53 protein-coding genes, 1 riboswitch and 1 other annotated feature are annotated in these 57,671 nt (G+C 33.8%); of the genes, 38 read left to right on the top strand and 15 right to left on the bottom strand.

Annotation, left to right across the window (positions count from 1 at the left end):
- Nucleotides 1–45 precede the first annotated feature (45 nt).
- From pheS to BED47_RS16755, 5 genes are all read left to right on the top strand, one after another.
- Nucleotides 46–1,080 carry a phenylalanine--tRNA ligase subunit alpha gene (gene pheS, locus BED47_RS16775; protein ID WP_069034591.1) on the top strand — a complete coding sequence of 345 codons (1,035 nt, stop codon included), beginning with the start codon at nt 46–48 and terminating at the stop codon, nt 1,078–1,080.
- 18 nt (nt 1,081–1,098) lie between these two features.
- Complete coding sequence (pheT, locus tag BED47_RS16770; RefSeq protein ID WP_069034590.1) at nt 1,099–3,513, top strand: phenylalanine--tRNA ligase subunit beta; 2,415 nt, start codon at nt 1,099–1,101, stop codon at nt 3,511–3,513.
- Nucleotides 3,514–3,768: 255 nt separating this feature from the next.
- Nucleotides 3,769–5,403 carry an exosporium glycoprotein BclB-related protein gene (locus BED47_RS16765; RefSeq protein ID WP_069034589.1) on the top strand — a complete coding sequence of 545 codons (1,635 nt, stop codon included), beginning with the start codon at nt 3,769–3,771 and terminating at the stop codon, nt 5,401–5,403.
- A gap of 200 nt (nt 5,404–5,603) precedes the next feature.
- Nucleotides 5,604–7,166 (top strand): hypothetical protein, encoded by a 1,563-nt coding sequence (locus BED47_RS23325; RefSeq protein WP_217493009.1) that lies wholly within the window; start codon nt 5,604–5,606, stop codon nt 7,164–7,166.
- A gap of 222 nt (nt 7,167–7,388) precedes the next feature.
- The gene (locus BED47_RS16755; protein ID WP_069034588.1) at nt 7,389–8,765 is read left to right on the top strand and encodes a glycosyltransferase; all 1,377 of its coding nucleotides are present in this window, start codon (nt 7,389–7,391) and stop codon (nt 8,763–8,765) included.
- Between the two features lie 21 nt (nt 8,766–8,786).
- Here BED47_RS16755 and BED47_RS16750 read toward each other — a convergent pair whose 3' ends face one another.
- Together BED47_RS16750 and BED47_RS16745 are read right to left on the bottom strand one after the other, a co-directional pair.
- Complete coding sequence (locus tag BED47_RS16750; RefSeq protein ID WP_139116366.1) at nt 8,787–9,845, bottom strand: glycosyltransferase; 1,059 nt, start codon at nt 9,843–9,845, stop codon at nt 8,787–8,789.
- A gap of 151 nt (nt 9,846–9,996) precedes the next feature.
- Nucleotides 9,997–11,082: a tetratricopeptide repeat-containing glycosyltransferase family 2 protein gene (locus BED47_RS16745; RefSeq protein WP_025569067.1), complete on the bottom strand. Its 1,086-nt coding sequence runs from the start codon at nt 11,080–11,082 to the stop codon at nt 9,997–9,999.
- A gap of 121 nt (nt 11,083–11,203) precedes the next feature.
- Nucleotides 11,204–11,425: a binding site (T-box leader), on the top strand.
- A gap of 42 nt (nt 11,426–11,467) precedes the next feature.
- Here BED47_RS16745 and argS point away from each other — a divergent pair.
- Complete coding sequence (gene argS / locus BED47_RS16740) at nt 11,468–13,156, top strand: arginine--tRNA ligase (protein ID WP_069034586.1); 1,689 nt, start codon at nt 11,468–11,470, stop codon at nt 13,154–13,156.
- 257 nt (nt 13,157–13,413) lie between these two features.
- On the top strand, nt 13,414–14,007 hold the full coding sequence (locus BED47_RS16735) for a nitroreductase family protein (RefSeq protein WP_025569070.1): 594 nt from the start codon (nt 13,414–13,416) through the stop codon (nt 14,005–14,007).
- A gap of 63 nt (nt 14,008–14,070) precedes the next feature.
- Here BED47_RS16735 and BED47_RS16730 read toward each other — a convergent pair whose 3' ends face one another.
- Nucleotides 14,071–15,627 carry an ABC-F family ATP-binding cassette domain-containing protein gene (locus BED47_RS16730; protein WP_069034585.1) on the bottom strand — a complete coding sequence of 519 codons (1,557 nt, stop codon included), beginning with the start codon at nt 15,625–15,627 and terminating at the stop codon, nt 14,071–14,073.
- A gap of 313 nt (nt 15,628–15,940) precedes the next feature.
- Here BED47_RS16730 and BED47_RS16725 point away from each other — a divergent pair, with 313 nt between their 5' ends.
- Nucleotides 15,941–16,555, top strand: coding sequence for a PH domain-containing protein (locus BED47_RS16725; protein WP_069034584.1), 615 nt, complete (start codon nt 15,941–15,943; stop codon nt 16,553–16,555).
- Nucleotides 16,556–16,922: 367 nt separating this feature from the next.
- On the opposite strand, the gene BED47_RS16720 is transcribed toward BED47_RS16725, so the two are convergent.
- Both BED47_RS16720 and BED47_RS16715 read right to left on the bottom strand, forming a co-directional pair.
- Nucleotides 16,923–17,372 (bottom strand): PH domain-containing protein, encoded by a 450-nt coding sequence (locus tag BED47_RS16720; RefSeq protein ID WP_069034583.1) that lies wholly within the window; start codon nt 17,370–17,372, stop codon nt 16,923–16,925.
- Between the two features lie 14 nt (nt 17,373–17,386).
- On the bottom strand, nt 17,387–17,827 hold the full coding sequence (locus BED47_RS16715) for a DinB family protein (protein WP_069034582.1): 441 nt from the start codon (nt 17,825–17,827) through the stop codon (nt 17,387–17,389).
- Nucleotides 17,828–17,946: 119 nt separating this feature from the next.
- Between BED47_RS16715 and BED47_RS16710 the strand changes: the two genes are divergently transcribed.
- Nucleotides 17,947–18,219: a hypothetical protein gene (locus BED47_RS16710; protein ID WP_069034581.1), complete on the top strand. Its 273-nt coding sequence runs from the start codon at nt 17,947–17,949 to the stop codon at nt 18,217–18,219.
- 34 nt (nt 18,220–18,253) lie between these two features.
- Here the strand turns inward: BED47_RS16710 and rnhC are convergent, their stop codons facing one another.
- Nucleotides 18,254–19,186 carry a ribonuclease HIII gene (rnhC, locus tag BED47_RS16705; RefSeq protein ID WP_069034580.1) on the bottom strand — a complete coding sequence of 311 codons (933 nt, stop codon included), beginning with the start codon at nt 19,184–19,186 and terminating at the stop codon, nt 18,254–18,256.
- A gap of 97 nt (nt 19,187–19,283) precedes the next feature.
- On the opposite strand from rnhC, the gene zapA reads away from it, so the two are divergent.
- The 6 genes from zapA (at nt 19,284) to BED47_RS16675 (ending at nt 25,803) form a co-directional block, all read left to right on the top strand.
- Nucleotides 19,284–19,574 (top strand): cell division protein ZapA, encoded by a 291-nt coding sequence (gene zapA / locus BED47_RS16700; protein ID WP_069034579.1) that lies wholly within the window; start codon nt 19,284–19,286, stop codon nt 19,572–19,574.
- Nucleotides 19,567–20,094: a CvpA family protein gene (locus tag BED47_RS16695; protein WP_069034578.1), complete on the top strand. Its 528-nt coding sequence runs from the start codon at nt 19,567–19,569 to the stop codon at nt 20,092–20,094. The genes zapA and BED47_RS16695 overlap by 8 nt, the downstream gene beginning before the upstream one ends.
- A gap of 49 nt (nt 20,095–20,143) precedes the next feature.
- Nucleotides 20,144–21,868: a DNA polymerase/3'-5' exonuclease PolX gene (polX, locus tag BED47_RS16690; protein ID WP_069034577.1), complete on the top strand. Its 1,725-nt coding sequence runs from the start codon at nt 20,144–20,146 to the stop codon at nt 21,866–21,868.
- Between the two features lie 16 nt (nt 21,869–21,884).
- Nucleotides 21,885–24,239, top strand: a complete 2,355-nt coding sequence (locus BED47_RS16685) for an endonuclease MutS2 (RefSeq protein ID WP_069034576.1) — start codon at nt 21,885–21,887, stop codon at nt 24,237–24,239.
- 229 nt (nt 24,240–24,468) lie between these two features.
- A complete protein-coding gene (locus BED47_RS16680; protein ID WP_069034575.1) occupies nt 24,469–25,338 on the top strand; it encodes an alpha/beta hydrolase in 870 nt (289 codons plus the stop codon).
- A gap of 9 nt (nt 25,339–25,347) precedes the next feature.
- A complete protein-coding gene (locus BED47_RS16675) occupies nt 25,348–25,803 on the top strand; it encodes a GNAT family N-acetyltransferase (RefSeq protein WP_069034574.1) in 456 nt (151 codons plus the stop codon).
- A 62-nt stretch (nt 25,804–25,865) separates the two neighbouring features.
- On the opposite strand, the gene BED47_RS16670 is transcribed toward BED47_RS16675, so the two are convergent.
- Nucleotides 25,866–26,306, bottom strand: a complete 441-nt coding sequence (locus BED47_RS16670; RefSeq protein ID WP_069034573.1) for a hypothetical protein — start codon at nt 26,304–26,306, stop codon at nt 25,866–25,868.
- 94 nt (nt 26,307–26,400) lie between these two features.
- Between BED47_RS16670 and BED47_RS16665 the strand changes: the two genes are divergently transcribed.
- From BED47_RS16665 to BED47_RS16640, 6 genes are all read left to right on the top strand, one after another.
- A complete protein-coding gene (locus BED47_RS16665) occupies nt 26,401–26,907 on the top strand; it encodes a hypothetical protein (protein ID WP_069034572.1) in 507 nt (168 codons plus the stop codon).
- 103 nt (nt 26,908–27,010) lie between these two features.
- Nucleotides 27,011–27,364, top strand: a complete 354-nt coding sequence (locus BED47_RS16660) for a hypothetical protein (protein WP_069034571.1) — start codon at nt 27,011–27,013, stop codon at nt 27,362–27,364.
- Nucleotides 27,365–27,366: 2 nt separating this feature from the next.
- Nucleotides 27,367–28,611 (top strand): glutathionylspermidine synthase family protein, encoded by a 1,245-nt coding sequence (locus tag BED47_RS16655; protein ID WP_069034570.1) that lies wholly within the window; start codon nt 27,367–27,369, stop codon nt 28,609–28,611.
- 23 nt (nt 28,612–28,634) lie between these two features.
- Entirely contained in the window at nt 28,635–29,036 is a 402-nt protein-coding gene (locus BED47_RS16650; RefSeq protein WP_069034569.1) for a DUF350 domain-containing protein, read from the top strand.
- A 738-nt stretch (nt 29,037–29,774) separates the two neighbouring features.
- Nucleotides 29,775–30,659: an ABC transporter ATP-binding protein gene (locus tag BED47_RS16645; protein WP_069034568.1), complete on the top strand. Its 885-nt coding sequence runs from the start codon at nt 29,775–29,777 to the stop codon at nt 30,657–30,659.
- The gene (locus BED47_RS16640; RefSeq protein ID WP_069034567.1) at nt 30,660–31,889 is read left to right on the top strand and encodes an ABC transporter permease; all 1,230 of its coding nucleotides are present in this window, start codon (nt 30,660–30,662) and stop codon (nt 31,887–31,889) included.
- A 56-nt stretch (nt 31,890–31,945) separates the two neighbouring features.
- Here BED47_RS16640 and BED47_RS16635 read toward each other — a convergent pair whose 3' ends face one another.
- The 3 genes from BED47_RS16635 to dat all read right to left on the bottom strand — a co-directional run bounded on the left by BED47_RS16635 (nt 31,946) and on the right by dat (nt 34,300).
- The gene (locus BED47_RS16635) at nt 31,946–32,779 is read right to left on the bottom strand and encodes an SGNH/GDSL hydrolase family protein (RefSeq protein WP_069034566.1); all 834 of its coding nucleotides are present in this window, start codon (nt 32,777–32,779) and stop codon (nt 31,946–31,948) included.
- 273 nt (nt 32,780–33,052) lie between these two features.
- On the bottom strand, nt 33,053–33,352 hold the full coding sequence (locus tag BED47_RS16630) for a hypothetical protein (protein WP_069034565.1): 300 nt from the start codon (nt 33,350–33,352) through the stop codon (nt 33,053–33,055).
- Nucleotides 33,353–33,415: 63 nt separating this feature from the next.
- The gene (gene dat, locus BED47_RS16625; protein ID WP_069034564.1) at nt 33,416–34,300 is read right to left on the bottom strand and encodes a D-amino-acid transaminase; all 885 of its coding nucleotides are present in this window, start codon (nt 34,298–34,300) and stop codon (nt 33,416–33,418) included.
- A 154-nt stretch (nt 34,301–34,454) separates the two neighbouring features.
- Between dat and BED47_RS16620 the strand changes: the two genes are divergently transcribed.
- The 6 genes from BED47_RS16620 to BED47_RS16595 all read left to right on the top strand — a co-directional run bounded on the left by BED47_RS16620 (nt 34,455) and on the right by BED47_RS16595 (nt 40,633).
- Entirely contained in the window at nt 34,455–35,264 is an 810-nt protein-coding gene (locus BED47_RS16620) for a sugar nucleotide-binding protein (RefSeq protein ID WP_069034563.1), read from the top strand.
- A gap of 126 nt (nt 35,265–35,390) precedes the next feature.
- Nucleotides 35,391–37,097, top strand: a complete 1,707-nt coding sequence (locus BED47_RS16615) for an AMP-binding protein (RefSeq protein ID WP_069034562.1) — start codon at nt 35,391–35,393, stop codon at nt 37,095–37,097.
- A gap of 265 nt (nt 37,098–37,362) precedes the next feature.
- Nucleotides 37,363–37,950, top strand: coding sequence for a TetR/AcrR family transcriptional regulator (locus tag BED47_RS16610; RefSeq protein WP_069034561.1), 588 nt, complete (start codon nt 37,363–37,365; stop codon nt 37,948–37,950).
- Between the two features lie 37 nt (nt 37,951–37,987).
- Nucleotides 37,988–38,758: an enoyl-CoA hydratase gene (locus tag BED47_RS16605; RefSeq protein WP_069034560.1), complete on the top strand. Its 771-nt coding sequence runs from the start codon at nt 37,988–37,990 to the stop codon at nt 38,756–38,758.
- A gap of 56 nt (nt 38,759–38,814) precedes the next feature.
- Nucleotides 38,815–39,588: an electron transfer flavoprotein subunit beta/FixA family protein gene (locus tag BED47_RS16600; protein ID WP_069034559.1), complete on the top strand. Its 774-nt coding sequence runs from the start codon at nt 38,815–38,817 to the stop codon at nt 39,586–39,588.
- A 67-nt stretch (nt 39,589–39,655) separates the two neighbouring features.
- A complete protein-coding gene (locus BED47_RS16595) occupies nt 39,656–40,633 on the top strand; it encodes an electron transfer flavoprotein subunit alpha/FixB family protein (RefSeq protein ID WP_069034558.1) in 978 nt (325 codons plus the stop codon).
- A gap of 164 nt (nt 40,634–40,797) precedes the next feature.
- Here BED47_RS16595 and BED47_RS16590 read toward each other — a convergent pair whose 3' ends face one another.
- From BED47_RS16590 to BED47_RS16580, 3 genes are all read right to left on the bottom strand, one after another.
- Complete coding sequence (locus BED47_RS16590) at nt 40,798–41,037, bottom strand: hypothetical protein (protein ID WP_084006963.1); 240 nt, start codon at nt 41,035–41,037, stop codon at nt 40,798–40,800.
- A gap of 241 nt (nt 41,038–41,278) precedes the next feature.
- Nucleotides 41,279–41,437 (bottom strand): FbpB family small basic protein, encoded by a 159-nt coding sequence (locus BED47_RS16585; protein WP_069034557.1) that lies wholly within the window; start codon nt 41,435–41,437, stop codon nt 41,279–41,281.
- 207 nt (nt 41,438–41,644) lie between these two features.
- Nucleotides 41,645–42,115, bottom strand: coding sequence for a GNAT family N-acetyltransferase (locus tag BED47_RS16580; RefSeq protein ID WP_069034556.1), 471 nt, complete (start codon nt 42,113–42,115; stop codon nt 41,645–41,647).
- Between the two features lie 171 nt (nt 42,116–42,286).
- Here BED47_RS16580 and trxA point away from each other — a divergent pair, with 171 nt between their 5' ends.
- From trxA to BED47_RS16565, 3 genes are all read left to right on the top strand, one after another.
- Nucleotides 42,287–42,604 (top strand): thioredoxin, encoded by a 318-nt coding sequence (gene trxA, locus BED47_RS16575; protein ID WP_056472391.1) that lies wholly within the window; start codon nt 42,287–42,289, stop codon nt 42,602–42,604.
- 278 nt (nt 42,605–42,882) lie between these two features.
- On the top strand, nt 42,883–43,320 hold the full coding sequence (locus BED47_RS16570; RefSeq protein WP_069034555.1) for a MarR family winged helix-turn-helix transcriptional regulator: 438 nt from the start codon (nt 42,883–42,885) through the stop codon (nt 43,318–43,320).
- Between the two features lie 79 nt (nt 43,321–43,399).
- Nucleotides 43,400–45,028, top strand: a complete 1,629-nt coding sequence (locus BED47_RS16565; protein WP_286162539.1) for an MDR family MFS transporter — start codon at nt 43,400–43,402, stop codon at nt 45,026–45,028.
- A gap of 205 nt (nt 45,029–45,233) precedes the next feature.
- Here BED47_RS16565 and BED47_RS16560 read toward each other — a convergent pair whose 3' ends face one another.
- Entirely contained in the window at nt 45,234–45,665 is a 432-nt protein-coding gene (locus BED47_RS16560; RefSeq protein WP_069034554.1) for a PepSY domain-containing protein, read from the bottom strand.
- A 147-nt stretch (nt 45,666–45,812) separates the two neighbouring features.
- Here BED47_RS16560 and uvrC point away from each other — a divergent pair, with 147 nt between their 5' ends.
- Both uvrC and BED47_RS16550 read left to right on the top strand, forming a co-directional pair.
- Nucleotides 45,813–47,588: an excinuclease ABC subunit UvrC gene (gene uvrC, locus BED47_RS16555; protein ID WP_069034553.1), complete on the top strand. Its 1,776-nt coding sequence runs from the start codon at nt 45,813–45,815 to the stop codon at nt 47,586–47,588.
- Nucleotides 47,589–47,662: 74 nt separating this feature from the next.
- Nucleotides 47,663–47,838: riboswitch (Lysine riboswitch) on the top strand.
- Between the two features lie 105 nt (nt 47,839–47,943).
- Entirely contained in the window at nt 47,944–49,185 is a 1,242-nt protein-coding gene (locus BED47_RS16550) for an aspartate kinase (protein WP_069034552.1), read from the top strand.
- 585 nt (nt 49,186–49,770) lie between these two features.
- On the opposite strand, the gene BED47_RS16540 is transcribed toward BED47_RS16550, so the two are convergent.
- Entirely contained in the window at nt 49,771–50,217 is a 447-nt protein-coding gene (locus BED47_RS16540; RefSeq protein ID WP_069034550.1) for a YslB family protein, read from the bottom strand.
- Nucleotides 50,218–50,517: 300 nt separating this feature from the next.
- Here BED47_RS16540 and BED47_RS16535 point away from each other — a divergent pair, with 300 nt between their 5' ends.
- The 6 genes from BED47_RS16535 to thrS all read left to right on the top strand — a co-directional run bounded on the left by BED47_RS16535 (nt 50,518) and on the right by thrS (nt 57,506).
- Nucleotides 50,518–51,153, top strand: coding sequence for a succinate dehydrogenase cytochrome b558 subunit (locus BED47_RS16535; RefSeq protein ID WP_069034549.1), 636 nt, complete (start codon nt 50,518–50,520; stop codon nt 51,151–51,153).
- A gap of 9 nt (nt 51,154–51,162) precedes the next feature.
- On the top strand, nt 51,163–52,932 hold the full coding sequence (gene sdhA / locus BED47_RS16530) for a succinate dehydrogenase flavoprotein subunit (protein WP_091022795.1): 1,770 nt from the start codon (nt 51,163–51,165) through the stop codon (nt 52,930–52,932).
- Nucleotides 52,933–52,939: 7 nt separating this feature from the next.
- Nucleotides 52,940–53,701, top strand: coding sequence for a succinate dehydrogenase iron-sulfur subunit (gene sdhB, locus BED47_RS16525; protein WP_069034774.1), 762 nt, complete (start codon nt 52,940–52,942; stop codon nt 53,699–53,701).
- A 151-nt stretch (nt 53,702–53,852) separates the two neighbouring features.
- Nucleotides 53,853–54,560, top strand: a complete 708-nt coding sequence (locus BED47_RS16520; protein ID WP_069034547.1) for a hypothetical protein — start codon at nt 53,853–53,855, stop codon at nt 54,558–54,560.
- A gap of 147 nt (nt 54,561–54,707) precedes the next feature.
- Nucleotides 54,708–55,181: an acyl-CoA thioesterase gene (locus BED47_RS16515; RefSeq protein ID WP_069034546.1), complete on the top strand. Its 474-nt coding sequence runs from the start codon at nt 54,708–54,710 to the stop codon at nt 55,179–55,181.
- A 408-nt stretch (nt 55,182–55,589) separates the two neighbouring features.
- On the top strand, nt 55,590–57,506 hold the full coding sequence (thrS, locus tag BED47_RS16510) for a threonine--tRNA ligase (protein ID WP_069034545.1): 1,917 nt from the start codon (nt 55,590–55,592) through the stop codon (nt 57,504–57,506).
- Nucleotides 57,507–57,671: the final 165 nt, after the last annotated feature.

Raw genomic sequence — 57,671 nt, 5'->3', positions numbered from 1 at the left:
GTTTTTTTATGTTTAAATTTATGAATTTGAATAGGAGGATTATTCATGCAAGAGCGTTTAGTTTCTTTACAATCAGAAGCGATTAAGCAAATAGAAGAAGCAACAGATTTAAAAGCAATAAATGAAATAAGAATTGCCTATCTAGGAAAAAAAGGTCCGATTACTGAGGCAATGAAAGCAATGAAGGATTTATCTCCTGAAGAGCGCCCAAAAATGGGGGCTGTTGCTAATGAAGTACGTGCGGCAATCCAAGAAAAACTTGAAGCAAAGCAAGTTGTATTAGAACAAAATGCAATTAATGAAAAATTAGAAAGCGAATCAATTGACGTAACACTTCCAGGAAGACCAGTTCATGCAGGTGGAGCTCATCCATTAAGAGCGGTTATTCAAGAAATTGAAGATTTATTTATTGGAATGGGATATGAGATCGCAGAAGGTCCAGAAGTAGAAAAGGACTATTATAATTTCGAAGCATTAAATTTACCAAAAGGTCATCCAGCTCGTGATATGCAGGATTCATTCTATATTTCTGAAGAAACATTAATGAGAACGCATACTTCACCTGTTCAAGCTAGAACAATGGAAGCAAACGTGGAAAAAGGACCAATTAAAATAATTTGTCCTGGAAAAGTTTATCGCCGTGATGACGATGATGCTACTCATTCTCACCAATTTATGCAAATAGAAGGACTTGTAATTGGTGAAAACATTTCAATGAGTGACTTAAAAGGTACTTTACAGCTTTTTGCGAAAAAAATGTTTGGTGAAGATCGTGAAATTCGCTTACGTCCAAGCTTCTTCCCGTTCACTGAGCCTTCAGTAGAAATGGATATTTCTTGTATGAAATGTGGAGGGAAAGGCTGTAACATGTGTAAGCACACTGGATGGATTGAAATTTTAGGTGCGGGAATGGTTCATCCGAACGTACTTGAGATGGCAGGATATAATCCAAAAGAAGTTCAAGGATTTGCTTTCGGTATGGGTCCAGAACGTATTGCATTATTAAAATATGGTATTGATGATATTCGTCATTTCTATACGAACGATATAAGATTCTTAAAGCAATTCCAACAAATGTAAGGTAGGAGGGGACAAAAGATGTTTGTATCAACAAAATGGTTACAAGAATACGTTGATTTAAGTGGTGTTACACCAGAAGAACTTGCAAAATTAATAACAAAAGCAGGTATTGAAGTTGAAGGTGTTAATCATCTTTCAGAAGGAATTAAAAATGTTGTTGTTGGTTATGTAATGGAACGTGAACAACATCCAGAGGCAGATAAATTATCAAAATGTACTGTTGATGTTGGAGAAGAACAACCAGTACAAATTATTTGTGGCGCACCAAATGTTGCTAAAGGTCAAAAAGTAATCGTAGCAAAAGTAGGCGCTGTTTTACCGGGGAATTTCAAAATTAAAAAAGCAAAATTACGTGGAGAAGTTTCTGAAGGAATGATTTGCTCTCTTCAAGAATTAGGAATTGAAGGCAAAGTAGTGGCAAAAGAATTCTCAAATGGCATTTTTGTTTTACCAAGTGATGCAGAAGTAGGAGCAGACGCATTAGACGTATTATATCGTGATGATGCAGTATTAGAACTTGGTTTAACACCAAACCGTGCTGATTGCTTAAATATGATTGGTGTTGCCTATGAGGTAGCTGCAATTTTAGATCGTGATGTGAAACTTCCAGCGATTAGCGCACAATCAGCATCAACTGCTGAATATGTTTCAGTTTCAATTGAATCAAAAGAAGATGCACCATATTATAGTGCTAAATTAGTTAAAGGTGTAAAAATTGGTCCTTCTCCATTATGGATGCAAGCTCGTTTAATGAGTGCTGGTATTCGTCCGATTAATAATGTGGTTGATATTACGAACTATATTTTAATTGAATATGGTCAACCTTTACACGCGTTTGATTTTAATAAATTAAATAGTAATCAAATTATCGTTCGTCATGCGAAAGAAAACGAAAAGATCGTTACACTTGATGGTGAAGAGCGTACATTACAGCCACATAATTTAGTAATCGCAACTGAGAAAGAAGCTGTAGCAGTTGCAGGTGTAATGGGTGGTCAAAGTACTGAAGTTGATGTGGATACTGTAGACGTTTTAATTGAATCAGCTGTTTTCAGAGGTCAAAGTGTTCGCCAAACTTCAAAAGACCTAGGCTTACGTAGTGATTCAAGTGCTCGTTTTGAAAAAGGTATTGATGCTTCTCGTACATTGCCTGCTTCTGAACGTGCTGCTCAGTTAATGGCTGAACTAGCTGGTGGAACTATTGAAGAAGGTACTGTAATTGCCGACAATTTAGTTGAAGCTGCTAAAAAAGTATCAGTTTCTGTAAGTAAGATTAATGGTGTACTTGGTACATCAATTGATGCTGAGACAGTAAAAGATATTTTCCGTCGCTTAAGATTAGATGCTACTGGGAATGGTGAAGTATTTACAGTTACTGTACCAAGTCGTCGTGGAGATATTTCAATAGAAGAAGATTTAGTTGAAGAAGTAGGAAGACTATATGGCTATGATCATATTCCTGCTACTTTACCAACAGGTGTTGCTAGTCGTGGACAATTAACACCTTATCAAGCAAAACGTAGAAAAATTCGTCAGTATTTACAGCATGCAGGTCTTTACGAGGCTGTAACTTACTCTCTAACTAGCAATAATAAAGTAAAACGCTTTGCACTAGAAACAGTAGATGCAGAACCTGTACGTTTAGCATTACCTATGAGTGAAGAACGCAGTGAGCTACGTTTCAGTTTAGTACCACATTTATTAGATGCTATTTCCTATAATGTTGCACGTAAAGAAGAAAATGTTCAACTATTCGAAACAGGCTCTGTATTCTTAACAAAGGAAAAGAACGATCTTCCTCATGAAGAAGAATATTTAGCAGGAGCATTAACTGGTTTATGGTTGCAACATGCTTGGCAAGGCGAGAAAAAAGCTGTGGATTTCTATGTTGTAAAAGGTATTTTAGACGGTTTATTTAATGAATTAGGTTTATCAAATAAAATAACTTATCTTGCTTCTAAAAAAGAAGAATTACATCCAGGACGTACAGCAAGTATCTTATTAAACGGAGAAGAAATTGGTTTTATCGGTCAAGTTCATCCTGTTACTCAAAAAGAGTGGGATCTTAAAGAAACATATGTATTCCAATTATCTCTTGAAAAACTATTAAATACTGAATTTGATGATATTTTATATAATGCAATTCCTCGTTTCCCATCAATGAACCGAGATATGGCATTAGTAGTTGAATCAAAAGTATTTGCTGGTGATATTTTATCTACAATTCGTTCAACTGGTGGAAGACTTCTAAAGGATGCTACAATCTTTGATTTATACGAAGGTGATAAGATGGAAGCTGGTAAAAAATCAGTTGCCTTCTCATTAACATATTTCGATCCAGAACGCACTTTAACGGATGAAGAAGTAACTAAAGCTCATTCAAAAGTTTTAAAAGCTGTAGAAGAAACACATAATGCTCAATTACGTGGGTAAATAATTAATATAATTAATGTAAAAAAAACCAAATTCTTTTTTTAGAATTTGGTTTTTTTGTGCTGTAGGTATACCTGGATTTCCTATTTTTAACCAATATGAATAAAAAAGTATTTAAGGTTAGAATTATTATATTAAAATAATAATGAATTTGTACATGTTTTTTGACTCATTTTTTTGATAATAATGAACCAATTTGTCCTTTTTTTATACTATAAATTGTACAATTAAAATTTTTTTGAGAGGTGTATTTTTTTGCCACTACCACCAATTCCACCACTACCACAACAACCATCAGAAGAACCAAATCAATCAGATACTACACAAAGCACAGAACAATCAGAGTTATTACAACAAATTTCTTCATTCCTTCCAAGACCAGTAATGGGTCCAACAGGTCCAACAGGAGCTACAGGTCCACGCGGTCCTGAAGGTCAACAAGGTCCTCGTGGAGAAAGAGGTAAACGAGGAAAAGAAGGGGAAGATGGAGACAGAGGTCCAAGAGGTCCAATGGGTCCAATGGGTCCAATGGGGCCAATGGGACCAGCAGGAACTCCGGGTACTGCAGGAGCAACAGGAGCAACAGGTCCAGCGGGAGTTACAGGTCCTTCAGGAGGCCCAGCAGGCCCAGCAGGAGCAACAGGCCCAGCAGGAGCAACAGGTCCAGCAGGAGCAACAGGCCCAGCAGGAACACCAGGAGCAGCGGGAGCAACAGGTCCACAAGGAATCCCAGGTCCAGCAGGAGCAACAGGCTCAGCAGGTCCAGCTGGAGTTCCAGGAGCAACAGGTCCAGCAGGTCCACAAGGGTCACCAGGTCCACAAGGAGCAACAGGCCCAGCGGGAACACCAGGAACACCAGGAACACCAGGAACACCAGGAGCACCAGGAGCGACAGGCCCAGCAGGAGCAACAGGCCCAGCAGGAGCAACAGGTGCACCAGGAACACCAGGCGCACCAGGAGCAACAGGCCCAGCAGGAGCAACGGGTCCAGCAGGAACACCGGGCGCAGCAGGAGCAACAGGCCCAGCAGGAACACCGGGCGCAGCAGGAGCAACAGGCCCAGCAGGAGCAACAGGTCCAGCAGGAACACCGGGCGCAGCAGGAGCAACAGGTCCAGCAGGAACACCAGGAGCACCAGGAGCGACAGGCCCAGCAGGAGCAACAGGCCCAGCAGGAACACCAGGCGCACCAGGAGCGACAGGCCCAGCAGGAGCAACGGGTCCAGCAGGAACACCGGGCGCAGCAGGAGCAACAGGTCCAGCGGGAGCAACAGGTCCAGCAGGTCCAGCAGGAACACCAGGAGCAGCAGGAGCAACAGGCCCAGCGGGAGCAACAGGCCCAGCAGGGGCAACTGGAATAGCAGGTACAGGTGCAATCATTCCGTTTGCATCAGGCGCACCAGTAGTAATGTCAACGGTTTTAGGCGGATTAGCAGGAACAGCAGGTCTTGTAGGATTTGGAAGTTCAATTCCGAATGTTGCATTACTTCCTGGACCAGCGATTGATTTAACTGGAACTGGTTTACCAACTGAAATTCTTGATTTTGCATTCTCAATGCCTAGAGCTGGTACAATTACGGCTATTTCCGCATCTTATAGTAATGTAGTAGCTTTAAATATTTTAGGAACAAGTATTACTGTCACTGCACAATTATATAGTGCACCAGTAAATAGTAATAACTTTACTCCAGTTGCAGGTGCAAGTGTCACTTTACCGGCTCTAGCAGGTCCGCTTACATTAGGCCAAATCACTAGCGGTATTTCTACACCTTTAGCAGTACCAATTGCAGCACAAACTCGTTTAATGATGGTATTTACTGCAACTGCAAACGGTGCTAGCCTTATCAATACTGTTACTGGATATGCTAGCGCAGGAGTAGCTATAAACTAATTAATAAATAGAAGTAAGAAAAATATTTTAACAATGACTCTACTAAACTAGATCACATTTGGCTATCAATGATAGTTTTGAATCTAGTAAGTAGAGTTTTTTTGCGGATTTTTAATAGAAATAGTATTAAAATCCAAACAAACTTGTCCAACAAAAATAAGATAAAGTGTACGTCAAAATATTTTTGGAGGTGTATCTATTTGCCAATACCACCAGGCCCACCAGGCCCACAATTACCACCAGTCTTACCACTACCACCAGCTCCAACAGGTCCTACGGGAGCACCATTGCCACCAGGTGTTCCAGGTCCAACAGGAATTACAGGTCCAACAGGAGCAACAGGAGCAACAGGTCCACAAGGTCCACAAGGTCCAATAGGTCCAACAGGAGCAACAGGCCCAGCGGGAGCAACAGGTCCAGCCGGAGCAACAGGCCCAGCCGGAGCAACAGGTCCAGCAGGAGCAACAGGTCCAGCAGGAGCAACAGGAGCAGATGGAGCGACAGGCCCAGCAGGAGCAACAGGAGCAGACGGAGCGACAGGCCCAGCAGGAGCAACAGGTCCAGCGGGAGCAACAGGAGCAGATGGAGCGACAGGCCCAGCAGGAGCAACAGGCCCAGCAGGAGCAACAGGTCCAGCAGGAGCAACAGGAGCAGACGGAGCGACAGGTCCAGCGGGAGCAACAGGTCCAGCAGGAGTAACAGGAGCAGACGGAGCGACAGGTCCAGCGGGAGCAACAGGTCCAGCAGGAGCAACAGGAGCAGACGGAGCGACAGGTCCAGCGGGAGCAACAGGTCCAGCGGGAGCAACAGGAGCAGACGGAGCGACAGGAGCAGCGGGAGCAACGGGAGCAACAGGTCCAGCAGGAGCAACAGGAGCAGACGGAGCGACAGGAGCAGCGGGAGCAACAGGTCCAGCAGGAGCAACAGGAGCAGACGGAGCGACAGGAGCAGCGGGAGCAACAGGTCCAGCAGGAGCAACAGGAGCAGACGGAGCAACAGGAGCAGACGGAGCGACAGGTCCAGCCGGAGCAACAGGAGCAGACGGAGCAACAGGTCCAGCGGGAGCAACAGGAGCAGACGGAGCGACAGGAGCAGCGGGAGCAACGGGAGCAACAGGTCCAGCCGGAGCAACAGGAGCAGACGGAGCGACAGGAGCAGCGGGAGCAACAGGTCCAGCCGGAGCAACAGGAGCAGACGGAGCGACAGGCCCAGCAGGAGCAACAGGAACAGACGGAGCGACAGGTCCAGCGGGAGCAACAGGTCCAACAGGTCCAAATGTACTTTCTACAGGTTTCTCTGCGTTTATTCCAACCGTTGGTACTGCTGCAAGTACGCAGTTAACTGGATGGAGCGTTGCAAGTCCATTCTTCAATGCAACTACTTTTGATCCAACAACAGGTAATTTCACTGTTCCAGCAACAGGGCGTTATACTTTTGAAGCTACAATTAGTTACTCTACTACAGCAACTTTAACTGCATCACTCGGAGCAGGTATAAATCCTTCATTTGTATTCCGCAGAACATCACCAACGACTGATGATTTATTAAGTGGATTAGTACCAATTTTAGATGTAAATGTTGCATTAGTACTAAATCTGCGAGCAATTTTAGGTGATGGAACTGTAACAATTACTGGAGACTTAGAATTGACTGCTGGAGATGTGATTGGACTCTTCTACGAGGCTGACGGATTAACTGTACCGCTTACTTTAGGTGGAAACAATACAGCAGGTATCAACTGGTCAGTTCATCGTATTGTTTAACAATCACTTTTAGAGATTAGTAATCTATCCTAAGGTGATGACCGTCCTCGTTAACTATTGTTAGCGAGGATTTTTTTGTTTATAGTTGTTGAATTAATACTAACCAAATATTCTATCTTTGAATATGTTAATTAATGTATGTGTTAATTAATAAATGATTGGTATAGATTGAAAAAATCATACTTGCTGATGCAGTGAGATTTTAAGAAGGTGTTTATTAAATTGAAAACTAGTATTATTATTTTGACTTATAATCAGCTCGAGGTATCGAAAAAATGCTTTGAAAGTCTTGCTAAATATACAAAGGAAGATGAAGTAGAAATTATTGTTATTGATAATGGCTCGACTGATGGCACAAGAGATTACTTAAAAAAATATCCTTCCTTTATTACAATCTTTAATGAGATAAATATGGGGTTTGCTAAAGGTTGTAATCAAGGAATTGAAGTCGCTACAGGTGATAACTTGTTATTTTTAAATAATGATACAATCGTTACAGAAAATTGGTTAGATGCAATGCTTACTCTTTTATATAGTAATGATAAAATTGGCATGGTTGGACCTGTAAGTAATTATGTAAGTGGATTACAGCGAATTAATGTTGATTATCAAAATGATCAAGAAATTAATGATTTTTCATTAAGATATTGTGCAAGTGTAAAAGGAATGTCAAAGCAAGTATTAAGATTAGTAGGATTTTGTTTATTAGTTAGACGCGAATTAATTGATCGATTAGTAGGATTTGATGAAAGGTTTAAACTAGGGTCATTTGAAGATGATGATATTTGTTTAAGGACTATTTTAGAAGGATATGAATTGCATATTGCATTAGATTCATTTGTTCATCATTATGGGCACATGACATTCAATGGAAATAGTGATATTAACATAAATCACCTATATATTGAAAATAGAATGAAGTATATCGAGAAGTGGGGAAACAAATTAATAGATATTGGGTATCCGAAGACGGAAATTATTGAGATGGTACCAGGTAACATAAATAATGTATTAGAAGTTGGTTGCTTAGCTGGAGCAACAGGTCTAGAAATTAAAAATCTATATAAATGTGAATTATATGGAACAGAAAGTGATTCAGAATTATCCTCTATTGCATCACAATTTTACAAGAGGATTGATAAAATTGGAATTGGAGAAGTTTCCCACAGTTACCCCGAGGCGTTTTTTGATTTAATCATAATTGATAATATTGTCAACCAGCTTGTAGATCCTTGGAGTTTTGTAAAAGAAATTACCAATCTATTAAAACCATCTGGGTCAATTATTTGTAGAGTTCCAAATGTTTCCCATGGTGAAGTTCTCTTTCAATTATTACAAGGCCAATGGAATTATTTACACGCGGGAATATTGAAAAAAGAAAATATTAGATTTTTCACGCCTCAAACAATTAATACGCTATTTCCAACTGACCAATTTGAAGTGACGACGAAAAAGAATGAAAAAATAAATGTAGATTTAAATATTAAGTTGTTTTTTGAAGAAGTAGTTCATTTAGCTCATAGTTTTGGAATAAATCTTGAACAACTAACTTCAAATCTTGAAATATATAATATGCTCTTGTTAATAAGAAAAAAATGATTAAAAGGCAGTTGAGAGTCCTCAGCTGCCTTCGTTATTTAATCTATTTGAAAAATATTCTCTATTTGAAAGAATGCTTGGGTGTGTTGGGTAAAAATGATAGGCTAATTCATTGTGCTCATTTGCAAGGTGCAATTCACCTATTCTGTCATAGCAGACAGCTAGCTGTAAATGTGGTAGCCATGTAGTACATGATGGGTTGAGAAGAATTAAACGATTGTTCACCTTATTTAAGATTGCTTCTTTATACCAATAAATAGCCGAATTGAAATTATTTTTCTCAAAAAAAGTATAAGCCAATCTACAACATGTTTCTGGATGGGTATTGCCATATTTAAGAGCTCTTAATAACCAAGTAGTTTCTAAGTCTCTTAGATTAAACTCGTTATAACAATTAGCAATATAATGACAAGCAAGAATATTAAGTTCTTCAAAAGGCTGATCTAATCTCAAAAATTTTAAAAAATACTTTATTGATTGATCATGTTGATGATCTGAGCTTAATTCTTTCGCATAATAAAACAAATCCATTGTTGAAAGCTTGAGGTTGTTAGTTAGCATTTGTTCATATATTTGAATATTTTCTTTTGTATTTTGTGTAAAAGGAAGATCTGTAATAACAAGATTAGTAGAAAATGATTTAGAGGTTTGCTCATTTTTCATATTCGGGGAATGACTTTTTGGACTTAATCTTTTAAATAATCTATTAATTATTTGTTTACTTTTTACATTCCAACCGATTTGATAATCGACAGCTACATTATAAACTTCATTGTTTATTGATTGTTTTAGAGTAGAAAATGTTAAACGATCATTTTCTAGTAAAACTTCACTATGGTTTAGTAAAAGTATAAAGTCTTTTGTTGCCAATGATTTTGAAAAATTTAATGCATTTATTTCATCCACACCATCAAAAACATGTATTTGGTCTGTAAACTGTCTTACTAGCTCAATCGTTCGATCGTGGGAATTCATATCAACGATGATAATTTCATCAACTAAGCTACTAACTGAACTTAAACATCTTTCAATTGTGGCTTCATTATTTTGTACAACCATGCATAAACTGACTGTGATCAAGCTATCACCCTTTTCTATAATTTTAATTTTGTATTAAATGATTGATAATAATTTAGTGTTGATATACTTAATTAGTAGTTTCCAAATCATCTATTATAGTTACTAAACAGATAGGATAGGAAATATAAAGTTAGTAGATAGTAAGGGTAAGTTATTGATCTTTAAAATATGAGCGGAAATACTCTTTGTTGTGAAGAACAGAAGGGTTATTCGGAACATAGCTTGCTGCTATATCATTATATTTTCTAGCAGTAAGTTGATCGCCTAATCGACTATAGCAAAGACATAGCTGTAGATTAGGTAACCAAGTGTAACATGCTTGATTAATAAAAGGACTACTTGTAGGAACATCAACAAGTGTGGCAAGTTTATACCATGAAATAGCACGTGTAAAATCACCTTTGTGAAGATATACAAATCCTAAACGACAGCAGTTTTCTCCACGTGGACCATCATATGAAAAAGATCTTAGACAACTACTTATCGCGTTTTCCAATTCGTTTAGATTTAAATAGCAGTCTGCCATTTTACCACATGCTTGAATATTATCTTCGTACCAGCCTTTTCCTTCATCAAGAAACAATTTATACCATTCAATTGCCTTTTCGTATAACTGATGATCTACGCATTCATTTGCATAATAGTATTTGTCACGCGGACTTAATTCATTACCTGAAGAAATCGCATTTTCATAAATCTTTAAATTGCGATCAGAAAACTCTTTGTCTTTTTGATGGATAATTGCAGCATCCGATTGAATAATTTCGCCGTAAACTTCTAAATATTCATGTACGAAACCAATCCATTTAAAGTTTCTTTCTCGCTTAACGATTCGATTACGTACAGAACTAAAGCTCGGATTACCATTTTCATCAAAAGCTAGATGATATTTCATTCCGACCGCGTCGACATTTTTAGATAATGACTTTTTTAATTTAAGTAATTTTTTCGCATTTTCGTCAGTGATAATATCATCAGCATCTAGCCACATAATATAGTCCTTCGTTGCCTTAGAAAAAGCAAAATTTCTTGCTGCCGAGAAATCATTGATCCAAGTAAAATCATATATTGAATTTGTAAACTTTTTAGCTATTTCTTTTGTTTTGTCTGTAGAACCAGTATCAATAATGACAATTTCGTCTACTATATTAGATACAGATGATAAACATCTGGAAAGTACAGCTTCTTCGTTTTTAACAATCATACAAAGACTTAAAGTTATTGGGTTTTTTTTCATGAATTCCACCTCAATTTTATGTTATTAAGGTTGTCAACAAATGGTGTCATTCATAAAGTTCAAAAAATATTTAATCTTGAATTTCTACATTAGATATGATTAAATGGAAAAAATGAATATTGAAAATTTTTAGATGAAGAGAGTAATCTTATTTTGAATCTTGTAGAGAGTTGGGGATGGTGGAAGCCTAACAGAGCGAATATGATGAAGCGCACTTCGGAGAAGCAGTCTGAAATAATAGTAGGACTTTGCCGGGGAAGACCTCGTTAACAAATTTTAAAGCTGGTTCAATATATTTGAACAATTAGAGTGGTACCGCGGATTAGTTAAACCCGTCTCTTATGATAGAGACGGGTTTTTTATATTTTGGAGAGGATTGATCCTAATGAATTATGTAAATATGTATAGTGAACAAATTGAAAAAGCTTTAAATGGGTCACTAACTTTAACTGAAATTAACTCACTTATTGAAAAACCGAATTATGCAGATCAAGGTGATTTAGCATTTCCTTGTTTCCAATTAGCAAAAGCATTAAAAAAATCTCCAGTTATAATTGCAAAGGAAATTGCACTACAGATTAATCATGATTTAATTAAAAAAGTAGAAGCGAACGGCCCGTACGTAAACTGCTTTTTGAATAAAAAGCTAGTAAGTAAGCAAGTAATTGAATTAGTTCTTGGTCAAGGGAAGGAATATGGAAATCAAGTAATTGGTGAAGACAAAACGGTTGCGATTGATTGTTCCTCACCAAATATTGCAAAGCCATTTTCGATGGGTCACTTGCGTTCAACAATGATTGGAAATTCAATTGCTAAAATAGCTGAAAAAAATGGGTATAAATCAATAAAAATTAATCACCTTGGAGACTGGGGAACACAGTTTGGGAAATTAATTGTTGCTTATAAACTTTGGGGTATTCAAGATGCAGTAAAAGAAAATCCAATCAAAGAACTTTTAAAATTATATGTTAAATTTCATGAAGAAGTTGAAAAAGAGCCTCAACTTGAGGAAGAAGCTAGAAGCTGGTTTAAGCAATTAGAGGAAAAAAATGAAGAAGCTTTACATTTATGGAAGTGGTTCCGTGATGAGTCCCTTAAAGAATTCATGTTAGTTTATGATTTATTAGGTGTAAACTTTGATAGCTTTAACGGAGAAGCATTTTACAATGATAAAATGGACCGCGTTATTGAACTTCTAGAGCAAAAAAACCTTTTAGTGGAATCTGAGGGTGCTGATGTTGTTGAATTAACTGAAAAGGAATTACCACCATGCTTAATTAGAAAATCTGATGGAGCTACGCTGTATGCTACAAGAGATCTAGCTGCTGCACTTTATCGTAAAGAAACATACGATTTTGATAAGGCGGTGTATGTTGTAGGTGGAGAACAGGCATTGCATTTTGATCAAGTATTTACAGTTTTGAAGAAAATGGGTTATGAATGGGCGAATGAAATGGTACATGTTCCATTCGGTTTAATCCTACAAAACGGTAAAAAAATGTCAACGCGAAAAGGGAAAATTGTTCTTTTAGAAGAAGTAATTGAGGAAGCAATTAGCTTAGCTAGTCAGAATATTGCAGAAAAAAATCCTACACTAAAAAATAAAGAAGAAGTTGCAAAAATGGTTGGAGTCGGTGCAATTATTTTCCAAGATTTAAAAAATGATCGTATGAATAACATCGAATTTTCACTAGACCAAATGCTAAAATTTGAAGGTGAAACAGGGCCATATGTACAATACTCAATAGCGAGAACAAATTCAATTTTAGATAAAGCTTCATCGCAGGATTTAAATAAACAAGATGGACTGGATGATTCATATAGTTGGGACATTATAAAACATATACTTGAGTTCCCAAATAAAGTTACACGTAGTTTTGCGCAATTTGAACCATCTGTCATTGCTAAATATACAATAGATTTGGCACAAAGCTTCAATAAATATTATGGAAATACTCATATTCTAACAAATGATGACCAATTAGAGAGTAGATTAGCATTAATTAAAGTCGTTTCAATTGTTTTAGAAGAAGGACTAAGATTATTAGGAATACGTGCTCCAAAAGAAATGTAAAGTAACAGGTATTGAAGAAATTTTTATCTTCAATACCTGTTTTCTTTTTGATTTGATCGTAGTACACAAAACACAGTCTTTCTAATTTTTAGTACATATAAATAATTATGTAAGGATTACGATTAACAATGTATCCAAATCATAAAGGATTAACATGGTCTAAGAAAACAATTAAAATTTAAAAGTTTTATTGAAAATGATTATCATTTACATTTATAATGAATTTAAGATATTTAGAGAATAAGGGGAAACGTTCAATGTCGATATTAAATTTTATTAAAAATAGAAGAACGATTAGAGATACAAAAAGGGATTCAATTAATATGGATGATTTAATGGAGCTACTTGAAGCAGCATCTTATGCTCCCTTCCACAGCAAAGAAGAGCCTTGGCAATTTATTATGGTATCAGAAGAAAAAGAAAAAGAATATTATGCTTCAAAAATTGTAGATAGCTATGAAAGAATGGAATTAACTGAAACATATACAGTTGAGAAAATTAAAAAATCAACTGAATTCTTTAAAACATATATCATCGACACACCAATGCATTTAATTATTACGGCAGACCACTCAGAAAATGAAAAGAAAAATCTAGAAGCGATTGGAGCAACCTGTGCATTTGTTCAAAATTTACAATTAGCAGCTTGGGAAAAAAATATTGGAATGGTATGGCGAACAAATCCTTATATTTTTGATAAACAATTTTACAAAGAGATGGGTATTCCCGAGAATCGAAAAATTTTAGGGGCTCTTCATATCGGTTATATCAATTCAATCCCAAAAGGAACAAAGAAAAGAAAACATCCAAGTGAATGGACATCAAAGCTTAGTCAAAATATTTCACTTTAAAAGGTTTGAAAAACAAAAAAGAGAGAACGAAAACAATTTTTTCGTCTCTCTTTTTTATATTAATTAAAACACCTTAGTAGTCCAGTTTTCGCCATTCCATACATCTGTAACTAATCCTTGGTAGAATTCAGGTTCGTGACAGATAATTAAAAGACTTCCTTTGTACTCTTTTAGTGCGCGTTTTAGTTCTTCTTTAGCATCTACATCTAAATGGTTAGTAGGCTCATCGAGTACAAGTAAGTTTGTTTCTTGATTAATTAACTTACATAAACGAACTTTCGCCTTTTCTCCACCACTTAAAACTGCAACTTTACTCTCAATATGCTTAGTCGTTAAACCACATTTTGCAAGTGCAGAACGAACTTCATATTGTGTAAATGATGGGAATTCATCCCAAACTTCATCGATACATGTTTTATTATTATCACTTTTTACTTCTTGTTCGAAGTATCCAATGTGAAGGAATTCACCGCGCTCAACTTCACCAGAAATTGGTTTAATATCACCAAGTAAACTACGCATTAACGTCGTTTTACCGATACCGTTCGCACCAACTAAAGCAATTTTCTGTCCACGTTCCATACGTAGATTTAACGGTTTTGATAGAGGCTCATCGTAACCAATCACTAAATCTTTTGCTTCAAAAATTAATTTACCTGAAGTACGAGCAGGTTTGAAGTTGAATTCTGGTTTTGGCTTTTCACGTGCAAGCTCAATTACATCCATTTTATCAAGTTTCTTTTGGCGAGACATAGCCATATTACGAGTAGAAACACGAGCTTTATTACGAGCAACGAAATCTTTTAGTTCAGAGATTTCTTGTTGTTGACGTTTATATGCTGATTCTAATTGTGATTTTTTCATTTCATGAATTCCTTTGAAATTATCATAATCACCAACATAACGATTTAATTCTTGGTTTTCCATATGATAAATCAAGTTAATAACACTATTTAAAAAAGGAATATCATGTGAAATTAAAATAAATGCATTTTCATACTCTTGTAAATAGCGCTTTAACCATTCAATATGTTGCTCATCTAAATAGTTAGTAGGCTCATCGAGTAATAAGATATCTGGTTTTTCTAAAAGAAGTTTTGATAGAAGAACCTTTGAACGTTGACCACCAGAAAGTTCTGTTACATCACGATCAAGTCCGATATCTTCTAAACCTAAACCACGACCAATTTCTTCAACTTTAGCATCAATAATATAGAAATCATTATTTGTTAAAGTATCTTGAAGAACACCTACATCTTCAAGCATTTTCTCCATTTCTTCCGGAGTTGCTTCAGCCATTTTTACATATAAATCATTAATTTCATTTTCCATATCAAACATATATTGGAAAGCACTTTTTAATACGTCACGAATTGACATACCTGGCTGCAATACAGCATGCTGATCTAAATAACCTACACGTACTTTTTTAGACCATTCAACCTTACCTTCATCAGGCTGTAATTTTCCAGTAACGATATTCATGAAAGTTGATTTACCTTCACCATTTGCACCAATAAGACCGATATGTTCACCTTTTAATAGACGGAATGATACATCATTAAAAATTGCACGATCACCGAATCCATGGCTTAAGTTTTTTACAGTTAAAATACTCATAGATCGACACCTTTTCTTTATTTTTCATATAATAATGTTCTTTATGAAAGAACGTAATTTAAACAGTCACCATCTAATTATAGTCTGCAACAGGGTATGTGTTCAACAGTAAATTAAGTTATAACGTATGGGGGGCGAGTTAGAAGCGAGGGGACCTTTTAAAAAAGGAAAAAAAATCCATATCCCCCTACTATTCCTATCCCCATATTTTTGTATTTAATGTATAATTCAGAAGTGTAATAGTCAAAAAGTGGGTTTAAAAGGCGTATAAATATACAATTAGCCATACCTACTATTCAGAGGAGGAAGTTTAATGTTTGGTAAAGTTGCTGCAGATATGCTTGGTTTAAGTGATGTAGGTAGTGTTATTGAACCGAAAAATTATGACAAAGTTGATTCTGACGATTATGTAATGCATGAAGATAATGAAAAAATTTATTTCTTAATTAAATCAAAATCAGATGAGTATTGCTTTACGAATAAAGCCTTAATTCATTTAGATGGTACAAGTGCAATCAGTAAGAAGCGTACACTTCATCGTTATAATTATCACACACATAAAATCACACATGTTTTACTTGAAACAGCTGGTACAATTGATTTAGATGTTGAAATTAAGTTCAATATTGGCGGTAGAGAGTTTTCGATTGATGTTCATAAAAAACATATTGAACAAGTTAAGGATCTGTATAAAGCTTTACTAATGATTGCTGAAATTAGTCATGAAAACGAAAAAGCACTAGGATATGCAAAAGAAAGCATCGAAATTGCTTCTTCAACATTAGGCCGAGTAACTTCAAATGAAAATAATTTAGTGAACAGTTTTAAAGAAATTAATGAAGCTGCTTTTGAATGGTTAATGAAGTCAAGAGAACAATACAAAGTTAAAGATTTCGGATCTGTATTTGAGAGGTATATTAATAACTAATAAGGTAAAGAAAGGTCTCGTAAGTCAAAGTGCTTATGAGACTTTTTTTGTGCTGGTGAATGTCTTAAATTAGAGAAATACGAATAAAGGATTCATGAAAAGTAAAAAAACAAAAGATGAAATATAGTAACTCATAAGTGGTTCATGAGTAAGTAAAAAAGCAAAAAGCTGAGATATAGTACCTCATAAAGGGTTCATGAGTAAGTAAAAATGGAAAAAGCTGAAATTTAGTAACTCATAAAGGTTTCATTAGTGAAATCTCCTATTATTTTTGGAGTAATCAGTTTACCAAATCAAGAATATAAAAAGAAAACTCACAAGGAACATATACCTTACCTTGTGAGTTTTCTTTGATTAAAGTTTAAAATTAAACTTCTGCTCTTTGACGGTTTAAAATAGTAGCATCTGGGCATCGTTTTTTTATTTCTTGTAAAAAGTTTTCTTCATTTTCAGGAAGTGAAAGTAAGGCAAATCCGTACTTTTTGTATTCGATTTTTAAGCGTTTAAAGGTCCAGGCAGGTGATGAAATTGGATTATTCGAGAAACTAACTGTTCTAATTTCATTATATGGAATGATAATTGTTATAAATCCAAATTTTGATTTGAATTCGGTTTCTGTTAATTCATGGTATGTGTTGAATAATGCCCAAGCTAGAACAATCAATATTGGTAATAAAAAGACAAAAACTACTAAACTTAATATGATTCCTGTACGATCAGCTTCAATTATGCTGATGATGGGTACTGAAATAATGATGGGAATTAAGCTCAGAATTAGGACGACTAATAGAGGGTTTTTCTTCACTTTAAATTTCATGGCACACCTTGATCCTATCCTAATATTTGATTTAAGTGGTGTTTCATATGGTCAATGTAGTCAGTAAATAACCAACTCAGTGTAACAGATTCTTCGTTTTGACTAGTATATTGTAGTTTCCATTGTTCTTCCGAAATGTTTGCGAGCACAATCATGAAACGTGAATTTAAGGCAGTCCATAACGTAAGAATTTCTTCAATTGTATAGCTATTTTGATAATCATTTAATTCTACCCATGAGTTTTGTTTATAAAGCTCCAAAACTAGTTCATCTTTAGAGGACAATCTATCTATAAATCTTTTATGATTCATAGTAGCAGAATCGCAAAGATGTCCGAGGATTTCTTTTTTAGACCATTTTGTAGGACTTGGCTTATAATCCGTATTCGATAAAGCTCTGATGATTTTTGGAACGGATTGGATTAGACTACTAAATTCGTTTATTAAATTATTCATCTAAATATTCCTCCTTCGTTTCTACATGATATGAATATGTTTAAACATTTTTCTTTATGAGTCTTTAGACAAGCCATAAGTGAATAGGTTATTAATAGGACAATCTTGGAGGTGGCCTGATGTTAATCTTTTTACTTTATGTCGGATTGTTAATTGGAGTGTTAGCAGTCTATAAAGATGCCATTAAGCGGGATGTTAGTAATCTTGGGTTTCAAATGATCGGTTATTATGTACTAGCTTCTTTACCATTTAGGTTATTTTGGTTACCGATCCCTTTCGGATTTCTGATTTGTTTATTTTTATTATCTAAACCGATGCTTCGATATAAAAAACAAAAACAAGTTGCTAGCCTATTAGGTTTCATTGTATTTATAGTGGATGCTTTATTCTAAATGAATTTTCCATTTAGAATAAAGCTTTTTTAATTCACTTTTTAGCAATCTTTAATGCCTTTTCGGTATTTGCAAAGTGTAATTTTGTTAAACTTCGTAAAGCTTCAAAACCTTTTGATTTAATTAGTTTTGCAGCGGCTTGGTCAACTTTTGCTCCAGCACCTTTTGGTAAGGTCATGCCAGCTTTTTCACTTAATTGATCCATTTGTTGTAAGAAAGCATAGCGGGCTAAGATCGAAGAAACTGCAACTGAGAGATGCAAACCTTCTGCTTTTGTAGCGAATTGAACTTTATCACGAATAACTTCTTTTGTTCCTTTTAAATATCCGTAGTACAGATTTGGAGGAGTAAATTGATCAATTAAAATTGCGTCATATTTTTTATCTTCCAATTTTGAAATAGTATTTCGAATTGCTTGGTTATGTAAAAGAGCCTTTAGTTTATTCATATTATAGCCTTTTTCTTGCATAGCATTGTATTTCTCATTGTGTAGTACTAAGAGGCTGTAGGTAACGACATGAACAATTTTTTTTGCTATGCTGCATATGGCCTCGTCAGTTAGTTCTTTCGAATCTTTTACGCCTAATTCTTTTAATAATTCGAATTGACTTGGTTCTACAAAAGAAGCTACTACAGTCATCGGTCCAAAGTAGTCGCCTGTACCAACCTCATCACTACCTATTACTGCAAGACTTGAAAAGTTTTTTGGTAAAGTTGATTTCGTATTTGTTGGGTTTACCTTTTTAGTAGTTTGGCTAGCCGATTTACCTTGCCATTTACTTACTTCAGCATCACAATTTGAGCCTTGAAACATTACTTTACCAGATTTATATGCAGTGATTGTACAGCCACTTGGTTTGGCCATAAATACTCCACCTTGTGGTACTTTTGATTGAAGGCTACTTTGGTAGTGTGCTTTCATCTTTAAGAGAGTATCCTCAGAAACTGTTAATACAGTGTTTGACATAAATTTCTCCTTTATAAATGGATATTTTCCAATACTTTTGATTGTATTGAATTTCATGTTATAGTTAAGGTTAGAATGTTTATAGCTGAATGGAGGTATGAAGTTGTCCAATTCTTCATCGAAACAAAAACTAAATGTAACTATTTATGGGCAACATTATGCAATTACTGGTGACGAGTCAACAGATCATATTCGCCATGTTGCCTCAATTGTAGATGATAAAATGAAAGAAATAAATAAAAAGAATCCATTATTAGATACTAATAAATTAGCTGTATTAACAGCAATAAATATTGTAAGTGATTATGTAAAATTAAAAGAAAGAGCTGAAATGCTCGAAAAATTATTAGAAAAACAAACGAAAAGTGAGCAGAACGAGAATGATTGATTTAATTATACTTATTATTTTTAGTTTAGGAATTTTGACAGGTTGGAGAAGAGGATTTATTAGCAGCCTTGTACGATTACTAGGTTTTTTACTATCCATATACCTAGCTTATCATTATTATGAGCAGACCGCTACTTCGCTTAAAAAAATATTTCCAATTCATATAAGCGGTGGTCAAGTCGTAAACGCAGATCAGTTTGTCTATGAAATTATTGCCTTTGCTTTACTATTTATTGGGACAAGGCTAGTTATTTCATTTATTGGTTCATTATTAAATGGAGTTTTCCAATTACCTGTTTTAAAGCAGATGAACTCCTTCTTAGGTGGTATTTTTGGTTTTATAGAGGTTTATTTATTTGCGGTTTTGGCGCTTTTTATCGCTTTAATCGTACCAATAGATACGCTACATGTTTTATTACATAAATCAAATATTGCGTATTTTATGGTTCAACATACACCATTTATATCAAATCAATTAATGGAATTATGGAACGGAATTTCTAGTTCTGAGATACTTTAATCGAATTTTTAGTGAAAAAACAATTTCTATGTTAAGTAGGTGACTTAAAATGCACAAAAAAGAGTTAATTAAACTGTTAGAACAAATTGCTACTTATTTAGAACTAAAAGGTGAGAATGCTTTTAAAATATCAGCATTTCGTAAAGCGGCAAATGCATTAGAAACTGATGAAAGAAGTCTTGAGCAAATCGACGACTTTACTGCAATAAAAGGAATCGGAAAAGGGACTTCTGCAGTAATTTTAGAATATATTGAAACTGGTAAAAGTACGGTATTGGAAGAACTACAAGAATCATTGCCTAAAACTTTACTTCCTTTACTCAGACTACCAGGATTAGGTGGGAAAAAAGTAGCTAAGCTTTATCAAACATTACAAATTGAAAGCATGGAGCAATTAAAAGAAGCATGCTTAAATGGTAAGCTACAAGGGCTAGCTGGATTCGGAAAAAAGACAGAGCAAAATATTTTAGAATCAATTGAGGAGTTTGGTAAGCAGCCTGAACGCTTGCCGCTTGCAGATGTATTACCAATTGCTGATAAAATTGAAGCTTATTTAGCAGAAATGAACGATGTTGAAAAGTATTCAAGAGCAGGCAGCTTACGAAGAGTACGTGAAACAGTTAAAGATTTAGACTTTATTGTTGCATCAAATAAACCGGAAAGCATTAAAGAACAATTACTTTCGATGCCGGAAATCGTTCGAATAATTGCACAAGGTGATACAAAAGTTTCTCTTGTTTTAAAAGGTGTTGAATATGAGATTTCAGTTGACTTCCGAATTATTCAACCTAAGGAGTTTGCGACAACGCTGCATCATTTTACAGGTTCTAAGGATCATAATGTAGCTATGCGTCAATTGGCTAAAGAACGTGAGGAAAAAATTAGTGAGTATGGTGTTGAGAATGTTAATACTGGAGAAGTTCTAACATTTGATAATGAAGAAGATTTTTATGCTCACTTTAATTTACCTTGTTTTCCACCTGAAATTCGAGAGGATGGAAAGGAAGTTTCAACTTTTACAAACGATTACCCATTAATTCGTTTAGAAGATATGAAATCTGATTTACATATGCACTCTACATGGAGTGATGGTGGCTATTCAATCGAAGAAATGGCAGATGCATGTCGTGCGAAGGGGTATAAATATATTGTCATCACAGACCATTCACAATATTTAAAGGTTGCGAACGGTTTAACTCCTGAGCGCTTATGGAAACAAAAAGAAGAAATTCAGCGTGTTAATGAAAAATACACTGATTTCACAATTCTGCATGGGGTAGAAATGGATATTTTACCTGATGGATCGTTAGATTACGAAGATGATGTTTTACGTTCACTTGATTTTGTTATTGCATCAATTCATTCTAGCTTTAGTCAAGATGAAGAGACAATCATGATGCGTTTAAAAAATGCAATGAGAAACCCTTATGTTAACATGATTGGGCATCCAACAGGACGCAAAATAGGTAGAAGAGCTGGGTACAAAGTAAATGCTGAAGAATTAATTTCTGTAGCAAAAGAAACAGGTACAATTTTAGAATTAAATGCAAATCCAAATCGTTTAGATTTAAATAAAGAAATGTTAATGATGGCACAGGAAGCTGGTGTGATGCTATCTATTAATACGGATGCACATAACATTGATATGCTAGAGCATATGACTGTCGGGGTTAGTGCGGCCAAGAAGGCTTGGTTAAAAAGAGAAAATATTGTAAATACATTTGAATTACACGAACTTTTAAGCTTGATTGAAAGGAAACGTAATCGAGTGTAAGGAGGTTACGGGGCATATGAAACGTACGTTAAGAGTTTTAGAGTACGATAAAATAAAAGAACAATTACTTAAACACGCTTCATCTTCACTAGGTAAGGAACGGATAAAAAACCTTTTACCAAGTACTAGTTATGATGAAGTTGTAGAACTACATGAATCAACCGACGAAGCTGTGAAAGTTATTCGTCTACGAGGAAATGTACCTCTAGGCGGATTATCGGATATAAGAATGCAAGTAAAAAGGGCAGATATTGGTGGAATGCTATCTCCTTCTGAGCTAATTGCGATTTCGGGTGTTACATATGCTGGGCGTCAAATGATTCGATTTATTGAGGGCTTAATTGAGAGTGAAGTAGAAATTCCATACTTAGAATCATTAAGTGAGCAAATCATTCCTTTATTAGAATTAGATAAAAATATAAAAGCTGCTATTGGTGATAATGGAGAAGTTTTAGATGACGCTAGTGTGACACTTCGAACAATTCGTGGACAAGTTCGAACAGCTGAAGCTCGAATTCGTGAAAAATTAGAGAGTCTAACTAGAGGTGCAAATGCACAAAAAATGTTATCAGATTCAATCGTAACGATTCGTAATGATCGTTTCGTTATTCCAGTAAAACAAGAATATCGACATGTTTATGGTGGTATTGTCCATGATCAATCTTCTTCTGGTCAAACATTATTTATTGAGCCACAGGCTGTCGTGACATTAAACAATAGTTTACAAGAAGCTAAAGTTAAAGAAGAGCAAGAAATTGAGAAAATTTTAATGGCATTAACAGGGCAAGTAGCTGAGGCTTCAGCAGATTTATTGCAAAATGTTGAAATTTTAGCAGAAATGGATTTCTTATTTGCCAAAGCTAATTATTCGCATTCAATTAAGGCGAGTAAACCAATTTTAAATAATGATCGATATTTTAAATTAAAAAAAGCACGTCATCCTCTAATTCCAAGGGATATAGTAGTAGCTAATGATATAGAATTAGGTAAGGATTTTACTACGATTGTTATTACTGGTCCAAATACGGGTGGTAAGACAGTTACTTTAAAAACGATTGGTATTTGTGTTTTAATGGCACAATCTGGTCTACAAATTCCGGCACTAGACGGTTCAGAAATTTGTGTGTTTGAGCAAATTTTCGCCGATATTGGTGATGAACAATCAATCGAACAGAGCTTAAGTACATTCTCTTCGCATATGGTGAATATTGTAGATATTTTAAAACATGTGAATCATAGTAGTCTTGTATTATTTGATGAATTAGGGGCTGGAACTGACCCACAGGAAGGTGCAGCTTTAGCAATCTCAATATTAGATGAGGTAAGTGAATACGGTGCTAGAGTAGTAGCAACAACGCATTATCCTGAACTAAAAGCATATAGTTACAATCGAGAGCACGTTATGAATGCAAGTGTTGAATTTGATGTAGAAACATTAAGTCCGACTTATCGACTATTAATTGGTGTTCCAGGTAGAAGTAATGCATTTGAGATTTCTAGAAGACTTGGACTTTCAAATCGTGTAATTGAAAAAGCAAGAAATCATGTAAGTGAAGAAAGTAATGAAGTTGAAAATATGATTGCATCTTTAGAAACGAGTAGAAAAGGTGCAGAAACAGAATGGAAAGAAGCAGAAGATTTCCGTAAAGAATCAGAGCGTGTATTCAAAGACTTACAAAAGCAAATGATGGAATTTTATGAGCACCGTGATGAATTATATCGTGGCGCGCAGGAAGAAGCGAAAAAGCGTGTCAGAGTAGCACAACAAGAAGCTGAGGAAATTATTAAAGAGCTAAGGTCGTTAAAGAATAGCCAATTAGCTTCTATTAAAGATCATGAATTAATTGAGGCAAGAACTCGTTTGGAAGGGGCAATTCCTTATGCTCCAAAGAAAACAATTCCTCAGGCAGCTCCGAAGAAACAAAGAAAGCTTCGTGAAGGTGACGAAGTAAAAGTGATTAGCTTTAATCAAAAAGGGACACTGCTTGATCAAGTTAGTGAAGGTGAATGGCAAGTTCAGCTCGGTATTATTAAGATGAAAGTTAAAGAAAAAGACATCGAATATATTAGTTCTCCTAAAGAAGTAAAAGAACGAACTGTCACTTCTGTAAAAGGTAAAGATTTTCATGTTAATCTTGAGCTAGATCTTAGAGGTGAAAGATATGAAGATGCGCTAATTCGTGTTGAAAAATATATCGATGATGCATTATTAGCAGGTTATCCTCGAATTAATATCATTCATGGAAAAGGAACTGGCGCATTGAGACAAGGGGTACAAGAATACTTGAAAAAACACAGATCAGTTAAATCATATCGATATGGAGCAGCCTCCGAGGGCGGAATAGGTGTTACTGTTGTCGATTTAAAATAAGGTAATAGGGGTTCTAAGATGGAAAAGTTGGCAAAAATATTATTTACGGTTTGTGCAGTATTTTTAATTTGGGGAATTTTGTATGTAACAGTTATTAAATAAAGTAATTGAGACTAGCATCATTAATGTATTTCTATTAATTTATGTGGACGTTCAAAATCTTACATAAAAATGAACTTAGAAGACATAACCTGAGTTAGTCTCTTTTTTATTAGAAAGGTGAATTGGCTTGAAGAAAATCATTTTAGCATTAGTCATCTTTGTTATTGTCTTTGTTGGATTTAATGGTTTTCAACATAAACACCAAAAGAAGATAAATGATGTAAGTAAAGATATTATTGTGCAAAGAGATGTACGTTACACAAATCCTGCCCAAGTTCCACAAACCTTTGATATATACCGATCTAAAAATTCACATGGTCCATCACCAACGTTGATATTTGTTCATGGTGGTTCTTGGAGATATGGAAGTAAAGCGTTAAATAAACGTTGGAGTACGATTTTTAATGAAATAGTAAAAGATGGTTATACAGCAATTAGTATAGACTACACACTTTATTCAAAAGAAAATTATTCATATAACTTTCCAGTTCGTGACGTGAAAACAGCAATCGACTTTATTTACACAAATTCAACAGAATTAGGAATTGATCGAAATCAAATTGGGATCGCTGGTGCTTCTGCTGGTGGACACTTAGCCTTATTAACTGGTCTTCAGCCCGATATTCAAAACAAAATAAAATATATTATTGCTTGGTATCCAATTTCAGACTTAACGACGATGAATCAGTCTCCTTCTTCAAGAAGTTCGGAAATCGTAGATAAATATATGAATAGTACTGTTGATCAAATGACAGATGAGTATAATCGAATGAGTCCTATTCAATATGTACAAAAGACAAAAGTGCCAATCTTTATCGTACATGGTACAGGAGATAAGCTTGTTCCGTTCAGTCAATCTAAGAGATTTGCTAAAAAAAATCCAAAAATGGTTACGTTGATTGCACTTAAAAATGGAAACCATGGATTTACAAATCTTTCGGTACAAAAATCTACCAATGATACGATAAATTATTTAAAGGCAAGATTAAAAAAGTAAGGAGTATCAATGAATCATATTAATAAAATTCAATTTCTAACGAAAGATCATTGGAATCTATTGTTACTAGCTGACCCATCAAAAGAAATGGTAGATAAATATATTCAAAAGAGTAATATTTATGAAGTACTAGACCAAAATTTACTTGTAGGTGTATTAGTATTAATGGAGAATTCAAGTGAAGAGGTTGAAATTAAAAATATTGCAATTGATCCGACCTTCCAAGGACAAGGATTTGGGAAAAATTTAATTCACTTTGGAATAAATGAATCTAAAAAACTTGGTTATTCGAAAATTTCGATTTGTACAGGAAACTCAAGTACATACCAATTAACATTATATAAAAATTGCGGATTTCAAATCAGTACTGTTTTTCACAATTTCTTTATTGATAATTATGATGAAGAAATTTGGGAAAATGGTATACAGTGTAAGGATTTAATCAAGCTAGAACAAAATTTATAGACAAAGTACTAATATATGATTATCAGACTGAAGCTACCTAAGAAGACTTAGGTAGCTATTTTTTATTCATTATAAAGTTTGACATACATCACGTAAGTATTACGGTCTTGATCAACTTCATTTGAAGTTTGTTCGTAAATTTGATGATTTATTGTTATATAAGTTGATTGAAGCCAAGAAAGTAGATCCAATTCATCTCCGCTCTCATAGAAATGAATTTCATCAAAAGTATCGACATCTCTAATTTCAATGCCTAAAGGTCTGTTTAGATGGTAAAAAGGAGTATTTTCCATATCCGATTCAATTACTTCAATTACATACCGATCTTCCTCGATATAAGAGCCCCTATTCTCGTAAACGAAACCATTTAAAATAAAGTAATCGCAATATCTTCTTGTAAAGATTTGGACCTTTGATAAAAATGGAAAATGGTAAATAGGTCGTGTAAATTCTCCATCAAGTAATCGATATTCAAGAACAAAGATGTTGTCTGTATTAAACATTGTTCAAACTCCTTTAATAATTGTATATACATTAGTATATAACACAGTTTAGGATAGAAATGTATGTATTTATATATTGAACTAGGAGAATACAATGTCAAAAACATCAAAATTAATGAAAAAAGTGAGTGTTGCCTTAACAAGTGGTATTGTAATCAGTTCTTTAACCGGGTGTGGATCTGAACCAGAGTCGATTGAGACAACCGATAATTCTCAAGATTATTATGAAACAAGTCAACCGGTCTATGAAAATACAAACCAAGTAAATGAGGTTGATGAGGAGACGACGACTGAAGATAGTTTAGATGAGACTGACTATACTGATAGTGAGGAAACAGAATTTGCATATACGGATTCTGAAATGCCTGATGATGAAAACTGTAGTGATTGGGAATTTGACTATGAAGATAATATTTGGATTTGTGATGATAATTCAAGCTCATTTTATCGGAATTTCTTTTTTTTAGGCTCATTCTTTGCAACAAAAAGTATGTTATATAGCAACAATGATTTTAATGAATACAAATCCTCTGGCATTATTAAAGGAACAAATTCCTCAGCTAAAAAAAGTGGTTTTGGTAGTGGAGTATCTGGAGGTTAGTTTAATAGTTAACGAGAGATGCTAAAGCTAAATTCTATATACTTTAAGAGAGAGATTAGTTTAGTATAGATTAGAATAATTTAATTCTTGAAAGGAGATCCCAATGTCAAAAACATCATTATTAATGAAAAAAGTTAGTATCGCATTAACGAGTGGATTAGCAGTAAGTACATTAGCCGGCTGTGGTTCTCAAAATGCTGATAGACCAGACAAACCAAAAAATGACGATTGTCGTGATTGGGAGTTTGATGATGACGAAGGTGTTTGGGTTTGTGATGATAGCACTAGTCATTACTACCATAGTTATTATCATGGCGGAATATTTTATCCAACAAGAACTGCACTTCATGCTAGTAGTTCTTATAAGAGCTATAAATCTTCTAGTAAATATGCAGGGCATACTTCGTCTTCTAAAAGTGGTTTTGGAAAAGGTTCATCTGGAGGATTTGGTGGTTAATAATGGATAATGTGAATTTACAGAATCATAGACGAAAACGGAAAGAAGTATATCAAAAACTTCCAGATTTTTGGGCGGATCTACAAGATTCATATTATGCTTTATTAGACCATTATCCATTGACTGAAAATGAGGTTGATGAAATTCATACAATTACGGAGCAAATTGGAAAAATCTATGATAAGACTGCTCGGTTAATGAGACAGTTACCCGATGATATTTTTTATATGCTTGGTTATTCAAAGGAAATCGTACCTTTTTTACGTTATAAAACGATTGAAAGTGAAGGTATCATTAGAAGAATTGACCTTGTTCGTACAGTAGATGGTTGGAAACATTATGAATGCAATAGTGACACCCCAACTTTTATTATGGAGACCCATCATGTCAATGGTTACATTACGGATTATTTTAACTTGAAGAACCCTAACGCTGAAAGTGAAATGAAACTTTCGAACGTCATAAGTCATGTTGTCAATAAAAGCATAAAAGGGTTAGATAAACCAATTATCGTTTTTACAGCTCATGGTGATCATGAAGAAGATTGGAAGACAGCTAAATATATCCAATCCCTATACAATGGTAAGAGTCAATTAATAGCGCTAGAAGATTTACAGATTATTGAAAACGATGGTCTTTATACACCTAAAGGGGAAAGAATACACATTCTTTACCGACAGACCTATCCAATTGAACATCTTGAACTTGATCAATCTTCAGATGGAACAAAAATTGGCCTGGCACTATTAGAACTTGTAAAAGACGGTAAATTGATTATTTTCAATCCATTATCTGCATTTTTACTACAATCCAAGGCTGTTCAAGCATTAATTTGGAATTTACATATAGAGGAATCAGATGTTTTTACTGAAGAAGAACATGATGTAATTAGAAAGCATTTTCTACCAACATTTTTAGAGCCAGATTTCTTTATAGAAAACAATCTTCCATATGTTGAGAAGCCTGCATTTGGCCGTGAAGGAGATTCAATTAAGATTGTTAACGGAGAAAACCGTCAACAAAGTAAACAAAATAACTATCATGATCAAGTTATGGTGTTTCAACAATATTCACCTTTACCTATGAGAAAGGTTATGACACCTGATGGAATGCTAGATTTACATGTATTAATAGGTAGTTTTTTAATTAAAGAAGAATACGGAGCAATTGGTGTCCGTGCCGGGAATATTATTACCGGAAACGAAAGTTGTTTTTTACCTGTAGGAATCGTTGAAGAAAAGAATTAATTAATGAGGGGATGAGAAGATAGATGGATAGTATTGTTAGTACGTTGATGTATTTAGGATCGGGACTTATTCTTTTATTTATTGGATTTTTAGCTTTTACTTTTACCACTAAGATGAGTGAACAAAAATTAATTTTAGAGGATGGTAATATTGCCGTTGCACTGAAATTAGCGGGAAAATTAGTAGGGTTAGCAATTGTTATTATGTCAGCGGCAAAGTATTCAGTTAACTATGGTGATTTCATTATTTGGAGCTTAGTTGGTATTATTGCTCAAATGGTTACATATTGGATTGCAGAATTTGTATTATTTCCAAAAATTTCGTTTGCTAAAAAGGTTGAAGAAGGAAATATTGCAGTAGCTGCATTATTGTTTACATTAAGTGTAACAGTAGGTTTATTAATTTCAGGTAGTATTTCATATTAATGAAAAAAATGAGAATGCTAGAGCGGCATTCTCATTTTTTCAGAGTGTTGAAATATAGCATAGTCAATATTAAAAATAGATAACTAAATAAGATTTATTGATAAAGTTGTAATCTTCATTGGTGCAGTGTTAGTTATTTATGTTTATATATCGGTAAGATTTTTGATAAAAGATTAAACCGTTTTTTTTATGAACACGAATTGAGAAGATTTAATTTTGTGTTTACATTTTTAATTTAATTTCTTCTATTTTTATAATTCGTCTATTCTTTTTCTTTATGATTCATGGTCATTTTGTAGATTTCCTAATTTTATTGAAGATAAGGCTGTACTTCCTCAAAAAGCATATTTTAAAGTTTTTAAAGATAAACTTTTTAGATGAATAAGTTGATTGGAATGAAAGGGTGATCGACTCCTGTGGGATATGCGGGAAGGCTGAGACCCCGCAGGCTTGCCGAGGAGGCTAAAGAATCTCGCCCCGCGGAAAGCGAGCACCCTGTAGTGGAAATCAACATGATATTACTTATCTAATTGACAACTTCTTTTTACTACAACGTGAAATGAGAATGCTAGATTGGCATTCTCATTTTTAAAATTCAATTTAGAATGCAAGTTGGATAAACAAGCAAAGTAAATACGATTTTTACCTTTTATTAAAATTCTTTTAAATGTATGCTTAATGTATAGGAATTACATTTAATTATCTTTTTACTTAAACTTCAAAAAAGGGGGAAGAGCGTTGACTTTAGAAATAAAACAGCTTTCTAAAAATTTTGGAGATACTATTGCCGTTAACGAATTATCATTTACTTTGCCTACCGGAAGAGTATTAGGTTTATTAGGTAGAAATGGAGCAGGTAAAACGACCACCATTAAAATGTTATTAGGTCTTCTTACACCTACAAAAGGAGAAATAACTTGGAAAGGGAGCCCATTTAAAACTGATAAAGTAAAGGTAGGGTATTTACCTGAAGAAAGAGGATTATTTACCAAAAGCAAGGTTGTTGATCAACTTAAATATTTCGGGAAATTAGAAGGTATGTCTAATAAAGAGGTTGATATAGCAATAACATATTGGCTTGACCGTCTAGAAATACCACATTATCGAAATAAAAAGGCCGGGGAGCTTTCAAAAGGTAACCAACAAAAAATTCAACTAATTGTAACTTTATTACATAACCCTGAATTGATTATTTTAGATGAGCCATTTAGTGGACTAGATCCAGTTAATGCGGAGTTAATGGCTTCAATTATTACTGAACAAATTCAGAAAGGGAAAACGGTTATATTATCAAGCCACCGTATGGATCAAGTGGAGGCTTTTTGTGAGCATGTTTGTATACTTAAGAACGGTAATGTAGTCGCGGAAGGTAGTTTAAGTAGCTTAAAAGAAGACTATGGGTATAGAAATTTAATTTTAGAAGATATAACATCGATTAAACAAATACTAGATTCCAATAATATTAGCTATGAACAGAAGCAATTAGGAATTTACGTAAAGGTAAAAAGTGATGAGGAGGCTTTTACGATTTTAAATCGTATTAAGTCAGACTTGGGTTCTATTAAGAAGTTCCAATTATTAGAGCCTACACTAAATGATATCTTTATAGAGAGGGCGAAATAAATGAAAAAGTTTAGTACGGTCTTTTTATTTCATTTACGTGAAGGTCTTTTGGCGAGAGCAACGATGATTATGAGTATTATTTTATTTGTATTGGTCGTTGGAATGTTTGGCGTACAAAAATATTTTGCTGGTACAGAAAAGAGTAGTAAGGATAAAGATAAAATAGTATTGATAAATAATTCGAAAAACTATTCGGTAGATCTTGCTAGTTTAAACAAAACGATTAAATCCGCAAAGATTGAGCAGAGTGATGCGTCAAAAGAAAAAGATTTAAAAAATCAAGTTGAAGATGGTTCAAAAGATGGACTGCTTATTCTTTCCGAAAAGAACAATGTCCCGTCCATTCAATATACGTATAAAAAGTTTTCAAATAATGAATTGCTTTCAGTCGTAAATATGACTTTACAGCAAAATTACTTAAATAAAACTGCCCTAGATTTAAAGCTATCGCCTGAATCTGCAACAAAGTTATTGCAAAAAGTAGAAGTAAATGAAAATGTTCTAAAAAATCCTATGGCTACATTTGGAATTGCTTACTTTTTTGGTTTCTTATTGTATATGTTTCTATTAATTTATGGAAACTCAATTGCAACGGGTATTGTTGCTGAGAAGTCTTCTAGGGTAATGGAGGTATTGCTACCAAAAGTAAGTCCTGTTGTGACTTTATACGGAAGAGTCATTGCGGTATTTTTTGTAGCTTGTGCACAATTAATTGTATTAGGAATAGGATTTCTTTTTGCCAATTTATTAGGCTGGGTTAATACTAATGCGATATCTTTTTTCGGAATGAAAATAGATTTAGAGGCATTAGATACTACAACCATCATTGCATTTGTAGTTTATTTCTTATTAGGCTATTTACTTTATGGATTACTTTACGCTGCAATTGGATCAGTTGTTTCAAGAACAGAAGAGCTTCAAATGGTCTTGATGCCTATTACTATTTTAGTTGTAGCGGCATTCTTTATTAGTATTAATGCATTAGTAAATCCTACTGGTACATTTGTTCAAATCAGCTCATATATTCCATTTTTTGCTCCACTTGTAGCATTTTCTAGATTTGTAAGTGGAGAAATGAGTTTTATAGAAATAAGTGCTAGTATATTAATTTTACTAGTTTCAATTATGATTTTAACTCGTGTTGCTAGCCGTATTTATGTTAATGGGGTAATGTATTACAGTGAAAAAGTAAAGTGGAAAGATGTAGCTAGATTATTAAAAAGACAATAAAAAAATAGATCTCATAGGTCAAATTGCTGACACTTGAGATCTATTTTTTTATTTGTCTAATTTTCTGTTGGTTGATTAGTATCCTCTTCTTCTATACTACTTTTAACATCTTGCTGTAGAACTTCTAACGCTCCAATTACAATCTCTGAAACACGTTTATATCCTCTAGTTTTATTTGGATGCATACTATCTATTAAATAATATTCACCGTTCATTCTATTCCACCCAACATTAGAGTATAGGTCGATGCATGGCAATGCGTAAAATGTAGCTACATCTTTTACAGCTCTAGCATAATCAGATGTTAAATAACCGGCTTTATTTTTATCTTCATATTTTCCGTTGTGGTATCTAGGTACAGGCGTCATAAGAATAATCCTACAATTTGGTAATCTTGTTTGTATTTTTTCAATCATTGAACATAAAGCACCGATAAATGTAGATTCGTCTAAATTGGGTCGTTCATTTGTTGGGAATCCTTTTCCTAAAGGAAGACCTCTACCAAAGTCATTTGTTCCACCCATTATTGTTAAAAGTTGAGTATCAAGTGGAATCGTAGCATTGATCCTTTGACTGTTACACATACTTGATAAAATTTCTATCGTTCCATTTGGCTGTGGTTTAGGTGGTTGACCTTTGTAATTTCCATTTTGATCAATCCAGGCAATTGATCCATTTTCAGTTATAGTTGTTCCGCCAATACCTCTATTTACATGAGTCAAACCTAACCTTTTCGCTACAGCCGGCTGCCATCCGTTAGATGAAGTGATACTATCACCGTAACTAATCCATTTTTTTGATTTGTAACCGGTTATTTTTTTTCCTTTTGCCTCAGCTATATTGGTTAATGAATTAAAAATGCGTTTTACAAAAGAGGTTAATCTAGCCATAGAAATCACCCTTTTTACATATTTACTTCATAAACATGTAAAGCCTATTTACTAAAAATGAAATTACAATAGTATAGGATTTTTTTGCATGTAACATTTTATATATATAAATTATTCTATATTACATTTATTCAAATAAAATCAACTTAACAAAACTTTAAATCAATTGTTAAAACTGTTTATTTAAAGAAAGTTGGACTTCCATTGTTAGCCAAAACAACAAAAGCCAGTATCTTAATTCTAGTCTAAGATACTGGCTATTCTTTTAGGTAACTAATGGTACTTGTAGTTATTTTTATCGGAGCTTTTTTTCAAGAATATCCCTATAATTAACTGAATGAGACCAATAACAAATATGATTGGATACAATACCCACATCAACAGCCCTGCCCAGCCATCTCCTTTGATAATAGCGTACGTAATTCCAATGGCAAATGACAAAAATGGCCCAATGGCTACCATATTCGCGATACCCCAGATGATGAATTTACGTTTTCTAGATTGCCCTATAGTGAAAACGAGAGCAAGAGATGCGCCAAAAAAAGCGATTAAAATGGCTATAAAAATTGCCAAAACAGTCACTCCTCACTTAGGTAAACCAACATTTCTTAATGCGGTTTTATAATTTAGTGTAGGCTAGTTAGTTGACTGGTCCTGCGGAATTTTATCAATTAAATTAGTGTATGAATCTTGAATTCTCTTTGTTATTTCTCCACGCTTTCCTAAACCGATAGAATAGGATTTTTCATCAATTAAAACTGAAGTAACAGGTAGGATATCAGAAACTGATGCTGTTGTAAAAGCTTCATCTGCATTTAAAAGTTCATCAATTGAGAATGGAATCTCTTTTACTTCGAGTTTTTCTTTTTTTGCAATTTCAAGTACCACTTTTCGAGTAATGCCATTTAGAATTAAGTGATTGGCAGGATGAGTGAATAGAGTAGAGCTTTTTACGATAAAGACATTTGTTGCTGATCCTTCTGTAATGATCCCATCTCTATGCAATATTGCTTCTTTTGCTCCTTTAGCGTAAGCCTCATTTTTTACTAAAACACTACCTAATAAGTTTAAACTTTTTATATCACAGCGAAGCCATCGAATATCATTCGTTAGATAAGCAGTTATTCCTTTTTCCATTTGCTGTAGTGGTCTATGATCTTCTCTTACTGTGTAAGCAACTAGTTGTGGCTTTAAATTAACTTCGTCTTGGTAAATATGATTGCGGTTCATTACACCTCTACTAATTTGGATATAAACATATCCATTATCGTAATCGCATGTATTCATTAAATAAACTAAATCACTTTCAAGTTTTTTTAGGTGCATTTTAAAAGGTATTAATATTTTTTCACAGCTTTCCTTCAAGCGAATTAAATGTGCATCGAGTTCAAAATATGACTTATTGAAAAAACGAATAACCTCATAAACGCCATCTCCAAATTGATAACCTCGATCTAAAATATTTACATTTGCAGATTTTAAATCGACAATACGGTTGTTTAAAAGAACCTTTGTTTTCATATGAACTCCACTCCCTTTTATCATTTAAGTCTGTTTGATTAAAAGCTTTCAAATAGTCTGGACTTTAAATTTATGAACTATGTAAACACTGTTTATTATGATACATTCAATATATCACAAGTTTATTAAATATTTTGTAAAAAGGAGAGAGACAATGAAATTATTAATTTTAGGTGCTAGTGGACTAGTTGGGAAGGCTTTAATAAAAGAATTTTCTCCTAATTATGACGTTTATGGAACGTTCAATCAAACAAAATTAGATTTGAAAAATGATCATCAATTACAGTGGGATATTAATGATTCAGAGAAAATTTTGGACTGGATTGATCGTATTTGTCCAGATGTAATTGTTTCTTGTTTACGTGGTGATTTTACTGTTCAATTTGAGGCGCATTCTAGAATAGTAGAAAAAATAAAATCAACATCAACGAAATTTTTATTTTGTTCTACAACAAATGTTTTTGATGGAGAAGTTTCAAAGCATCACGCTGAAAACGATCTTACTATTGCCGAATCAGATTATGGACAATTTAAAATAAAATGTGAAGAATTAATTAAGAATGAGATTGGCGATAATGGGATTGTATTAAGATTGCCAATGGTTTGGGGAAAGCATTCACCAAGACTAAATGAAATAAAAGATAAAATAGAAAAGGGTCAAGAAATTGAAGCATATGATAATATTTTTTTGAATCATGCAATTGATACAGGAATTGCTAAGCAAGTAAGAAGAATTATTGAAAATGATTTAAAAGGGATATTTCACCTTGCAACAACTAATATTGACTCGCAATACTCATTTATATTTAAACTTGTAAAAAGTTTATCCAATGAGGGGAAAGTCAAATCTCTCACTTTAGAAAACTATGATGAATACAATTTTGGATTATTGACTAATCGCACCGATTTGTCACCTGATTTTTACTATGATAGCGATGAAGTAATTAATCAATTAGTTCATTAAATTCTAAAACAAATTCAAAATCCACTGGTGATTAAATATTCTTAATATTTTGATTGTATAGCTGAAATTTGTAACATATACTAATTTTAGTATGAACATACTTTTAAAATACTGGTGGTGAATGGTATGGAGGAACCAAGATTAAGGCCTTGGGTGAGTCAGTATCCAGAGCAAATACCAGCTACATTAGACGAACAGTTTAATTTATTACCAACATATTTAAAGCAAACAGCTTCAAAATATCCAGCTAAGAAAGCGCTTAATTTCCTTGGGAAATCGATGACGTTTAATGAAATTTATATTCAGTCTTTAAGATTCGCCAATTTTTTAAGGAATTTAGGAATTAAAAAAGGTGATCGAGTTGCAATTATGCTTCCAAATTGCCCTCAAGCAGTGATTGCTTATTATGGGATTCTTTTTGCAGAGGCAATTATCGTCCAAACAAATCCGCTATATACAGAACGTGAGCTTGAATATCAAATGAATGATAGTGGTGCAACAGCTATTATTTGTTTAGATTTATTAATTAATAGAGTGTACGAAGTAAAAAAATCTACTAATCTTCAACATATTTTTGTTACTGGGATTAAAGACTATTTACCATTTTTTAAAAAGCTGTTATATCCTTATTCAAAACAGCCAAAGGCACCTGAGATACCTAATGATCACTCGATTCATCAATTTAGTTTTATTATGCAAATATCCGCACCGCTTGAACAGGATCTCTCAAGTAGTAGTATAGAAGATGTAGCAATCCTTCAATATACTGGAGGAACCACTGGATTTCCTAAAGGTGTAATGCTTACACATAAAAATTTAGCATCAAATACGTTAATGGCAGAGAAATGGTTATATAAAAGTAAGAAGGGCCAAGAAAAGATTTTGACTGTCTTACCATTTTTTCATGTATATGGAATGACGACATGTATGAATTTGTCAATCATGTGTGCGTATGAAATGATTATCGTTCCGAGATTTGATGCAACTCAAATGCTTAAAGCAATCAATAAATATCGGCCTACATTATTCCCTGGTGCACCAACAATGTATATCGCATTATTAAATCATCCTGATTTAAAGAATAATGATATCTCATGTATTCATGCTTGCTTAAGTGGTTCTGCAGCATTACCTGTTGAAGTTCAAGATCAATTTGAAAAGGTGACAGGTGGAAAATTAGTAGAGGGCTATGGTTTATCAGAAGCTTCTCCAGTTACACATAGTAATTTCCTATGGGATAAGCGAGTGACGGGCAGCATTGGAGTTCCTTGGCCAAGTACAGATGCTAAAATAGTATCTCTAGAAACTGACGAAGAATTACCTTATCGTGAAATTGGGGAATTAATCGTTTCAGGACCACAAGTAATGAAGGGGTATTGGAATCGACCAGAGGAAACTGCAACCACGTTAAAAAATGGCTGGTTATATACAGGTGATTTAGGCTACATGGATGAAGAAGGCTTCTTTTATATCGTTGACCGTAAGAAAGATATGATCAATGCAGGAGGGTTTAACGTTTACCCTAGAGATATCGAGGAAGTATTATATGAACACGAGGCTATTAAAGAAGCAGTTATAGTTGGTATTCCTGATGCATATCGTGGAGAAACAGTTAAAGCTTATATTGTATTAAAAGAAGGAAAATCAGTGACTGAGGCTGAACTAGATGATTTTTGCAGAAAATATTTAGCAGCTTATAAGGTTCCGAGAATATATGAATTTAGAAATGAATTACCAAAAACAATGATTGGTAAAATCTTAAGAAGAACATTACTAGAAGAAGAAAAACAAAAGAATACGAAACCTGAGGATTCTGATGAAAATTTAATATAATAATATATGGGGGATGATAACAGAAGCATCCCTCTTTATTTTATGAACCGTTATAAAAATACTATGCTAAAATAAATTTAAAGATTGATTAGAAAAAAACCTGATAAAATTAAATATAAGTACAAAGATTAAAAAGAATAGTAAAAGCTTTTGTAAGAAACTTTATACATAAAAATATTACAGGACAATTGACAATTTTCTGATAAATTTGTATTATGAGAATATGAATGATTATTCATTCACTGTAAGAAGGGGTTAATAAAAAATGAAAAGAGATAAACCAAAATATAAACAAATAATTGATGCTGCAGTTGTTGTAATTGCTGAAAATGGTTACCATCAGGCGCAGGTTTCTAAAATTGCAAAACAGGCTGGTGTAGCTGACGGAACAATCTATTTGTATTTTAAAAATAAAGAATCCATCTTAATTTCACTGTTTGAAGAGAAGATGGGAAATTTTACTGAAAAAATTCGTCAAAAAATTGAAGGTAAACCGGACGCGATATCGAAATTATTAATGTTGGTAAAAACTCACTTTTATGAAATGTCTAAAGATTCGCATTTGGCAATCGTTATGCAATTGGAAGTAAGACAAACAAATATTGACCTGAGATTAAGAATAAATGAGGTACTAAAAGAGTATCTACATATCATTGATTCAATTTTAAATGAAGGAATCAATAGTGGTTTGTTCGACAAACAATTGGATATTCGTACAGCTAGACAAATGATCTTCGGCACGATTGATGAAGTGATGACCCATTGGGTAATGACTGGTCAAAAACAAGATTTAGAAGCTAAAGCCGATAAAGTCCACCAACTATTAATAAGAGGATGCGGGTACCAAAATTAACGTTCTAGTACATTTTGAAAAATAGGGAGGAATAGTTGTGAGTTTAATTCAATGTAAAATATCCGATGGTATTGCATTATTAACAATTCAAAATCCACCAGCAAATGCAATGTCTTCGGTTGTATTTGCTGATTTAGTTAAGCGTTTAGATGAATTAGAAAATAACAATGATGTAAGCGTTTTAGTTGTTCATGGAGAAGGTAGATTTTTCTCTGCAGGTGCAGATATTAAAGAATTTACTTCTTTCAAAAATGCTGAAGATGCAGCAGCTGTTGCAAGAAGAGGTCAACTAGTTTTTGATCGTGTTGAAAATTATTCTAAGCCGATCATCGCAGCAATTCACGGAGCTGCATTAGGTGGCGGACTTGAATTTGCAATGAGCTGTCATATTCGAGTTGTTGCAGAAAACGCAAAACTTGGTTTACCTGAATTAAACTTAGGAATTATTCCAGGGTTTGCTGGGACACAACGATTACCACGTTATGTAGGTAAAGATAAAGCGTTAGTTATGCTTGCGACTTCTGAACCAATTTCTGGTGTTGAAGCTGGGAAAATTGGATTAGCTACAATTGTAGTGCCAGAAGAAACTTTATTAGATGAAGCAAATGCATTAGCGGCTAAAATAGCTAATAAAAGTATGCAATCAATTCAATATATTCTACAACTACTATCTTCTACTAGAACTAATTCATATCATGAAGCGGTGGAAGAAGAGTCTAAATTATTTGGAGAAATTTTTACAACTGAAAATGCAAAAGAGGGTATTTCGGCATTTTTAGAAAAAAGAAAACCAGTGTTTAATAAATAAGTAGTTTAATATTTTAAAAAAATAGATGTAGTTACATTTCCTGGGAGGGTATAACAATGAACATTTATGTACTATTAAAAAGAACATTTGACACTGAAGAGAAAATTACAATTTCAAATGGTGCAATCCAAGAGGATGGCGCTGAATTTATTATAAATCCATACGATGAGTATGCAGTTGAAGAAGCGATTCAAATTCGTGACGCTCATGGTGGCGAAGTGACTGTCATAACAATTGGTAACGAAGATAGTGAAAAAGAACTTCGTACAGCACTAGCTATGGGTGCTGATAAAGCTGTATTAATTAACGTTGAAGATGATGTTACAAATGCTGATCAATATACAACTTCAAAACTTATTGCTAAATACTTAGAAGATAAAGATCCTTCAATTATTTTAGCAGGTAATGTTGCAATTGATGGAGGTACTGGTCAAGTAGGTCCACGCGTTGCTGAATTATTAAATATTCCTTACGTGACAACAATTACTAAGATTGACATTAATGGTACGACAGCTACAATCGAACGTGATGTAGAGGGTGATACAGAAATCATCGAAACATCTTTACCATTATTAATCACTGCTCAACAAGGCTTAAATGAACCAAGATATCCTTCTTTACCTGGTATTATGAAAGCTAAGAAAAAGCCTTTAGATGAATTAGAATTAGATGATCTAGATTTAGAAGAAGATGAAGTTCAAGCAAAAACGAAAACAATTGAAATTTACCTACCTGCTAAGAAAGAAGCGGGCAAAGTTTTAACTGGTGAATTAAAAGACCAAGTAAAAGAATTAGTTTCATTACTACGTTCTGAAGCAAAAGTAATCTAATTTTATTGAATATTAGAACTTAAATAATAGATTAATATCGTAATAGAAAATTTTGGAGGGAAATAACATGTCACGTAAAGTATTAGTATTAGGCGAAGTTCGTGAAGGATCACTACGTAATGTTTCATTTGAGGCAGTAAGTACGGCTAAAACAGTTGCTGAGGGCGGAGAAGTAGTTGCTGTATTAGTAGGTAAATCAGTTAGTGCATTAGCTGCTGAAATGATTCAATACGGTGCAGATCGTGCAATCGTTGTTGAAGATGAAAAATTAGCATCCTATACTTCTGATGGATATTCTCAAGCACTTTTAGCAGTTATTGACCAAGAAAAACCAGAAGGTCTAGTATTCGGTCATACAGCTTTAGGTAAGGATTTATCTCCTAAACTTGCTGCTCGTATGCAAAGTGGTCTTATTTCAGATGTTACTGCAATCGAAGTAGCTGGTGGAAATATTGTTTTCACTCGTCCAATTTACTCAGGTAAAGCATTCGAGAAAAAAGTTATGGTAGATCCATTTATTTTTGCGACAATCCGTCCAAATAACATTTCAGCATTAGAAAAAGATGCTTCTCGCACTGGTGATGTAGCAGCTGTTTCGGTTGAAATTAAAGACTTACGTTCAATCGTCAAAGATGTTGTGCGTAAAGCGAGTGAAGGTGTAGACCTTTCAGAAGCGAAAGTGGTCGTTGCTGGTGGCCGTGGCGTTAAGAGTGAAGAAGGCTTTAATCCATTAAAAGAATTAGCTTCAGTACTAGGTGCTGCTGTTGGTGCATCTCGTGGTGCATGTGATGCTAACTATTGTGACTACTCTTTACAAATTGGCCAAACTGGTAAAGTGGTAACGCCTGATTTATACATTGCATGTGGTATTTCAGGAGCTATCCAACATTTAGCTGGTATGTCAAACTCTAAAGTAATCGTTGCAATTAACAAAGATCCAGAAGCTAATATCTTCAAAGTAGCTGATTACGGTATCGTTGGTGACTTATTCGAAGTATTACCTTTATTAACAGAAGAATTTAAAGCTGTATTAGTTAACTCTTAATATAAAAGCTATAAATGATAGCCCACAAGTTAGTATCTTGTGGGTTTTTTGTGTTTTTCAAGTGTACGTCTTGCAAAAAAATTTAAAAAAGAGGGGTTCAAAAGTACTTTAACTTTTGTGACACCTCTTTTATAGTTCTTCTATTCGTTTACAAGCCATTGTCCTTACATCCTAACAATGACTGATCCACCGCCACTTGTTACAACTTGATTTTGTTTTTGTTCAAGTTGTCTAAGTAATTCATTATTTGCTTCGATTGCTTTTACAAGGTTTGTAATCTGATTTTCAAGATTCATGAACATTTGCATGATTGATTGATGATCAGTTTGTACATGACCTTGAACACCGTTTCTCATAGGATGTTGGGGATGATGCGGATGTAAATTCCAAAATGGATGATGCATACTTTTACCTCCAATTTCTAGACCAATGTACTATATAGTACGTCTTATTATTATAAGAGTTCGCCTATTTTAGTTGAATCAGTAATTGCACTTTATATATAAGAAAGAAGTGATTTTTTACAGCTTGTATTTGCTTATATTGGAGAAGTTGAACATTGTCAAATAGGTAGGTTCAAGAGAGAGGAAGAAATTTTTTAGAACAACACAAAAAAAGTAATCCCTCTTAAGGATTACTTAAAATTTATGATATAGCTTTGTTTAGTTTGTTTTTTTCAGATAATAATTCGTGGCGCTTTTCAATTTTACTTTCAATTTTTTCAATTTCTTCTTTGTTTCGTAATAAAGATTGTTTATTCTCATGAACTAATTGATTAAACGATTTACGTAAAGGTTTTCTCATAAATGCCACTCCTATCGTGTTAAATTTTTTGAATATTATTATTATATTCAACAATATATTAACATAAAAATCTGGCATTAATTCGAGTAAGATTTTACGAAATTGTGACAAAAGTATCGAATTGAATCGTTACTCATGGACTAAATCGATAATCTAGAAGTCTCATGAAGCAGACAATCAATAATTTAACATTTAAATATGAAAATTTTATGAATAAATCTTTTCATAAATCTCTACTTCAATACCATCTGCATTCGATTTATTTTCTATATATTTAAATCCCTGTGATTTCCAAAAAGATTTTGCTTGTTGGTTTTTAATTAACACTCCTAATCGTAAACCGTTAATATTTCTTTTTATAAGTAGTTCTTCAAATAGTATAAATGCGTTTGTTCCAAATCCATATCCATGGTAATCATGATGGATCATTAAAAGTCCTAGCCATGGGAAACCATCTTTAGGATTTAGCGCTAAGAAATCAATTAATCCTATATAGGTATCATCTAATTTAATAAAATAAGTTTCCGTTTGATGTGAGGAAAAAAAATATTCCTTCATTAGTTCTTCTTTTGTTCGTGTTAAACGACCATTCTCCATTTTATTGTAATTTTGATTTGAATTTGTAATTTCTTCAATTACTTCAATTAAGTCTGTTGTAATTCTTTCAAATGTTATCACTTTTTTAGTCCTTTCATTGGTATATCAACTATTTGTTTGGAAATAGTAAGTTTGAGCAAATAAATAGAAAATGCTAATTCTCATATGGTATACTTTCATTAAAATTATAACAAATTATGTCAATCTACATATTTTACTTATGTAGCTTGCGCAGGTAGGAGGAAAAAATAAATGGCAATTGTTAATGCAACAAACGCAACGTTCGCAGAAGAAACAAAAGAAGGTGTAGTATTAGTTGATTTTTGGGCAACTTGGTGTGGTCCTTGTAAAATGATTGCTCCTGTATTAGAAGAATTAGCTTCTGAATACGGAGAAAAAGTTAAAATTGTTAAAGTTGATGTTGATGAAAACCAAGAAACAGCAGCTAAATTTGAAGTTATGAGCATTCCATCATTATTCGTTCTTAAAGACGGCGAAGTAGTAGAAAAAACTTTAGGTTTCAAACCTAAAGAAGCTTTAGAAGAATTAATTACTCCACATATTGGTTAATTATAATTTGTAAGAAATGCACTCATAATATGAGTGCATTTTTTTTTGTATTTTTAAATAAAAAAAGCTGGCTAGGACAATATTTATAAAACCAATACCGTAAGCCAATGTAAATGTTTTCATTATAATGATCAATATTAAAAATTAGAGTTATGTTAAAAATTTCTAATTTAAATAAGATTGACTATTTTTCTGTCACGTTTTATATTTAATAAGCATTAATATTTAACAGACATTAAATATTTATTTTGATTAATTTTTAAAGGAGGTTAACTTTCTTGGCTAACAAAAATGAGTACATTGAACGGATTCAGATTGCACTTCAAAGTACTATTCATAAAATGCAACCAAAAGTGACAGAAAGCATGAATAGTCATGGGGTAACAGCTACTCAATTTTTTGTTTTAATGTACTTACGAAAAAAAGAAAGCTGTAAAATATCTGAAATAGCAGAGATGATGGGTGTAAAACCAAGTGCTGTATCATTTATGATTGATCGACTTGAACATAATGACTTTGTATATAGAGAACATGATAAAAAGGACCGAAGAGTTGTAAATATTATGTTAACTAAGGAAGGTATTAAAAAATTAGAATCAGTGATAAAAGATCGAAAAGAAATTTTTGAAGGTTTCTTGTTTAACCTTTCTGACGATGAGTTATTACAATTTGCAAAGATTACTGAAAAGCTTGCAAATGCTGCAGCAGATTTATAGAAATTTTTACAAGATACTTTTTTGTATTAGTAATTATAAAAAGAAAAAAGATAAGGTAGAGAGAAGGGAGAAATATATTTTGAGTACAAATACAGTTGTCCAAAAAGAAGGCAATCGTAAACTATTGCTAATTGGTCTAATAATTGCAATGTTTTTCTCGGCATTAGATGGCACGATAGTTGGTACTGCAATGCCTAAAATTGTAGGGGACCTTGGTGGTTTAAGTATGATGACTTGGCTTACAACAGCATACTTATTAACTTCAACTACTGTAGTGCCGATCGCAGGTAAATTAGCAGACTTATTAGGTCGTAGAAGTGTTTATATTGCAGGTTTAGTTATATTTATGGCAGCTTCAGCATTATGTGGTATTGCCCATAATATGACTGAATTAATTATTTACCGTGGTATTCAAGGTATCGGTGGCGGCGTAATGATGCCGATGGCGATGATTGTAATCGGGGATTTATTTACAGGTAAAGAACGTGCGAAATTCCAAGGGGTTTTCGGTGGTATTTACGGTTTAGCTTCAGTAATCGGACCACAAATTGGTGGATGGATTGTTGACTCATTAAACTGGAAATGGGTATTCTACATTAATCTTCCTGTAGGGATTGTCGCAACAATTTTTATTGCATTAGGTTTAAAAGGAAGAAAAAATACTGGACCAATCAATTTCGATATCGCTGGTATGGTGACTATGATTATTGGTGTCGTAAGTTTACTCCTTGCTTTAAGTTTAGGTGGAGTTAAATATGATTGGAATTCATGGCAAATCATTAGTTTATTTGTATTAGCTGTAGTTGGAATCATTAGTTTCGTTATTGCAGAAAATAAAGCTAAAGAGCCAATTCTACCAATGCATTTATTCAAAAATAGAACTTTCGTAACATTAAACTTAATTGGTTTCTTTATGACAATAGCGATGTTTGGTGCAATTATGTTCGTACCATTCTTCATGCAAGGTATTGTTGGAGTAAGTGCAACACAATCGGGAACAATTATGACGCCAATGATGATCACTATGATTATTGCAAGTATTATCGGTGGTCAGGTTGTATTTAAAGTAGGAATTAAACCACAGATTATTACGGGTATGTTCGTAATTGCATTAGGTTTATATTTATTAACAACTTTAGATATGAATTCAAGTAAAACAATTGCAACTATCTTTATGGGAGTTATGGGTCTAGGTATTGGGTTAGTAATGCCGACAATTACACTAGCTCTTCAAGAAGTATTTGATAAGAAGGAATTAGGGATTGTAACATCTTCTAGTCAATTCTTCCGTTCAATCGGTGGTACTTTTGGAGCAACTGTTTTAGGTGCTGTAATGAACAGTAAGTCAGGAACACTTTTAAACCATGATTTAGTTCCATTTTTAAATAAATTACCAGCTCAAGCTGCACCATTAGTAGACAAATTTAAAGACATGATTAATACAACTCCTCAATCTGTATTTACAATGTTATTTAATGCGGATGCTAAAAAGCTAATTCCAAAGCCAATTTTAGAAGGAATGTTACCGATCATTAAAACATCATTAATGGATTCATTACACCAAGTATTCTTTGTTGGTTTAGGATTCATCATAATTGGTGCAATCGTAACATTATTCCTAACACCAATTAAATTAACAAATAGAAAAGCTGGAGATAAAGAAGGTAATGAGCAAGAACAAGTAGAAGTGGAAACTGCGACTTCTTAATTTCCGAAGCTGATATAATAAAAGCGAAAACCATCCAGAATTAATTGAAGTGCACCTCCAAATGTTAGCCGTATCTAACATTTGGGGTCACTACATAATTTGGATGGTTTTTATTTTAAATTAAATATGCCAATTGACCACTGATTGCCATATGAAGAAAAAAGAGAGTTCCCAAAAAGATTTACTTTTTTGGCCCCCCCCTTTGTTAAATAGCCATTGATACTTTTTCTTTTCTTTTTTTCATTTTTCGTTTATTACTCCACAAGATCCAAGATAAAGTTAATCCTGTTCCAGTAAGTATAAAAAGACCGATACCACTAATTAAACCAATTATGCCGGTATGTAAGCTTTTTACTGAAAATGCAGACTGCTCAGGTCTTTTTCCAAAATTTTGAAATGGGGTTTGAGTATTATTGCCACTTTGTCCATTTTGAGGAGCAGTGTTTTGATCGCTATTTTGAGATTGTTGATTTCCATTGAACTGTCCACCCGATGGAAACTGTCCTTGCATAGAAAATCTTCCTTTTTCTTCGCCACCTTTATTGAAATACAGGATAATTCCTGTAGTAGATTCGATTAATAGGAAAACCGAAACAATCACACCAATCCAAAAATGAACAACTCTTACTTTTTTCATCTTAACATTTCTCCTTTTCTTCTCTTGATGAAATTAAAGTTACAATAGAAAACTTAATTTTTACTTAATAACATTAAAGTATTTTCAGTTTTTATATGTGGAGATTATAATATTAAGTGTACAATTGTACGAAAGAGGTGAGAGGAAATGGACAATCACTTAAAAGAAAAATTAGCGCTTCTACCCGATCAGCCTGGTTGCTATTTGATGAAAGATATTCAAGGGACGATCATTTACGTAGGAAAAGCTAAAGTATTAAAAAATAGAGTTCGATCTTATTTCACGGGATCCCATGATGGTAAGACATATCGATTAGTTCAAGAGATAACTGATTTTGAATATATTGTTACTTCTTCTAATATGGAAGCTTTAATTCTTGAGATGAATTTAATTAAGAAATATGATCCGAAATATAACATCATGTTGAAGGATGATAAATCATACCCCTTTATTAAAATAACTGCTGAAAAACATCCTCGCTTATTGATTACGCGAAATGTAAAAAAAGATAAAGGAAAATATTTTGGACCATTCCCTAATGCTACTGCCGCTAATGAAACAAAAAAATTATTAGATCGTCTATACCCATTAAGAAAATGTTCTTCATTACCAGATAAAGTTTGTCTATATTATCATATTGGTCAGTGTCTGGCGCCTTGTGTAAAAGAAGTAACTGATCATCAAAATTCGGAAATAGTTAATGAAATTGCCCGTTTTCTAAACGGTGGGGAAGACCAAATACGAAAAGAGTTAGAGGCAAAAATGATTGCTGCATCTGAACAATTAGATTTCGAGCGCGCAAAAGAGTATCGAGATCAAATTGTATCTATTGAAGCGACTATGGAAAAGCAGAAAATGATGAGTAGTGATTTAGTTGATCGAGATGTATTTGGATATGCGGTTGATAAGGGATGGATGTGTGTTCAAGTATTCTTTGTTCGAAGAGGGAAATTAATTGAAAGAGATGTATCATATTTTCCAATTTACGATGAACCAGAAGAAGAGTTCCTATCATTTATTGGGCAATTTTATGAAAAACCACACAATATAAAACCAAAAGAAATTTTTGTACCAGATAAAGTTGATACTGAAATTTTAAAAAGTTTACTTAAAATTCCTGTATTCCAACCTAAAAGAGGCCAAAAAAAGGAACTTGTTGTATTAGCAAATAAAAATGCCAAAATTGGACTCGGTGAGAAGTTTAAATTAATTGAGCGTGATGAAGAAAGAACAGTTAAAGCAATAGAAAAACTAGGAGATATTTTAAATATTGAAACTCCGTATCGAATTGAAGCATTTGATAATTCAAATATTCAAGGAACAAATCCTGTTTCAGCTATGGTTGTCTTTATAGACGGAAAACCTTCAAAAAAAGATTACCGCAAATATAAAATCAAAACTGTTGTAGGACCTGATGATTACGATTCAATGCGTGAGGTAGTACGTAGAAGATACTCGAGAGCATTAAAAGAGAATTTACCTTTACCAAACTTAATAATTGTGGATGGTGGTAAAGGCCATCTAGCTGCAGTTGAAGATGTACTCCAAAATGAGTTAGGCCTATTTATCCCAACAGCTGGACTTGTTAAAGATGAAAAGCACCGTACTTCAGAGTTATTAATAGGACAACCACCTCAAATTGTCCAACTTGGAAGACAAAGCCAAGAGTTCTTTTTATTACAAAGAATTCAAGACGAGGTACACAGATTTGCGATTGAATTCTATCGTCAGCTTCATAGTAAATCAATGGTTCAATCTGCTTTAGATGGCATAGCAGGTGTTGGTGGAACAAGAAAGAAAGCCCTTCTTAAACATTTTGGTTCAGTAAAAAAAATAAAAGAGGCATCAATTGATGAGTTGATAGCAGCTAAAATGCCAAAAAATGTTGCAGAAGAAATTTATCAGCATTTCCATAAAGAGTGAGATCGTTACCAAAATTTTTATCTTGACACTATTTTCAAAATAATTTATATTTTAGTTAAAATTAAATGATTTTCTCTCGTAATAGAGGTGCAAAACTTAAAAGTATGCTGTCATAGACGTGTGGCGTTGTAATGGACAGTTGAAAGGAAGTTTTGCCGAAATAAAATGAATCCACAATTCATTTTGTTGGGACTGCATTTAAGAAATGTAGTACTGTCGCATAATAATTATGCGGGGAGCTATTGAAGAGATGTTGATGATTTGTCTATTTTATTTATTTGTAAATTAGGCGCGTGAACATTGCTTCACGCGCTTTTTTGTATTCTTTTTTAAGTAAAAAGTGAGGATGAGAAAAATGGGAATTATTGTTCAGAAATTCGGTGGTACTTCAGTAGGCTCAATTGAACGAATTCAGCATGTTGCTGAAACAGTAACCAAATCATATAAAGAAGGAAACCAAGTAGTTACAGTTGTATCTGCGATGGGACATCATACAGACGAACTAGTTAGTTTAGCAGCTCAAATTAGTCCACAAAACAGTAAACGTGAGTTAGATATGTTACTTACTACTGGGGAACAAGTTTCGATTTCTTTACTAGCAATGGCAATCCAGGCAAAAGGTTTTAAAGCTATTTCACTAACTGGTTGGCAAGCTGGAATTCAAACTGAATCTGTCCATGGAAATGCACGTATAGAAACCATTCATACTGATCGAATTCAACAATTACTAGATGAAGGGTATATCGTAATTGTTGCTGGTTTCCAAGGTTTAGGTGACAACAATGAAATTACGACATTAGGTCGTGGTGGCTCAGATACAACAGCTGTTGCATTGGCAGCGGCTTTAAATGCAGAACGTTGTGATATTTATACGGACGTATTAGGTGTTTATACTACGGATCCAAGAGTTGAACCAAATGCATCTAAATTAAGCCATGTCTCTTATGATGAAATGCTAGAGCTTGCAGCTTTAGGAGCAGCGGTTTTACACCCAAGAGCAGTAGAATTCGCAAAAAATTATAATTTAATTATTCAAGTTCGTTCAAGTCAACATGATGAAATCGGTACATTTATTGGGGAGGAAACACAAATGGAACAACAATCAGTCGTAAGAGGAATCGCATTCGAATCTAATGTAACAAGGATGACATTAAATGGTTTAAATAACCATGTAGATTTATTACCTAAAATCTTTACTTTATTAGCAAGTGAAGGTATTGATGTTGATATTATTATCCAAAGCGTAACATCAGATAACTTAGTAAATCTTTCATTCTCGATCAAATCTGAAAATATGATGGAAGCAATAACGGTTCTAGAATCAAAGAAAGAGTTTTTAGGTTACCGCTCATTTGATTTTGAAAGTGAACTTGCTAAAGTTTCAATTGTAGGTAGTGGAATGGTTTCAAATCCAGGTGTTGCTGCAAAAATGTTTAAATTTTTAGCTGAAAGTGAAATCCCTGTAAAAATGGTAAGCACTTCTGAAATTAAAGTTTCAACAGTTGTACCAAAATCAAAATTACAAGAAGCAGTTCACGCTCTTCATAAAGGATATGAATTAGATCGTATTAATGAAGAAGTAGTAGTAGAAAACTAACTATTAAAATAAACCCTTTTAGGCGTTCAAATTCTTAATATATAGGCTTTGAAATATTGATTTTTTCAATATTCATCACGTTCAGATATACCGAGCCGTATAGTATAGAGATAGCGCTTTAAAGGGTTTTTTATTCGTTAAGCGAATAAATTATATAAAGATTCTGTAAATTTAATATAAGTACGGCGAACGGCTAAATGGTAAATAAAAGAAGGAGGTATTAATAATGAGGCATAGCATACTTGCCTACGGATATGGAGAAATTGTGCTACAATTCGTTCTATTAATACTCGCCATTTTGTTTTTTGTTTCTATTTGTTTATTCTTGTTAAATTCTATTATTAAAGGAGTTAAAAGAAACAAGAATTTTGAGGGAATTAGGAGGCAGGATCAAAGTAAGGAAAGGAAAGAGAAGGGGTAAGGAAGTAAACTGATCTTTTTCCTTAAATTAAATTAGAAATTTAATCTTAATGATTTGTTTGAAAATCCTCATAGTTGTACCCGTCTTTGAACTTATATTTAAATATTTCAAAAGAAAAAAGAAAACACCACAAGGGACCAAAATTCCTTGCGGTGTTTTTTGTGTTATCTTCTTGTAATTGGATCCTTTAAATCCCATTTTACTTGGAACTTTACTTTGTCGCCTCTTTTGCTTTGCTCTTCATACGTTTCAGCTATAACATCGATTTGTTGTTCAATTTGCATCGCTAGAAATCCAGCTTCTAATTGGTAAGACACGTTCTTTTTTTGTTGATTTCTGTATGTAATTAATTCTGAAGATAATGTTAAATGAACTTCTTGCTTCTTTTCTTCTTCAACAGTAAGAGTACCCCAACCAGCTTGATCAAAAAACTCTATAATTTCTTCAAAGGTTGCTAAAGGATATTTTCTGGCAATCATTTTACCCGCCCAATATAAAATATCATTTTGCTCTTTTCCTAATAAATCATTCAATAGATCGTTACGTATTAGCTCATAGCCAAAACCAGAAATATTTCCTGGAATATTTAAATTTTCAATGCCGTTCGTCATGGTCGGATAACTCTCCCTTTCCTAAAAAACATGTTTTTATTATATACAATATTGAATAGTAAAAACAATAATTCGACATATGTAGATTACAAGGATTACCAAACTAAATGAGAAGTTTTTTCAGTAAAGAAAAATGTACGCGTTTTCTTGACCTGCTATATTATCAGGAGTAAAATGGGTTGTAGATAAATGTCATAAAAATTTCGACTTTTTATGCGTATTGCTTATTTATTCTATTTTTTTAGAATAATAGAGGAATTAAATTTTCATGTGCACAAACTAAAGGGGGCAGGGGTTTACATGAGCAACAAGAATGGAAGGGAGTTTTTCTTTAGAAAACTTCATTCATTGCTAGGAGTTATTCCAGTTGGAATCTTTTTAACACAGCACTTAGTTGTCAATCATTTTGCGACAAATGGAGCGCAATCGTTCAACAAAGCTGCTGAATTTATGGCGAATTTACCATTCCGCTATTTTTTAGAGGTTTTTGTCATTTTCTTACCAATTTTATACCATGCAATTTACGGATTATACATTGCGTTCACAGGAACTAGCAATGTTAAAAATTATGGATACTTACGTAACTGGTTATATTTATTCCAACGTATTTCTGGTGTAATAACTTTAATTTTTATTACATGGCACGTGTGGCAAACACGTATTGCTGCTCAAATGGGAGCAACTGTTGATTATAATATGATGGCTGATATTTTCCAATCGAAATTTATGTTAGTTTTCTATATAGTAGGTGTAATTTCAACAATTTTCCACTTTGCTAATGGATTATGGTCATTCTTTGTATCATGGGGAATTACTGTAACACCTAGATCACAACGTATTTCAACATATGTTACATTAGGTGTTTTCGTTGTATTATCATTCGTTGGATTAACTGCTATCTTTGCATTCATTGATCCACAACTAGCGTACAAGTAAGGAGAGAGAATCATGAGTGGTAAAATAATTATCGTCGGTGGCGGATTAGCTGGTCTTATGGCAACAATTAAAGCCGCTGAAGCTGGCACAAAAGTAGATTTATTCTCATTAGTTCCTGTAAAGCGATCACATTCAGTATGTGCTCAAGGTGGAATTAATGGTGCGGTTAATACAAAAGGTGAAGGTGACTCTCCTTGGGAGCACTTTGATGATACGATTTATGGTGGAGATTTCTTAGCAAACCAACCACCAGTAAAGGCAATGGCAGAAGCAGCACCTGGCATCATTCATATGATGGACCGCATGGGTGTAATGTTCAACCGTACGCCTGAAGGATTATTAGACTTCCGTCGTTTCGGTGGAACGCAACATCACCGTACAGCATTTGCTGGTGCTACGACTGGACAACAATTATTATATGCATTAGATGAGCAAGTTCGTCGTTACGAATCTGAAGGTCTAGTTCAAAAGTATGAAGGCTGGGAATTTTTAAGAGTTGTAGTTGATGATGAAGGAGTATGTCGCGGTATCGTTGGACAAAACTTAACATCAATGGAAATCGTAAGTTTCCCTGCAGATGCTGTAATTATGGCATCTGGTGGCCCTGGTATTATCTTTGGTAAAACTACAAATTCAATTATCAACACTGGTTCAGCTGCTGCAGCTGTATATCGTCAAGGTGCAGTTTATTCAAATGGTGAATTTATTCAAATCCATCCAACTGCAATTCCTGGAGATGATAAAAACCGTTTAATGAGTGAAAGTGCTCGTGGTGAAGGTGGACGAGTTTGGACTTATAAAGACGGTAAACCATGGTATTTCTTAGAAGAGAAATATCCTGCATATGGAAACCTTGTACCAAGGGATATTGCTACACGTGAGATTTTCTCTGTATGTGTTGACCACAAGCTTGGTATTAATGGTGAAAACATGGTTTATTTAGATCTTTCACATAAAGATCCACATGAACTTGATGTAAAACTTGGTGGAATCATCGAGATTTATGAGAAATTTACAGGTGATGATCCGAAAAAAGTTCCAATGAAGATATTCCCAGCAGTTCACTATTCAATGGGTGGATTATGGGTTGACTATGACCAAATGACGACAATTCCTGGTTTATTTGCTGCTGGTGAGTGTGATTACTCAATGCACGGAGCTAACCGTTTAGGAGCTAACTCATTACTTTCTGCTATTTATGGTGGAATGGTTGCTGGACCAAATGCTGTAAGATACGTAAATGGTTTAGCTAAATCTTCAGATGATGTTTCAACTTCTGTATTTGAATCAAATGCAAATGAAGAAAAAGAAAAAATGAATCGTATTTATAAAATGGACGGTAAAGAAAATGCATACCTTCTTCATAAAGAGCTTGGAGAGTGGATGACAGACAACGTTACTGTAGTTCGATTCAATGATCGCTTATTAAAAACTGATGAAAAAATTCAAGAGCTTTATGAGCGTTATCAAAACATTAATATTAATGATACAGCTAAATGGAGTAACCAAGGTGCTTCATTTACTCGTCAACTTGAAAACATGCTTCACTTATCACGTGTTATCACATTAGGTGCATATAACCGTAATGAAAGCCGTGGAGCTCACTATAAACCTGAATTCCCAGACCGTAATGATGAGGAATTCTTAAAAACTACAATGGCTAAATTTGATGAGAAATCAAATTCACCATTATTCCATTACGAAGATGTTGATACATCATTAATCGAGCCAAGAAAACGAGATTATTCTAAGAAAAAGGAGGACAAAGCAAATGCATAATGGAACAATGACTGCTGAAAAGACAATTACTGTAATTATAAAACGTCAAGATTCACCAAATACTGCGCCATATGAAGAAACATTTACTGTCCCTTATCGTCCGAATATGAACGTAATCTCGGCGTTAATGGAAATTCGTAAAAATCCAGTTAATTCAAATGGAAAAGAAACGACTGCAATTTCTTGGGACATGAACTGTCTTGAAGAAGTTTGTGGAGCGTGTTCTATGGTTATCAACGGTAAACCAAGACAATCATGTTCTGCGCTTATTGACAAATTGGAACAACCAATTCGTCTTGAGCCTATGAGCACATTCCCAGTAGTACGTGACTTACAAGTTGATCGTAGCCGCATGTTCGATTCTTTAAAACGCGTTAAAGCATGGATTCCAATTGATGGAACGCATGACTTAGGTCCTGGACCAAGAATGCCTGAAAGAAAACGTCAATGGGCTTATGAATTATCAAAATGTATGACTTGTGGTGTATGTTTAGAAGCTTGTCCAAACGTTAATAGTAAATCTAACTTTATTGGGCCTGCACCGCTTTCACAAGTACGTTTATTTAATGCTCATCCAACTGGAGAAATGAATAAGGAAGAACGTCTTCATGCAATTATGGGAGACGGTGGACTATCAAACTGTGGTAACTCACAAAACTGTGTCCAATCTTGTCCAAAAGGTATTCCTTTAACAACTTCAATTGCAGCGTTAAACCGTGCAACTACAATCCAATCTTTCAAAGACTTCTTTGGAAGCGACGAAATTTAATAAACTTAAAAGCATGTCCTTTTCGGGACATGCTTTTTTTGCATTTTTAAATCAATATCTTCTAATAAACTCCATTTTTAAATCATATCAATAGTAAGAGCAGCAAAGGGATGTGCGGTGTCTTACTCCTTTCGAACGGAGGTTAACTTAAATGCAACAGTTTGAAGTGACATTTGAGACGAAATGCTACGAAAAAGATTGGGAAGTACTTTTAAAGACAGACCGGATCGAAAAAATGATTGAGTTTAATCAATTTCAATTTAAAGAAAAAGTTTTATATATTAATAACGTACAAGATGTATGGGAAGTCAGTCGTCATGCAGACAAACTTGTCGCAAGGGATGTCTTATCGTCATATGTAATAGTTGATGATTATTCAAATGAAGCACTTAATTATTTTGAGGTTACTAAGGAGAGCTTCAAAGGTGGTTATTACTATTCAATCTCAGAACTTGTTAGTATTTATCTTTGTAAGACTGAGTATCTACTTCATTTTTCAAGTGATTCTATTTTAGAAAAGCCTTTTAATTGGATTGATTTATCAATACTAAAACTTCAAGCTGATGAAAGAATCAAAGTAGCAAATCCAGTATGGAATGGAAATAGTTTTGAGGCAAAACAAGAATCAATAGATGAAGATGAAAACTTTTATATTGGTTATGGATTTTCAGATCAATGTTATTTAATCAGGACAAATGATTTTAAAAATAAGATATATAATGAAAAAAATCTTATTTCTGAAAGATACCCAATATATGGGGGAGAGCTTTTTGAAAAACGTGTAGATGCATGGATGCGAAATAACCATTTCAAAAGAATCACATTTAAACATGGAAATTATATTCATCAAAATTATTAAATGTTAAGGATGTTTGTTATGACTTAATAGGGTTAGGGTAAAGAAAGAGTCCTTTATTTCCTTCATCCTGCCCCCCTTGGAACTGAATGAATATTCATTCTTTAAAGGAATTAATGATATAATATAGATAGTAAGGGGGCAAATTCGATGGGGAAAATGAATTATGTATCTAATATACAGGAGTGGCAATCTGAGTTTTCATTTAAGATAACTATTAAAGTTCGATTTAGTGAAACGGACATGTTTGGACATATGAATAACACAGTTCCATTCGTTTATTTTGAAGAAGCACGAATTGAGTATTTAAAATATTTAGGGCTTATGCAAGAATGGACGGCAAATCATAGTGAATTTATTCCAGTTGTTGCTGATTTACAATGTGATTACTTACGACAAGTATTTTTTAATGAGATCATCGATGTATACGTAAAAATTGCAAAAGTAGGAAATTCATCAATCGATTTACACTATATGGGAGTTAATCCTCAAAGTGAAATTTGCTTTACTGGACGAAATTCTTTAGTAAATATAAATCGTCATACAGGACGAAGTGAACAATGGAAAAAAGATTGGAAAGAAAAATTTTTAAATGAAATAAAGAATTCGATCGTTAGTGTTTAAAACAAGTAATGTTGTCACATACTGAATAAAGATTGAATAGAATGATAAAACAATTAAATTTATCTTAAGATGAGTACTTGAAGAATTCAATGACATTCTATATAATACTTTTATACGAATAAGGAAAAGCAAAGATCAAGGACACGAGCGTTCAAGACGATAGTAAGAGAGGAATTCATTTGGTGCGAGAATTCTCTATACGTTGAATGACTTACCACCTTGTAGCTATAGTGGGGAACGTAATTTTTTTACAAGTAACTACTATCGGTGTAGACCGTTAAAACGTTGAGATTTTGTATACATATTTTTTGTGTACATTAAATTAGGGTGGAACCACGAGCACATTCGTCCCTACGAGTGTGCTCTTTTTTTATTGTCAAAATTAATTTGAAAAAGGAGTGAACTTAAATGATTTCAATTAAATTACCAGATGGATCAATTCGCGAGGTGGAACAAAATACAACAGTTGAAGATTTCGCGGGTTCAATCTCCATTAGCTTAAAGAAAAAAGCGCTTGGTGGAAAAATTAATGGTAAATTAGTGGATTTAAATACACCTATTACTGAAGATTGTGAAGTTCAAATCATTACTCAAGATGATCAAGATGGATTAGAAATGATGCGTCATAGTTCTGCACATATTTTAGCTCAAGCAGTAAAACGTCTTTATAAAGGTGAAAAAGCTGCATTTGGGGTTGGACCAGTAACTGCTGACGGTTTCTATTATGATATTGATCTTCCTGTTTCAATTAAAGTAGAAGACCTACCTAAAATTGAAAAAGAAATGGAAAAAATTATTAAAGAAAACTTACCGATTACTCGTTCAGAGGTTAGTCGTGAAGAGGCAATTAAATTCTTCACTGAATTAGATGATGAGTTTAAACTAGAATTAATCCGTGATCTACCAGAAGATGCAGTTATTTCAATGTATACTCAAGGTGAATTCGTAGACCTTTGCCGTGGACCACATGTTCCTACAACTGGCCGTGTAAAAGCGATTAAATTATTATCAGTTGCTGGTGCATATTGGAGAGGCGATGCGAATAATAAAATGCTTCAACGAGTTTATGGTACTGCTTTCCCAAGTAAGAAGGAATTAGAAGAGCATTTATTCTTATTAGAAGAAGCAAAAAAACGTGATCACCGTAAATTAGGTAAAGAGCTTGAATTATTCATGTTCTCTGAAGAGGCACCTGGTATGCCATTCTTCTTACCAAAAGGTACTATTATCCGTAATGAATTAGAACAATATGAGCGCGGATTACAAACTTCAAAAGATTATAAAGAAGTTCGTACACCATTCATTATGAATCAAAGATTATGGGAGCAATCAGGTCACTGGCATCACTACCATGAAAACATGTACTTTACTGAGGTTGATGAAACAAAATTCGCATTAAAACCGATGAACTGCCCAGGTCATATGTTAGTTTATAAAAATAAACTACATTCATACCGTGATCTGCCGGTTCGTATGTGTGAAAATGGTCAAGTTCACCGTCATGAATATTCTGGTGCGTTAAATGGTATGATGCGTGTTCGTACTTTTACTCAAGATGATGCGCATATCTTCTGTCGTCCAGATCAAATTGAAGGCGAAATCATTGAAGTAATTAACTTAATTAAAGAAATTTACGGCGTATTCGGATTCACTTACAAAGTAGAATTATCAACTCGTCCAGAAGATTCAATGGGTTCAGAAGAGTTATGGAACTCAGCAGAGCAAGCGTTAGAAAATGTTCTAAAATCTGAGAACTTAGACTTTAAATTAAACCCAGGCGATGGCGCATTCTATGGTCCGAAAATCGATTTCCATATTCAAGATGCATTAAAACGTAGCTGGCAATGTGCTACAATTCAATTAGATTTCCAAATGCCTGAGAAATTTGATTTAACTTATGTTAATGAAGATAACCAAAAAGAACGTCCAGTTGTTATCCACCGTGCAATTTATGGTTCAATTGACCGTTTCTTAGGAATCTTAACTGAACATTTTGCTGGAGCATTCCCATTATGGTTAGCACCAGTTCAAGTAGCAGTATTACCTATTTCAAGTGTTCACAATGAATATGCACAAAAACTTGCTGATCAATTAAAAGCTGCAGGAATTCGTGTTGAAGCTGATTTACGTGGCGAAAAAATTGGATATAAAATCCGTGAAGCACAACTTCAAAAATTACCTTATATGTTAGTAGTTGGTGACCAAGAGGTTGAAAATAATACTGTAGCTATTCGTAAACGTGGCGAAGGCGACATTGGTACTCAACCATTCGATAGCTTCTTAGAAATGATTAAACAACAAAAATTAGAAAAAGTTCTATTTTAATTTTAAAAATCCTCTATTTTTATAATAGAGGATTTTTTTTAAGTGTTGAAATATAAAATGGTCAATAGGGAAAACGGACATTAACTGAACATTTATTTAATGATGAAATTATCATTTTTTGGATGATCTATTAAGGTTTTAAATGTTAACATGTTTGAGCAGTTT

Source organism: Gottfriedia luciferensis, assembly GCF_001712755.1.
GTDB lineage: Bacteria > Bacillota > Bacilli > Bacillales > Bacillaceae_G > Gottfriedia > Gottfriedia luciferensis_B.
The sequence above is the reverse complement of the archived record's forward strand: the minus strand, read 5'-3'. Positions and strand labels throughout refer to the sequence as shown.

Bases quoted from the DNA above. Each gene is read 5' to 3' on its own strand.
- pheS (WP_069034591.1), top strand. From the start codon at position 46: ATGCAAGAGCGTTTAGTTTCTTTACAATCAGAAGCGATTAAGCAAATA.
- pheT (WP_069034590.1), top strand. From the start codon at position 1,099: ATGTTTGTATCAACAAAATGGTTACAAGAATACGTTGATTTAAGTGGT.
- BED47_RS16745 (WP_025569067.1), bottom strand. From the start codon at position 11,082: ATGAAAAAAAACCCAATAACTTTAAGTCTTTGTATGATTGTTAAAAAC.
- argS (WP_069034586.1), top strand. From the start codon at position 11,468: ATGAATTATGTAAATATGTATAGTGAACAAATTGAAAAAGCTTTAAAT.
- BED47_RS16735 (WP_025569070.1), top strand. From the start codon at position 13,414: ATGTCGATATTAAATTTTATTAAAAATAGAAGAACGATTAGAGATACA.
- BED47_RS16730 (WP_069034585.1), bottom strand. From the start codon at position 15,627: ATGAGTATTTTAACTGTAAAAAACTTAAGCCATGGATTCGGTGATCGT.
- BED47_RS16725 (WP_069034584.1), top strand. From the start codon at position 15,941: ATGTTTGGTAAAGTTGCTGCAGATATGCTTGGTTTAAGTGATGTAGGT.
- BED47_RS16720 (WP_069034583.1), bottom strand. From the start codon at position 17,372: ATGAAATTTAAAGTGAAGAAAAACCCTCTATTAGTCGTCCTAATTCTG.
- BED47_RS16715 (WP_069034582.1), bottom strand. From the start codon at position 17,827: ATGAATAATTTAATAAACGAATTTAGTAGTCTAATCCAATCCGTTCCA.
- BED47_RS16710 (WP_069034581.1), top strand. From the start codon at position 17,947: ATGTTAATCTTTTTACTTTATGTCGGATTGTTAATTGGAGTGTTAGCA.
- rnhC (WP_069034580.1), bottom strand. From the start codon at position 19,186: ATGTCAAACACTGTATTAACAGTTTCTGAGGATACTCTCTTAAAGATG.
- zapA (WP_069034579.1), top strand. From the start codon at position 19,284: ATGAAGTTGTCCAATTCTTCATCGAAACAAAAACTAAATGTAACTATT.
- BED47_RS16695 (WP_069034578.1), top strand. From the start codon at position 19,567: ATGATTGATTTAATTATACTTATTATTTTTAGTTTAGGAATTTTGACA.
- polX (WP_069034577.1), top strand. From the start codon at position 20,144: ATGCACAAAAAAGAGTTAATTAAACTGTTAGAACAAATTGCTACTTAT.
- BED47_RS16685 (WP_069034576.1), top strand. From the start codon at position 21,885: ATGAAACGTACGTTAAGAGTTTTAGAGTACGATAAAATAAAAGAACAA.
- BED47_RS16675 (WP_069034574.1), top strand. From the start codon at position 25,348: ATGAATCATATTAATAAAATTCAATTTCTAACGAAAGATCATTGGAAT.
- BED47_RS16670 (WP_069034573.1), bottom strand. From the start codon at position 26,306: ATGTTTAATACAGACAACATCTTTGTTCTTGAATATCGATTACTTGAT.
- BED47_RS16665 (WP_069034572.1), top strand. From the start codon at position 26,401: ATGTCAAAAACATCAAAATTAATGAAAAAAGTGAGTGTTGCCTTAACA.
- BED47_RS16660 (WP_069034571.1), top strand. From the start codon at position 27,011: ATGTCAAAAACATCATTATTAATGAAAAAAGTTAGTATCGCATTAACG.
- BED47_RS16655 (WP_069034570.1), top strand. From the start codon at position 27,367: ATGGATAATGTGAATTTACAGAATCATAGACGAAAACGGAAAGAAGTA.
- BED47_RS16650 (WP_069034569.1), top strand. From the start codon at position 28,635: ATGGATAGTATTGTTAGTACGTTGATGTATTTAGGATCGGGACTTATT.
- BED47_RS16640 (WP_069034567.1), top strand. From the start codon at position 30,660: ATGAAAAAGTTTAGTACGGTCTTTTTATTTCATTTACGTGAAGGTCTT.
- BED47_RS16635 (WP_069034566.1), bottom strand. From the start codon at position 32,779: ATGGCTAGATTAACCTCTTTTGTAAAACGCATTTTTAATTCATTAACC.
- dat (WP_069034564.1), bottom strand. From the start codon at position 34,300: ATGAAAACAAAGGTTCTTTTAAACAACCGTATTGTCGATTTAAAATCT.
- BED47_RS16620 (WP_069034563.1), top strand. From the start codon at position 34,455: ATGAAATTATTAATTTTAGGTGCTAGTGGACTAGTTGGGAAGGCTTTA.
- BED47_RS16615 (WP_069034562.1), top strand. From the start codon at position 35,391: ATGGAGGAACCAAGATTAAGGCCTTGGGTGAGTCAGTATCCAGAGCAA.
- BED47_RS16610 (WP_069034561.1), top strand. From the start codon at position 37,363: ATGAAAAGAGATAAACCAAAATATAAACAAATAATTGATGCTGCAGTT.
- BED47_RS16600 (WP_069034559.1), top strand. From the start codon at position 38,815: ATGAACATTTATGTACTATTAAAAAGAACATTTGACACTGAAGAGAAA.
- BED47_RS16595 (WP_069034558.1), top strand. From the start codon at position 39,656: ATGTCACGTAAAGTATTAGTATTAGGCGAAGTTCGTGAAGGATCACTA.
- BED47_RS16590 (WP_084006963.1), bottom strand. From the start codon at position 41,037: ATGCATCATCCATTTTGGAATTTACATCCGCATCATCCCCAACATCCT.
- BED47_RS16585 (WP_069034557.1), bottom strand. From the start codon at position 41,437: ATGAGAAAACCTTTACGTAAATCGTTTAATCAATTAGTTCATGAGAAT.
- trxA (WP_056472391.1), top strand. From the start codon at position 42,287: ATGGCAATTGTTAATGCAACAAACGCAACGTTCGCAGAAGAAACAAAA.
- BED47_RS16560 (WP_069034554.1), bottom strand. From the start codon at position 45,665: ATGAAAAAAGTAAGAGTTGTTCATTTTTGGATTGGTGTGATTGTTTCG.
- uvrC (WP_069034553.1), top strand. From the start codon at position 45,813: ATGGACAATCACTTAAAAGAAAAATTAGCGCTTCTACCCGATCAGCCT.
- BED47_RS16550 (WP_069034552.1), top strand. From the start codon at position 47,944: ATGGGAATTATTGTTCAGAAATTCGGTGGTACTTCAGTAGGCTCAATT.
- BED47_RS16540 (WP_069034550.1), bottom strand. From the start codon at position 50,217: ATGACGAACGGCATTGAAAATTTAAATATTCCAGGAAATATTTCTGGT.
- BED47_RS16535 (WP_069034549.1), top strand. From the start codon at position 50,518: ATGAGCAACAAGAATGGAAGGGAGTTTTTCTTTAGAAAACTTCATTCA.
- sdhB (WP_069034774.1), top strand. From the start codon at position 52,940: ATGACTGCTGAAAAGACAATTACTGTAATTATAAAACGTCAAGATTCA.
- BED47_RS16520 (WP_069034547.1), top strand. From the start codon at position 53,853: ATGCAACAGTTTGAAGTGACATTTGAGACGAAATGCTACGAAAAAGAT.
- BED47_RS16515 (WP_069034546.1), top strand. From the start codon at position 54,708: ATGGGGAAAATGAATTATGTATCTAATATACAGGAGTGGCAATCTGAG.
- thrS (WP_069034545.1), top strand. From the start codon at position 55,590: ATGATTTCAATTAAATTACCAGATGGATCAATTCGCGAGGTGGAACAA.